Consider the following 40,543-nt stretch of genomic DNA (forward strand, 5'->3'; position numbering starts at 1 on the left):
CCATGACCCTGGCCTGCGGCCGCGACAACCGCCTGGCCGACACCGGCGGCTGGACCACCACCATGGGCCCCCACGGCCGCACCCACTGGACCCCACCACCACTACTGGACGTCGGCCAACCACGAACCAACCACTACCACCGTCCGACACTGTATCCAGCCGAGGGCGACGCTAATGATGGTGAAAGCGACAGTCCTGCAGAGTGATTCAGCGCCGATCGACGCGCGATGACCCCCGGCAGCACGAGACCAGGTCGCGCTGCGGTAGCTGCGCGTCCGGTCGACCGTGTCGGCATTCCCGCGTACCGTTGGCCGATGCCCGGTTTCCTGGCCGCGACCCGCGACGGCTACGACCGTGCGGCCGCGCACTACGTCGCTCGGTTCCAAGACCATCTCGACGACCGGCCGGTGGACCGGGCCATGATCGGCGCGTTCGCCGAACTGGTGGACCGCGGGGCCAGCGTGCTGGACGTGGGCTGCGGCACCGGTGTGGCCACTGCGGCACTGGCAGCGGCCGGCCTCGACGTCACCGGAATCGATCTGTCTCCCAACATGATCGCGCAGGCGCGGCAGCACAATCCGGCTCTGGAGTTCCGCGTCGGGTCGATGCTCGACCTCGACGTGGCCGAGGGCAGCGTCGGCGGGCTCTGTGCCTGGTACTCGATCATCCATGTTCCGGATGAGTACCTGTCGCGAGTCTTCGCCGAGTTCCACCGGGTCCTGTCGCCGGGCGGGGTGTTGCTGTTGGCATTTCAGATCGGTGATGAGCCGCGGGTGCTGACGGACTTCGACGGCGAGTCGGTGCACTTGACGTTCATCCGCCGGCGGCCCGAGCTCGTCGCAGACGTGTTGTCGGACAGCGGGTTTCGCGTCTATGCGGAAACGGTCCGGCAACCCGACGAAGACGCGGCCGAATCCACGCCGCAGGCCTACCTCATTGCGCGTCGAGCAGCTTGATCAATCGCTTGGTCGCGACGAGCCGGAACGATGCGTCGAGCAGTTCTCGGACCTCGTCCCAGTCGACCTTCGCCGCGGTGAAATCCAGCCCGAGCCAGCCTGACGGACCCATGTAGGCGGGGTAGTAGAAGCGCGAATCCTGTTCCAGTGCTGCGCGGTCGGACTCGTCGACCTTGACCAGCAGGGAATGCGGGTAGGCGACCATCTCGCCCGTCGTCTTCGAATTGCCGCCGTACATCGCGAACATCTTGGGCGCGCAGAACACCGGCCGGCCCCACGACACCTTCTCGAAGGCCTCGGGAAAGCTCAGCGCGACCGCGCGCAGCTCTGCCAGGCCGGGGTCGTCATCGTCGAACATGATCGGATGCGGCACGTTGCCACGGTAACCCGCGGCGGGGCGGAGGGTGCCCAACCTTCGAGATGACTGTGCGTCAGGTTCGCGATTCCTGTGCGGCCGATAATTGTCGCGCGTTATACATTCCGGATGACAGCGGGAAGATGCATTGGCCGGGTCGGGGGACTGGCGGTCGCCCTGGGGATCGGAACCGCGCTCGCGGGGTGGAGCGACTGCCCGGCCTGGGCTGACGCCACAGGATCGGGAGCCGGGGCGGGATCGACATCCCAGACCTCCTCGACCTCGCAGGCATCCCAGGCGGCAGCCGCTCCTGCCAAGAAGCCGAAAAAGCAGCGCAAGCCCGCCAAGTCGAAGTCGAAGCCCGCCAACGAGGAACAGGCCGGAAAGCCGGACAAGAAGCGCGACAAGCCCACCGCCGACAAGCCCGCCGCTGACCAGCCCGCCGCCAACCAGATGAAGGCCGCCGAGCGCACGAAGCCCGCGCCGCGGACAGCCCCGCCGCGCGTCGCCGGCCTCAACCGCGAAGAGCACCCGACGGCCGCGGCCAAGACTGCCGGCACGCCGACAGTCACCGCCGCGATCTCGACGCAAGCGAGCTCCGCACAGCCCACGGTCAAGGTGGCCGCGGTGTCGGCAGATCCCATCGCCAAACTCACCAGGGCCCTGCGGTCGCTGCAGGCGCCGGTGTCTCCGCTCAGCTCGACATCGGTGCTGGTGGCCCTCGCCGCGGTGCGCGACGAACTGGAACGCAAGACCCTCAAGCCAACCAGTGCCGTTGCGCCGCAGTCGGTTTCGACGCTCGCCGACACCACACCCAATGTGCTGGTGATCGGCGTCGACGGCACCAATCTGAGCCGGGTGCTGGCCGACCCGGCCAACGCCAACTTCTTCCAGCTCATGCAGGGCGGCACCACGGCACCGGCGAGCATCGTCGGGCACACCACGATCAGCAATCCGTCATGGACCGCCATCCTCACCGGCGTCTGGGGTGAGAGGACCGGCGTCATCAACAACATCTTCAATCCAGCGGTCTACAACCGGTTCCCGACGGTGTTCAACCAACTGGAGACGTTCAATCCCGGCATCCAGACCACGGCGATCGCGAACTGGGACGTCATCTCGGCCATCGCCGTGTCGGGTTCGGTCGGCGCCGACCACGTCGTCAACATCTCGCACATCGCGGGTGACTCCAACTGGTCGCTCACCGACGACGCCGTCGGCGACGCGACCGAGGCCGCGATCGCCGCCGCCGACCCGAACAAGCCGAACTTCGTGTTCAGCTACTTCGTCGGCGTCGACGAGAACGGGCACAACTACGGCGGCGCGTCCACGGCATACGCCGAGGCGGTGCGGAACGTCGACCGCAACATCGGCGAGATCATGCAGTCGGTCAACGACTGGGAAGCGGCGACCGGCGAGCAGTGGACCGTCATCGTCGTCACCGACCACGGTCACCAGGACAGCAAGGGCTTCGGCCATGGGTTCCAATCACCCAATGAGACATCGACTTTCGTCATCGCCAACAATCCCGATCTGTTCACCGCCGGTGGCGTCAACCTGAAATACCAGATCGTCGACGTCACCCCGACGGTCGTGACGTTGTTCGGCGGCACGCCGGCGCCCAAGTCCGACGGCGTCTCCATCACGGGCCTCGGCGGCAGCACCGTCACGCCGATCGACGACGACGCGGCACTGCGGGCCGCCGTGCTGGACGTCATCGGCAAGTACGGGTACCCCAACATCGGCACCGACCTGACGCTCGGCGTGCGCACCGTCGCCGCGTCCGTGCCCTACTTCCTCAACCAGGCGTTCCAGCAGGTGACGGCGCAGTTGCGGTCGATCGCCGAGAAGAACATCTTCGTCATCAGCCCGCTGGCACAGGCGATGACCGTGCCCGTGCAGCTGGTCGGCAGCCTGACGTACGCCGCGACGAACGTCGTCGCGCAGGTCGTCGCCAGGCTGACCGGAGTCACCGGGGCCAGCCTCGTGCCGATCTTCATCCCGCCGCTGCCGCCGCTGGTCGGTACCGAGGACCCGGCCCCGGCAGCTGCTTGCACGGTCCTCGTGGCATGCGGCACGTCGGCGGGGATCATCGCGGCTTGATGTCACAGCCCTTCGCTAGCCTTACCGGGTGAGCTCACCCGATCCCGACGTGCGCCGGCAATGGCAGGAACTGGCCGAAGAAGTCCGCGGTCACCAGTTCCGCTACTACGTCAAAGATGCACCGATCATCTCCGACGGTGAGTTCGACAAGCTGCTCGGTGAATTGCAGGAGATCGAAGAGCGGTACCCCGAGCTGCGGACGCCGGATTCGCCGACGCAGCTGGTCGGCGGCGCCGGGTTCGCGACCGAGTTCGGCGAGGCACAGCACCTGGAGCGGATGCTGTCGCTAGACAATGCCTTCAACACCGATGAGCTGACGGCGTGGGCCGCGCGGCTCACCAACGAGCTGGGCCGCGAACTCGAGTACCTCTGCGAGCTCAAGGTCGACGGCGTCGCGCTGGCACTGGTCTACCGCGACGGCAAGCTGGTCCGGGGCGCCACGCGCGGCGACGGCCGCACGGGCGAGGATGTCACGCTCAACGCCCGCACCATCACCGACGTACCGGAGCAGCTGACCGGCACCGACGAATTCCCGGTGCCGGCGGTGCTGGAAGTCCGCGGTGAGGTGTACTTCCGTGTGGAGGATTTCGCCGCGCTCAACGTCAGCCTCATCGAGGAGGGCAAGGCGCCGTTCGCCAATCCGCGCAACAGTGCCGCCGGGTCGCTGCGACAGAAGAATCCTGCCGTCACCGCACGTCGCCGGCTGCACATGATCTGCCACGGTCTGGGCTACACCGAAGGCTTCGAGCCGGCATCGCTGCACGACGCGTACCGTGCGCTGCAGGCATGGGGGCTGCCGGTGTCGGACCACACAACCTGCGTCACCGGCATCGCGGCGGTGGCCGAACGCGTCGCGTACTGGGGCGAGCACCGTCATGACGTCGATCACGAAATCGACGGTCTGGTGGTCAAATTGGACGACCGCACGCTGCAGCGCCGCCTCGGCGCCACCAGCCGGGCGCCGCGGTGGGCCATCGCGTACAAGTACCCGCCCGAGGAGGTCACCACCAAGCTGCTCGACATCCGGGTGAGTGTGGGCCGTACCGGCCGCGTCACGCCGTTCGCGTACATGGAGCCCGTCACCGTCGCAGGTTCAACGGTCGGGCTCGCGACGTTGCACAACGCCACCGAGGTGAAGCGCAAGGGCGTGCTGATCGGCGACACCGTGGTGATCCGCAAGGCCGGCGACGTCATCCCCGAGGTGCTCGGCCCGGTCGTCGATCTGCGTGACGGTACTGAACGTGAATTCGTCATGCCCGCAACGTGTCCCGAATGCGGTAGCACGCTGGCGCCGTCGAAGGAGGGTGACGCCGACATCCGCTGCCCCAACACCCGATCCTGCCCCGCGCAGCTGCGTGAGCGGGTTTTCCACGTCGCGGGCCGCGGCGCCTTCGACATCGAGGGCCTCGGCTACGAGGCGGCCACCGCACTGCTGGCAGCCGGCGTCATCACCGATGAGGGCGACGTCTTCAACCTCACGCAAGACGACCTGTTGCGCACCAGCCTGTTCAAGACCCAGAAGGGCGAGCTCTCGGCCAACGGAGCCAGGCTGCTGGCCAACCTCGGCAAGGCCAAGCAACAGCCGTTGTGGCGGGTGCTGGTGGCGCTGTCCATCCGGCACGTCGGTCCGACGGCCGCTCGGGCGCTGGCCGCGGAATTCGGTGACCTGCAAGCGATCACCGAAGCCTCCGAGGAGCGGCTGGCCGCTGTCGAGGGCGTCGGCCCCACCATCGCCGCCGCCGTGATCGACTGGTTCACCGTCGACTGGCACCGTGCCATCGTCGACAAGTGGCGCGCGGCGGGCGTGCGCATGGCCGACGAACGCGACGCGAGCATCGAGCGCACGCTGGAAGGCCTGTCGATCGTGGTGACCGGCTCGCTGACCGGGTTCTCGCGGGACGAGGCCAAAGAGGCGATCCTGGTGCGCGGCGGCAAGGCGGCGGGTTCGGTGTCGAAGAAGACCGCCTACGTGGTGGCCGGCGACGCGCCGGGATCCAAGTACGACAAGGCTGTCGAACTCGGCGTGCCGATTCTCGACGAAGACGGCTTCCGGCGGTTGTTGGAAGAGGGGCCGGACGCGCTCTGAGCTCGATGGCGGCGCCGATGTCCCGCAGAATCCCGGCAATCACCACGCGATTCTGGGTGAACAAGACTTTGATCACCGCCGCATCGGTGTTCTGGCCGGATTACCTGTACGACCACCTGGGCCGCTGGATCGCGACAACGCTGCTGGTGGCGGCATGCGCCGTGGCGCTGTTGGTTCAACTGCGCGCAGACCGCTTGCGGCCGTGGGCATTCTGGCTCGCGATGCTGGCGACCAGTGCGGTGGGCACGGAGATCGCGAACGGGTTGCACGTCGCGTTCGGTCTGCGGTACCCGGCGATCGCTGTCGTTTGTCTCGCCGGCGTCGTGGGACTGCTGGCGCTCGGGCATGCGCACGTCGGAATGACGGAGTTGATCGCCGTCCGCACCCGGCGAGCCGAATGCTGGTTCTGGGCAACCGCTTTGGTGGCGTTCGGAATCGGGACTGCGCTGACCCACATGACGCCGGCTCCCATCTTGCCGCACCCAGTGTTGCAGCTCGTGCTGTGGGCTGCGCTGATCGCCGGTGTGGCGATGGCGTGCCGCTTGTCCGGTGGCATGTCGACGGCGGGCTTCTGGGGTTGTTTTGTCCTGACTCGTCCGTTGGGCGCGGCGGTCGCCTTCCTGCTGACCAACGCAAGTCAGGCCGGTGGGCTCGGCCTGGCTCGGCCCGCGGTCAGCGCGGCGCTGACCGCGGTGCTCATCGGCTCGGTGCGCTACCGCTGACCGCTACCGCACGATGGTCGCGACGATGCCGGCGAGATACCCGAGCCGCGCGACCTCGGACGGACGGAAGGCCGGCCCACCCGGGCGGCCCAGCATGATCGCCGTGTGGGGGTCACCCAACGGCGCGGCGGCCAGGGTGGTGTCGATGTCCCGCCAGAACTGCGGCACCCAGTCGCCGGTGGCGTCCAGTGCGGCGGCATGCTCGAGCGGCAGCCACGGCGCTGAGCTGGCGAGCGTCTCGGGCGCGCCCGGACTGCCGGTGATGCGATGGGGCGCCACGCCGTCCTTGCCGCCGGCCACCACGACACACCACCCGACCCGCAACACGCGCGGTGCCTCGTCGGCCAGCGTCTGGAGGCGCGCGGCCTTGCCCTTGGCGGCCGCCACATGGTCGATGAGTTCCAGCTCGCGATGGGCCTCGAGCAACCCGGTGTGGGGCCGGATGCTGTCCACGTACACGCCCTTGAGGGCCTCTGCCGCGGTGATCAGGGTGTCGGGCATGGACCCGAGCGGCAGCTCGACCACCAGGTCGTCGACGGCGTAGCCCGGGCCGCGTTCGACGACGTCGAGCGACAGGATGTCGGCGCCCACCGTGCCGAGAGCCACCGCCAGCGAGCCGAGGCTACCGGGGCGGTCTTCGAGCTGGACCCGCATCAGATAGGAGGACACGCCACAACTGTGGCACAGCGTCGTGGCGACGGCAGGACGTGCGGGTGCGGTGCGTGTCACGGATGTATTCCCCGTCGCTGCGCTCGCCCGGCCTCCCACTAGGGTGTTTAGACGTGTCGAAGATTTCCCGGGACGATGTCGCCCATCTGGCGAATCTGGCCCGGCTCGCCCTGACCGATGGTGAGCTGGACAGTTTCGCAGGCCAGCTCGATGCCATCCTGGCGCACGTCGGCAAGATTCAGGCCGTCGACGTCACCGGTATCGAGGCGACCGGCAATCCGCTCAAAGAGGTCAACATCACCCGGCCCGACGTCGAGGCGCCCAGCCTGGCGCAGGATCAGGCGCTGGCGGAGGCCCCGCGGGCCGAGGACGGCCGGTTCGCCGTGCCCCGCATCTTGGGAGAAGCAGAGTGAGCGACCTGATCCGTTTCGACGCGGCCACGCTCGGCGAGAAGATCGCCGCCGGCGACGTGTCGGCCACCGAGGTCACCCAGGCGCACCTGGACCAGATCGCCGCCACAGACGAGACCTACCACGCCTTCCTGTACGTGGGCGCCCAGGAGGCGCTGGCCGCTGCCGCCGCCGTCGACAAGCAGGTGGCAGCCGGTGAGCCGCTGGCATCGCCGCTCGCCGGAGTTCCGTTGGCGCTCAAGGACGTTTTCACGACCACTGACGCGCCGACGACGGCCGGCTCGAAGATCCTGGAGGGCTGGCGGTCGCCGTACGACGCGACGGTGACCGCACGGCTGCGCGCGGCCGGCATCCCGATCCTCGGCAAGACCAACATGGACGAGTTCGCCATGGGGTCGTCCACCGAGAACTCGGCCTACGGCCCGACCCGCAACCCCTGGGACGTCAACCGGGTTCCGGGTGGTTCCGGTGGCGGTAGCGCCGCCGCGCTCGCGGCGTTCCAGGCCCCGCTGGCGATCGGCACCGACACCGGTGGCTCGATCCGTCAGCCCGCCGCGCTGACCGCGACGGTCGGCGTCAAGCCCACCTACGGCACCGTCTCGCGGTACGGCCTGATCGCCTGCGCGTCGTCGCTGGACCAGGGCGGGCCATGCGCCCGAACGGTGCTCGACACCGCGCTGTTGCACCAGGTGATCGCCGGCCACGACCCGCGCGATTCCACCTCGGTCGACGCTGCTGTGCCCGACGTCGTGGGTGCGGCCCGCGCCGGCGCCACCGGTGACCTGAAGGGCGTCCGGATCGGTGTGGTCAAGCAGCTGCACACCGGCGAGGGCTACCAGCCCGGCGTGCTGTCGTCGTTCAACACCGCGGTGGACCAGCTGACCGAGCTCGGTGCCGAGATCACCGAGGTCGACTGCCCGCACTTCGACTACTCGCTGGCGGCCTACTACCTGATCCTGCCGTCCGAGGTGTCCTCGAACCTCGCGCGCTTCGACGCGATGCGCTACGGCCTGCGCGTCGGCGACGACGGCACCCACAGCGCCGAAGAGGTCATGGCGCTGACCCGTGCCGCCGGCTTCGGTCCGGAAGTCAAGCGCCGCATCATGATCGGCACATACGCCCTGTCCTCGGGCTATTACGACGCCTACTACAACCAGGCCCAGCGCGTGCGCACCCTGATCGCCCGCGACCTGGACCAGGCGTACGAGAAGGTCGACGTGCTCGTCACCCCGACGACCCCGACCACCGCTTTCGGGCTGGGCGAGAAGGTCGACGATCCGCTGGCGATGTACCTGTTCGACCTGTGCACGCTGCCGCTGAACCTGGCCGGCCACTGCGGCATGTCGGTGCCGTCGGGCCTGTCGCCGGACGACAACCTGCCAGTCGGGCTGCAGATCATGGCGCCGGCCCTGGCCGACGACCGGCTGTACCGCGTCGGCGCGGCCTACGAAGCCGCGCGCGGCGCACTGCCGACCGCCGTCTAGCGGCAGTCGGCCGCTCGTTCAACAAGAACGAGAACCCGCGAGCGGGCAGTATGGGGTCATGCGGATAGGTGTGCTGACCGGTGGCGGTGACTGTCCTGGCCTGAATGCGGTGATCCGGGCGGTGGTCCGCACCTGCGATGCCCGGTACGGCTCGACGGTCGTCGGGTTCCGGGACGGCTGGCGTGGCCTGCTCGAGAATCGCCGCGAGCAGCTCAAGAACGACGACCGCAACGACCGGCTACTGGCCAAGGGCGGCACCATGCTGGGCACCGCGCGCGTCAACCCCGACAAGCTGCGGGCCGGGCTGGACCAGATCAAGCAGACGCTCGAGGACAACGGCATCGACGTGCTGATCCCGATCGGCGGGGAAGGCACGCTGACCGCGGCGCACTGGCTGGCCGAAGAGAACGTCCCCGTCGTGGGCGTGCCCAAGACCATCGACAACGACATCGATTGCACCGACGTCACTTTCGGCCACGACACGGCGCTGATGATCGCCACCGAAGCCATCGACCGCCTGCACAGCACGGCCGAGTCGCACCAGCGGGTGATGCTCGTCGAGGTGATGGGACGGCACGCGGGCTGGATCGCGCTCGGCGCCGGCATGGCGGCCGGCGCCCACATGACCCTGATCCCGGAACAGCCGTTCGACGTCGAAGAGGTGTGCCGGCTGGTGAAACAGCGCTTCGTGCGCGGTGATTCGCATTTCATCTGCGTCGTCGCCGAAGGCGCGCGACCGGCCGAGGGGTCGATGCAGTTGCGCGACGGCGGAATTGACGAATTCGGGCATGTGCGATTCACCGGCGTCGCGCAGCAGCTGGCCATCGAGATCGAGAAGCGGATCCGTAAGGAAGTTCGCACCACCGTGCTCGGCCACGTGCAGCGCGGCGGCACCCCGACGCCCCACGACCGGGTGCTGGCCACCCGGTTCGGGATCAATGCCGCCGACGCCGCACACGCGGGAGAGTACGGGATGATGGTGTCGTTGCAGGGCCAGGAGATCGGCCGGGTGCCGTTGGCCGACGCGGTGCGGCAATTGAAGCTCGTGCCGCAGAGCCGTTACGACGACGCCGCGGAGTTCTTCGGTTAGCGGTAGGCCTTCGGCAGGGGCATGCCCAGCTCGGACTCCACCGCGCGCAGCCGGCTCGGGTAGTCGGTGATGATGCCGTCGGCGCCGGCAGCGATCTGGGCCCGCATGGTGTCGGCGTCGTTGATGGTCCACGGAATCACTTTGAGCCCGAGGGCGTGTGCGCGATCGATGAACGCCCTGTCGGCGACCAGAGCGAACCCCGGATCCTTCGGGGTGAGCCCGTAGGGCACCGAGTAGCCGGGAGACAGGATGTTCGCGCCGACCGACGCCGCTCCCGCGACCGGGTCGGTGACCACCGCCGGGTTCACGTCGGCCGTCCACGCCGAGTTCGGCACCCATGTCGTCTCATCCCACAGCGCCACCAGGGGGATACCGGGCTCTTGCTGCCGGACCAGTGGCAGGGTGCGCCAGTCGAAACTCTGGATCTCGACTTTGTCGACCTTGCCTGCGGCCCGCACGGCGCCGAGGATGACAGCGACGAATTGTTGTGGTGTGGCAGAGGTTTCGGGCTTGTCGGCTTCGATCTTGGTCTCGATGTTGTACCGGACGGCGGCGTGATGCGCGTCGGCGAGCGCGAAGACCTGGTCCAGGGTGGCGATCTTGTTGTCGCTCACGACCTCGGCGTCCGGGAAGCCGCTGAGTCGCTTGCCGCAATCCAGGGTGTGCAGCTGCGCACGGGTGAGGTCGTGCACGAGCTTGCCGACATAGGGGTATTGCGGGTCACCGGGGAAGGCAGGGCCGGTGTCGGCGCACTTGTCGGGCTGGATGGCCGGGTCGTGCCACACCATGGGCGCGCCGTCCTTGGCGAGGACGATGTCGAGTTCCAGTGTGGTGACGCCGAGTTCGATGGCCTTGGTGAACGCGCGCAGCGATTCCTCGGTGGTCTCGCCGCGTCCGCCGCGGTGCGCCTGCAGGTCGAAAGCGTCGGAATCGGCCGAGGCGACGGGCAGCGCCGTCAGCGCGAAGGTGGTCAGCAGGGCGCCGATGCGTGCGAGCATCCGCGGAGACTAACCGGGCCGGGGAAATGGCCGGTGAACGGCAACTAGGATCAGGCGCATGGCTGACGCAGACCTTCTCGACTACGACGACGTCCTCGCGACGTACGAGCCCGTCATGGGCATGGAAGTCCATGTCGAGCTGTCCACCGAGACCAAGATGTTCTGTGGTTGTGCGAACCGGTTCGGTGCCGAGCCGAACACGCTGGTGTGCCCGGTGTGCCTCGGCCTGCCCGGCGCGCTGCCGGTGGTCAACGAAGCGGCCGTGGAGTCCGCGATCCGGATCGGGCTGGCGCTGAACTGCGACATCGCGCCGTGGGGCCGGTTCGCCCGGAAGAACTACTTCTACCCGGACCAGCCGAAGAACTACCAGATCAGCCAGTACGACGAGCCCATCGCCGTCAACGGCTACCTGGACGTCCCGCTGGAGGACGGCAGCACCTGGCGCGTCGAGATCGAGCGCGCCCACATGGAGGAGGACACCGGCAAGCTGACCCACCTGGGTAGCGACACCGGGCGCATCTCGGGCGCCACCACCTCGCTGGCCGACTTCAACCGCGCCGGGGTGCCGCTCGTCGAGATCGTGACCAAGCCCATCGAGGGCGCGGGCGAACGCGCCCCGGAGATCGCCCGCGCCTACGTCACTGCGCTGCGGGACCTGTTGCGCGGCTTGGACGTTTCCGATGTCCGCATGGACCAGGGCTCGATGCGCTGCGACTCGAACGTCTCGCTCAAGCTCAAGGGCGCCGCGGAGTTCGGCACCCGCACCGAGACCAAGAACGTCAACTCGCTCAAGAGCGTCGAGGTGGCGGTCCGCTACGAGATGCGCCGGCAGGCCGCCGTGCTGCAGTCCGGCGGCACCATCACGCAGGAGACCCGGCACTTCCACGAGGACGGCCACACCACGTCCGGGCGCAGCAAGGAAACCGCCGAGGATTACCGCTACTTCCCGGAGCCGGACCTTGAGCCCATCGCGCCGTCGGACGAGCTGGTGGAGCGGCTGCGCGGCACCATCCCCGAGCTTCCGTGGTTGGTGCGCAAGCGGATTCAGGACGACTGGGGCATCTCTGACGAGGTCATGCGCGACCTCGTCAACGCCGGTGCGGTCGAGCTGGTGGCCGCGACCGTCGAGCACGGCGCGTCCAGTGAGGCGGCGCGCGCCTGGTGGGGCAACTTCCTGACCCAGAAGGCCAACGAGAGCGAAGTGACACTCGACGAGCTGGCCATCACGCCGGCCCAGGTCGCCGCGGTGGTCAAGCTGGTCGACGACGGCAAGCTGTCCAACAAGCTGGCCCGTCAGGTCGTCGAGGGCGTGCTGGCCGGCGAGGGTGAGCCCGAGCAGGTCATGAACGACCGCGGACTGGTTGTGGTGCGCGATGATTCGCTCATCCAGGCGGCCATCGACGAGGCGCTGGCGGCGCAGCCGGACATCGCCGACAAGATCCGTGGTGGCAAGGTCCAGGCCGCGGGTGCGATCGTCGGCGCGGTGATGAAGGCGACCAAGGGTCAGGCCGACGCGGCACGTGTGCGCGAACTGGTGATCGCGGCCTGCAGCTAGCGCAACACTTCCTGCGGCGCGGGTGCGGTCGTCGGCTTGAGTGACGACACGCCCGCGACGCAGTAGCCCGCGATCACGAAACACACCGCGGCGCAGGGCAGATTGCCGGTCGGGGTGCCCGCGCCGGTGACGCCGTCGATGGCGCCGGCGAAGTCGGGCAGCGCGGCCAGCCAGAGCACCGTGAAGGTCAGCAGGTACAGCACGCCGAACACCCGCACGTACGAACTCGGGTGCTGCGTGCCGACCCGGCGCGTGATCCGCCAGTCCTGAATGAGGACCGGCACCGCCACGAACGTGAATATCGCCATCTCCACGCCGAGGACCACGTATTGCGTCGCACTGTGGTGGGCGGAGAGCAACGTCGGCAGGCTGAACAGCCCCATGAGGACCGGTGCCAGCACGCTGACGACCGCTGTGCGCCAGGTCAACGACACCGCACCCGGTGGTGTGCCCGCGGCCACCCGGCGCCCGACCAGGACGTGCACCAGGAAGGCGACCGCCGCGGGTCCGACCACCGCGAGGCTCACCCAGCTGCTCACCGGCACGCAGCCGAGCGTCGGGTGATTCAGGGGGTTCGCGGTGTTCCAGACCCACCAGCGCAGCTGCGGACCGAGATGGTCGAACACGCCGTAGACGCAGCCGTGCACGAAGCCGACGCAGATGGCGCCGACGACCGCGCCGCGCCGTTCGAAGACGCCGGTGGCGCGGACGATGTCGTAGGCCAGGGTGATGGTCGCCGGGTACAGCGCCACGATGTACAGCGGTAGCCGTCCGTCGACGAAATCGACGCTGAACACGTTGTGCACCAGCATGACGCCGAGCCGAGTGCCGGCGAAGATGTCCGGTGGATGCCGGGGGAGTTCGGTCGCCACCGCGTAGACCAGCGACGCCAGCCAGATGGCGATCCCGGTCGGGTCGCGCCGGACCCGCCGCAGCGCGTAGGCCAGGGCGAGTGCCGCGCCGACCAGCATCAGCAACTCGACGACCGGCATGGTCCAGTGGGCCAGGGTCAGGGGGTTGCGCAGTTTGACCCAGGACTCGTCGTCGCAGGAAAAGCCCAGGTAGCCGGCCAGCCGAGCGAAGTCGGCCGGGCACGCGCGCATCATCGAGCGACCCTCACGTCGGGCGCCAAATTACGTCTTGTCGTCCGTGCTACGCGGGAATCCGCCCTGCGGGAACAGCGGGAACACGACGTCGTCGAACTTCTCGACGTCGCCGGCCGTCTTGTTCACCGTGGCGCCCCAGACATTGCCGTCGGGGGAGAGCTTCAGCGCGAAGACGTGGCCGTGGGTGTCGGTGCGGAGGGCCTCGGGGTCACCCGTGACCGCGCCGGTCTCCTTCGACAGCCGGACGGCCACCGTCTTCTTGGTGTTGACGAGATTGACCATGACGGTGTCGTCGGTCGCCACACAGCCCGCGACACCGGGTCGGTCGGGCCAGCTCCACACCGTCGACACCTTGGAGTCCTTGGTGATCCGCTGCAGCCGGTCGCCGGTCGGGGTCCGGTCGGTGACGTACAAGGAGCCGCTGGCGCCGTCGATGCACAGCCCGCCGCCGGAGCCCATGCCCGACAGCGCGGTGGTCGGGGGCGCCTGGCCCACCGTCGTCGGCTGCTCGATGCGCAGCAGCTTGCCCGCCAGCGAAGCCGGATCGGCTGCGGCCGCGGGGTTTCCGGCGTCGCCGGTGAGCACCACGAGGGTCGTCGGGCTGCTGAAGATCAGCGCCCCGGTGTTGCCTGTGGGGCCCTTGGGAATGCCGGTGAGGATCGGTTTCGGCACGTCGCCGTCGGCGATGCGGACCACCCGGTTGTCGGTCGGCGTGGTGATGTACGCGTACATCAGCCGGTCCTGTTGGTAACTCGGCGACAGCACGATGTCCATGAGCCCGCCGTCACCGGAGGCGTCGACCGGGATCACGGTCTTGACCTTGGGTTCCGCCGTCGTCGAGATGTTCTTGACGGCGCCGGTGACGCGTTCGGCGACGATCGCCGACTTGCTGTCGCCGCCCATGATCAGGCCGCTGGTGCTCTCCAGGCAGCCCTGCAGCACGGCCGGCGCCGGGCACGCCTTGGGGAACGGGTTCGGCGGCAGCGGCGGCGGGGGCGGTGGCGGCGAGCTGGGGGCCCCGCCGAGGTCGGGCTCGATGGTGAACGGCTCGGACGCCGCCGAATCGAAACGGGCGCAGCTGGGCAGCGCCAGCAAAGCGATGGCGCACAACGCCAGGACCCGTCGAGCGGGTGCAGAGCCGGAACGCTCAGGCCGGTGTCGAGGCCTCGTCAGCGCAGTCTGCGTCGACCGCCGCAATGTCATGCCCGCCAGGTTACGGACTGTTCGAGGATGCTCGCCACGTCGGGGCCGCGCGCCGGGCCGGGCAAATCCCGTGAACAAGCCGGTCAAACCACCGCTTAAATCCACGGTCAGCAGTGCAGTTGCACTTACCCTGGCAACTATGACCAGTACTTCCCATGACTCGCGCGCATGGCGACGGCCCGACGAGTCGGCCGCCAGGCCCGCGTCGGCACGCCTGGTCGATCCAGAAGACGACCTGCCCATCACGACCTACCGCGGCAGTGGCGGCGCAGAGGGCGGTGAGACCGCCGCGACCACTGCCATCCCGCGGTTCGACAACGAGTCGTCCGACGAGGCGACCGAGGTGACGCCCGCGTCGTCGACGCCGTCCTCGATGGCATTCGATCTCATGCACGAACCCGAGCCGCTGCCGTACGTGCAACCCCGGGAGCGGCGTGCGGAGCAGACCTCCGATGCGTTGGGGCCCGCCGAGATCGAGCCCGACCCCGAGACCGACGCCCGGGTACGCGTCGCCAAGCGCCGCGGCACCCAGGACCTGGGACTCATGGTGCTGCGTGTCGGCCTCGGCGCCTGGCTGGTGGTCCACGGACTGCAGAAGGCATTCGGCTGGTGGGGCGGCCAGGGCCTGAACGGGTACGAGCACGCGCTGGCCGCCGCCGGCTTCCAGCACGCGGGGATACTGACCTATCTCGCCACCGGGGCGCAGATCGGCGCCGGTGTCCTGCTGGTGCTGGGGTTGTTCACCCCGGTCGCCGCCGCGGTCGCGGTGGGCTACCTGCTCAACGCGCTCGCCGTGGAGGTGGCCGCACAACCCGTGCACGGCTACTTCCCGTATTTCCTGCCCGAGGGCCACGAGTACCTGGTGACCATGATCGTGCTCGCCGCGGCGCTGACCCTGACGGGGCCGGGTCTCTACGGCTTCGACGCCGGACGCGGCTGGGCCCGCCGGCCCTTCATCGGGTCGATCCTGTGCCTGTTGCTCGGCATCGGCGCGGGCGTCGGCGCGTGGCTGCTGCTGAACGGATCAAACCCGCTGCACTGAGCCTGCTCGGGCGCGGCGCCGGCTCACTCGTTGTACGGATTGGGCACGACGCCGCCGCTGGCGGCGGTCAGCACCGGCAGTGACGCGAACGTCACACCGGGCAGGCGCAGGTCGGTGCCGTCGGTCAATTCGGCCTTGGCCCACTTGGAGCGGTCGAACCGCAGTCCCTTGATGTCCTGCCACGTCACCGTCCGGCTGCCGAGCAGCGACCGCGCCGTGACGCCCTTCTTGTCCGCCACGGTGCGGTAGCGAATCACCATCGCCGACAACACGATCGGGATGACGAGCAGCACCGCGCACCAGGCCGGGCCGGCGAACACCAGAGCCAGCAGACCGATGGCGAAGAACCCCACCGCCAGATGGGCGACCCCCGGGATCTTGATCACGACGGGCTGGGGTGCGGTCGAAGCGGTTCTGCGGCTCACGCCATTCATCTTCCCAGGCGGCGGGTCGGCCGGTTGCCGGGTGTGTCCGGCAACGGAACTGATTTGACCTGCGCGCGCCGCGAGGACTACCGTCACCGTTATGCAGACCTCGGCATTGCTTGTAGTAACTGGGCGCGTTGGTGCGTGACCAGGCTGACTAAGCCGACTACAAGCATCGACGCGCAACCCTCGTACAGCAGCAGACGCTGACGGGGGTTTTTTGTTTGCCCGGGAACGCCAAAACCGCAACACGATCAAGAGGACAAGAGTGAGCGCACCCACCACGCGACCGCCAGAGTCGACGCCGCAGCCCAACGGAGCGGGCGGCGCGGTCAACGGTCATTCGAAATTCGTTGCCCCGCAACAGATGACCGGTGCCCAGGCCGTCGTCCGGTCGCTCGAGGAACTCGACGTCGACACCATTTTCGGCATCCCCGGTGGTGCCGTGCTGCCGGTCTACGACCCGCTGTTCGACTCGAAGAAGGTGCGCCACGTGCTGGTGCGGCACGAGCAGGGCGCCGGCCACGCCGCGTCGGGCTACGCGCACGCCACCGGCAAGGTCGGCGTGATGATGGCCACCTCGGGTCCCGGCGCCACCAACCTGGTCACGCCGCTGGCCGACGCGCAGATGGACTCGATCCCGGTCGTCGCGATCACCGGCCAGGTCGGCCGCGGGCTGATCGGCACCGACGCCTTCCAGGAAGCCGACATCTCCGGCATCACCATGCCGATCACGAAGCACAACTTCCTGGTCCGCAACGGTGACGACATCGCCAAGGTGATCGCCGAGGCTTTCCACATCGCCGCCTCCGGCCGTCCCGGCGCCGTCCTCGTCGACATCCCGAAGGACGTGCTGCAGGGTCAGTGCACCTTCAGCTGGCCGCCGGTCATCGACCTGCCCGGATACAAGCCGAACACCAAGCCGCACAGCCGTCAGATCCGTGAGGCCGCCAAGCTGATCGCCGCGTCGCGCAAGCCGGTGCTGTATGTCGGTGGCGGCGTCATCCGCGGCGAGGCGTCGGCCGAGCTACTTGAGCTCGCCGAGCTGACGGGCATTCCCGTCGTGACCACCCTGATGGCGCGCGGCGCGTTCCCCGACAGCCACCCGCAGCACATGGGCATGCCCGGCATGCACGGCACGGTCTCCGCCGTGGCGGCGCTGCAGAAGAGTGACCTGCTGATCGCCCTCGGCACCCGCTTCGACGACCGGGTCACCGGCCAGCTGTCGTCGTTCGCGCCCGACGCCAAGGTGATCCACGCCGACATCGACCCCGCCGAGATCGGCAAGAACCGGCACGCCGACGTGCCGATCGTCGGTGACATCAAGAACGTCATCGTCGACCTGCTCGCGGCGCTGCGCCGGGACGGTGTCGCCGCCGACACGCTGGATCTCGCCGACTGGTGGACGTACCTCAACGGGGTCAAGGAGACGTACCCGCTGAGCTACGGCCCGCAGAGTGACGGCAGCCTGTCGCCGGAGTACGTCATCGAGAAGCTGGGCCAGATCGCCGGGCCGGACGCGCTGTACGTCGCGGGCGTCGGTCAGCACCAGATGTGGGCCGCGCAGTTCATCAAGTACGAGAACCCGAAGACCTGGCTGAACTCGGGCGGTCTCGGCACCATGGGCTTCTCCATCCCGGCCGCGATGGGCGCCAAGTTCGCCCGCCCGGAGGCCGAGGTGTGGGCCATCGACGGCGACGGCTGCTTCCAGATGACCAATCAGGAGCTGGCCACCTGCGCCCTCGAAGGGGCGCCGATCAAGGTTGCGCTGATCAACAACGGCAACCTGGGCATGGTGCGGCAGTGGCAGACGCTGTTCTACGACGAGCGCTACTCCAACACCAACCTGTCGACGCACTCGCACCGCATCCCCGACTTCGTGATGCTGGCCGAGGCGCTGGGTTGCGTCGGTCTGCGCTGCGAGCGTGCCGAGGACGTCGAGGACGTCATCCGGCAGGCCCGCGAGATCAACGACCGCCCCGTCGTCATCGACTTCATCGTCGGCGCCGACGCCCAGGTGTGGCCGATGGTCGCCGCAGGCACCAGCAATGACGAGATCATGGCGGCGCGCGATATCCGTCCGCTGTTCGACAACGAGGATCAGGTGTAAGCGCCATGTCGACCACTCACACACTCTCGGTCCTCGTCGAGGACACCCCCGGTGTGCTCGCCCGCGTGGCGGCACTGTTCTCGCGGCGTGGCTTCAACATCCAGTCGCTGGCGGTCGGCGCCACCGAGCAGAAGAACATGTCGCGAATGACCATCGTGGTCTGCGTCGAAGAACAGCTGCCGCTCGAGCAGATCACCAAGCAGCTCAACAAGCTGATCAACGTCATCAAGATCGTCGAGCAGGAACCGGACAACTCCGTCTCCCGCGAGCTGGCGCTGATCAAGGTGCGGGCCGACGCCACCACCCGTGGCCAGGTGATCGAGGCCGTCAACCTGTTCCGTGCGAAGGTCGTCGACGTGTCCACCGAATCGCTGACCGTCGAGGCCACCGGTACCCAGGAGAAGCTCGACGCATTGCTGCGAGTGCTGGAGCCGTATGGTATTCGCGAGCTGGTCCAGTCCGGTGTGGTCTCGTTGGCGCGCGGCCCGCGAGGCATCGGCGCGGCCAAGTAACCGAGCTGGATCCCAAGCAGAACTTCGAACAAGAGAAACAAGGTAAGGAAAAGTCAAGTGGCAGTTGAGATGTTCTACGACGACGATGCGGACCTGTCGATCATCCAGGGTCGCAAGGTCGGCGTCATCGGCTACGGCAGCCAGGGACACGCGCATTCGCTTTCGCTGCGCGACTCGGGTGTGCAGGTCAAGGTCGGCCTGAAGGAGGGCTCGAAGTCCCGCGAGAAGGTCACCGAGCAGGGCCTCGAGGTCGACACTCCGGCCGAGGTCGCCAAATGGGCCGACGTCATCATGCTGCTGGCGCCGGACACCGCGCAGGCCGAGATCTTCACCAATGACATCGAGCCCAACCTCAAGGACGGCGACGCGCTGTTCTTCGGCCACGGCCTCAACATCCACTTCGGTCTGATCAAGCCCCCGGCCAACGTCACCATCGGCATGGTCGCCCCCAAGGGCCCCGGCCACCTGGTGCGTCGTCAGTTCGTCGACGGCAAGGGCGTCCCGGCCCTGATCGCCATCGACCAGGACCCCAAGGGCGAGGGCCAGGCGCTGGCGCTGTCCTACGCCAAGGGCATCGGCGGCACCCGCGCCGGCGTCATCAAGACCACCTTCAAGGAAGAGACCGAGACCGACCTGTTCGGTGAGCAGGCCGTCCTCTGTGGTGGTACCGAGGAACTGGTCAAGACCGGTTTCGAGGTCATGGTCGAGGCCGGCTACGCCCCGGAGATGGCCTACTTCGAGGTGCTGCACGAGCTCAAGCTCATCGTCGACCTGATGTACGAGGGCGGCATCGCCCGCATGAACTACTCGGTGTCCGACACCGCTGAGTTCGGTGGCTACCTGTCGGGCCCGCGCGTCATCGACGCCGACACCAAGGAGCGCATGCGCGCCATCCTGAAGGACATCCAGGACGGCACCTTCGTCAAGCGCCTGGTCGCCAACGTCGAGGGCGGCAACAAGGAGCTCGAGGGTCTGCGCAAGGCCAACGCCGAGCACCCGATCGAGGTCACCGGCAAGAAGCTGCGCGACCTGATGAGCTGGGTCGACCGGCCCATCACCGAGACTGCCTAGTTTCTGACGCCCGAAAGGCCGGTTACGGCACGCGAAACAGCGTGCGGTAACCGGCCTTTCGTCTTTTTCAGTAGACGGTGTATCCGATGGAGGCCAGCGCGCGGGCGACGTTGCGGCCGTCGGCGCTGCCCGGGAGCTTCACGGATCGGTCGATGTCGAGGCCCTCGCCGGCGACCCCGTAGAAGTCGGTCGACACCGGATCGTCGGGCTCCGGCGGTTCGATGCGGCCGTCCGGGTAGATGGCCTGGGCCCGCATCGCCCACATGCTCCGCTCGGCGGCGATCACGTGATAGCCGCACAACGGCGGGCGCATCTGGTAGAGCTCCACATCACCGACTGCGAACCACCGCTCATTGGGTACCGCGCCCACCAGCCGGGCTGTGCCTGCGAACGTCACCCCATCACGTTAGGCCGGGTCGGCAGGGTGTCCCGACGCCAATTTTGGTTGCCGAAGCTGTCGTTGCTGGTAGATGACGCGTGTTCCGAGTGGATCACCGCGCCCTGACCGCAGAATCACCAACGCGTGCATTGACTCTGCGCCAGCGGCATTGGCCACTCGAACGTTCCAGCCACAGCCGCAGGGTCAACCAGTCACCGCGATCGACTCTGCGGCCACGGCGGCGTCCTCTCGACATTTGTCGCCCTCAGCGCGGAATGAAAGCGGACCGCCCTGACGGTGCGCACTGATCATCACAGCACGCGACACGCCGGGCGCGGGCGGCGAGCGACGAACTACCCGCCCAACCGGTCCGCGACCGTGACGACCCGCCGCGCCAGGTGATCCAATGCCGCGTAGGTGTTGTCGTCGAACTGGCGGATGTTGTCGTGATTGGCCAGCAGGCTCACACCGTAGGGGTTGCCGTCGGCGAACTTGAGCGGGTCGGTGTAACCGGGCGGCACGAGGATGCCACCCCAGTGCATCAGCGTGATGTAGAGCGACAGCAGCGTCGTCTCCTGGCCGCCGTGCGCGGTGTTGGTCGAGGTGAACCCGGCGTACACCTTGTCCGCCAACACGCCCTTCGACCACAGGCCGCCGAGGGAGTCCAGGAACCCGCGCAGCTGCGAGGCGACCGAGCCGAAGCGGGTCGGTGAGCCGAAGATCACCGCGTCGGCCCAGACGATGTCGTCACCGGTAGAGGCCGGAAGGTCTTTGGTCGCTTCGTAATTCGCGGTCCACGCCGAGTTGTGCGCGAACGACTCGGGGGCAGCGGTCTCGGCGACGGGCCGCAGCCGCACCTCGGCGCCGCACGATTCCGCGGTGCTCGCGACCCGTTGCGCCATGGAGCTGCCGTGCCCGGTCGCGGAGTAATAGATCACAGAAAGCTTGGCCATGCGCCAAGCCAACACTATGGCGCGAGCGACGGCAGCGTCTTCACCCCGAATTCACGACGCAGCACGGTACGCGCGGCGTACAGACCGGCCATGCCGTGCACGCCGGTGCCCGGCGGGGTGGCCGACGAGCAGACATACGCCTTGGGGATGGGTGTGGTCCAGGGGTTGGCCCGCAGCGTCGGCCCGATCATCGCGGCCTTGAGCGTCGCGCCGCCGACGATGATGTCGCCGTCGACGTAGTTGGCGTTGTGCCGTGACATCTCGGCGGCCGGCACCGCGCGCGCCGCCAGCACCAGATCGCGGAAACCCGGTGCGGCGTCTTCGAACAACGCGATGACGGTGTCGGTCTGGTCGACGGTCGAGCCGGCCGGCACATGACAGTAGGTCCACAGCGGCCGACGGCCCTGGGCGTCGATGCGTGACGGATCTGCGAGGTGCGGCAGCGAGGCCAGGGTCATCGGGTGCTCGGCATGGCGGCCGTGCCAGATCTCGCGCTCGGCGTGTGCCATCTGGGCCCGGGTGCCGCCGAGGTGGACGGTGGGCGACGACGCCATTCGCGGATCGCGCCAGGGGATTTCACCCGACAGCACGAAGTCGATCTTGCAGACGCCGGGCCCGAATTTGTAGCGGCGCAAGGCTTTTGCGTAACGGTCGGGAACCGCGGGTCCGTAGATGTCGAGCGGCGCGGTCGGCGAGGTGTCGTAGATGGCCACGCCGACGGGCGGGCTGGTCACAGGGGAGCCGGTGATGAGCTCGCCGCCGTGCGCGCGCAAGTCGGCGATGAGCGCATCGGTGATGGTCTGGGTGCCACCGACGGGGACGGGCCAGCCCGCCGTGTGCGCGACGGTGGTGAGCATGATGCCCGCGCCGCTGTTGACGGGCGATGGCATGGGGTGGATGGCGTGCGTGCCGACGCCGGTGAACAGGGCCTGGGCGTCGTCGCCGCGCAGCAGGCCCCACGCCGGACTGCCCTGGGCCAGCACGCGCAGCCCGGCCCGCACGGTGCTCGGCAGGTCCGGCGGCAAGGACCGTTTGTCGCCGAGGAAGAAGCCGAGGACGCCGTCGACGTGCTCGACCAGAGGGCCCAGCAGCCGTCGCCACGATGAGCCGTGTTCGAGCTCGGCGCAGGTGCGCTCCAGCGAGTGGTAAGCGATGGCGGCTCCGCCGGAAGGCAGGGGATTGGCGTACGAGATCTCCGGCGTCACCATCTGTACCCCGCGGGCCGCGAGGTCGAACTCCGCGAAGAACGGCGACACGACCCCCAGCGGGTGTACCGCCGAGCAGACGTCGTGCAAAACGCCTGGATATTCCGGGTCGGGGGCGCTGCGCGCGCCGCCGCCGGGCGTCGGCTGACCTTCGATGACCCGGACCGACAGCCCCGCTCGTGCGCAGATGACGGCCGCGGCCAGGCCATTCGGTCCACTACCGACGACGGTGACGTCCACCACGTCGATGGTAGTGACGGCCGCTGACAACGCAGCTCAAGGCAACCGCGATTGGTAGCGCGGCCATGCCGCCCACTAGTCTGTGCGCGTGAGCCTTCCTGTCGTACTCATCGCTGACAAACTCGCCGAATCGACCGTCGCCGCCCTCGGCGACCAGGTAGAGGTCCGTTGGGTCGACGGACCCGACCGCGAAAAGCTGCTGGCCGCCGTGCCGGACGCCGACGCCCTTCTGGTGCGCTCGGCCACCACGGTGGACGCCGAGGTGCTGGCCGCGGCACCCAAGCTCAAGATCGTCGCCCGCGCCGGCGTCGGCCTGGACAACGTGGACGTCGACGCCGCCACCGCGCGTGGCGTGCTGGTCGTCAACGCCCCGACCTCGAACATCCACAGCGCCGCCGAGCACGCCCTGGCGCTGCTGCTCTCGACGGCCCGCCAGATTCCGGCCGCCGACGCCACCCTGCGCGAGCACACCTGGAAGCGCTCCAAGTTTTCGGGCACCGAGATCTTCGGCAAGACCGTCGGCGTCGTGGGCATGGGCCGCATCGGCCAGCTCGTCGCGCAGCGCCTCGCCGCGTTCGGCGCGCACATCGTCGCCTACGACCCCTATGTCTCGCAGGCCCGTGCCGCCCAGCTCGGTATCGAGCTGCTGAGCCTCGATGAGCTTTTGGGCCGCGCTGATTTCATCTCGGTGCACCTGCCCAAGACCAAGGAAACCGCCGGCCTGATCAACAAGGAAGCGCTGGCCAAGACCAAGCCGGGCGTCATCATCGTCAACGCCGCCCGCGGCGGCCTGATCGACGAGCAGGCCCTGGCCGACGCGATCACCAGTGGCCACGTCCGTGGCGCCGGCCTCGACGTGTTCGCCACCGAGCCCTGCACCGACAGCCCGCTGTTCGAGCTGCCGCAGGTCGTCGTGACGCCGCACCTCGGCGCCTCCACCGAAGAGGCCCAGGACCGCGCCGGCACCGACGTCGCCGCGAGCGTGAAGCTGGCGCTGGCCGGCGAGTTCGTGCCGGACGCCGTCAACGTCGGCGGCGGTGTCGTCGGCGAAGAGGTCGCGCCGTGGCTCGACCTGGTGCGCAAGCTGGGCCTGCTGGTCGGTGCCCTGGCACCGGCGCTCCCGGCCTCGCTGAACGTCGAGGTGCTCGGCGAGCTGGCGTCGGAAGACGTTGAGATTCTGAAGCTTTCGGCGATGCGCGGCCTGTTCTCGGCCGTCATCGAGGACCAGGTGACGTTCGTCAACGCGCCGGCGCTGGCCGCCGAGCGTGGCGTCGAGGCCGTCCTCACCAGCGAGACCGAGAGCCCCAACCACCGCAGCGTCGTCGACGTGCGCGCCGTGGCCGCCGACGGCTCGGTCGTCAACGTGTCGGGCACCTTGAGCGGCCCGCAGCTGGTCGAGAAGATCGTCCAGATCAACGGCCGCAACCTGGACCTGCGCGCCGAGGGCATCAACCTGATCCTCAACTACGGCGACCAGCCGGGCGCCCTGGGCAAGATCGGCACCCTGCTCGGTGCGGCTGAGGTCAACATCTTGGCGGCCCAGCTGTCGCAGGACGCCGACGGTTCGGGAGCGACGATCATGCTGCGCCTGGACCGCGAGGTGCCGGCCGACGTGCTCGGCGCGATCGGCGAGGCCGTCGGCGCGACCACGCTGGAACTGGTGGATCTGTCGTGAAGCTCGCCGTCATTGCCGGTGACGGCATCGGCCCCGAGGTCATCGGCGAGGCGCTGAAGGTTCTCGACGTCGTACTGCCGGGCGTCGAGCGCACCGAGTACAACGTCGGCGCCAAGCGCTACCACGAGACCGGCGAGACCTTGCCCGACGGCATGGTCGACGAGCTCAAGACACACGACGCGATCCTGTTGGGCGCCATCGGCGATCCGTCGGTGCCCAGCGGCGTGCTCGAGCGCGGTCTGCTGCTGACCATGCGGTTCGCGCTGGATCACCACGTGAACCTGCGGCCCTCGCGGCTGTTCGCCGGTGTCGACAGCCCGCTGGCCGGCAACCCGGACATCGACTTCGTCGTCGTCCGCGAGGGCACCGAGGGGCCGTACACCGGCACCGGTGGCGCCATCCGCGTCGGCACGCCGCACGAGGTGGCCACCGAGGTGTCCACCAACACGCGCTTCGGGGTGGAGCGCGTCGTCCGCTACGCATTCGAGAAGGCCCGGACGCGGCGCAAGCACCTGACCCTGGTGCACAAGAACAACGTGCTGGCGTTCGCCGGCTCGCTGTGGAAGCGCACGGTCGACGAGATCGCCACCGAGTACCCGGACGTCGAGACCGCGTACCAGCACATCGATGCCGCGACCATCCACATGGTCACCGATCCGGGCCGCTTCGACGTGATCGTCACCGACAACCTGTTCGGCGACATCATCACCGACCTGGCCGCGGCCGTCTCCGGTGGCATCGGCCTGGCAGCTTCGGGCAACATCGATGCGACGGGCACCAACCCGTCGATGTTCGAGCCGGTGCACGGCAGCGCGCCCGACATCGCCGGCCAGGGTCTCGCCGATCCGACCGCGGCCATCATGAGTGTGGCGCTGCTGCTCACCCACCTCGGTGAGACCGACGCCGCGGCCCGCGTGGACAAGGCTGTCGCCGAGCACCTTTCGACGCGCGGCGACGCCAAACTGTCGACGGCGGAGACCGGCGAGCGGATTCGCAGCTTCCTGTAATGCCGTGAGCGGCTTCGCCACCCTCACCAGGCAGTGTTGGCTTTTCGCCATCGGCTCGGCATTCTTCGCGCTGGCCACGGCGCCGGGGTTTCCCTCGGTGGCCGGGGCCGGCACGGCGAACGTGCTGTGCTTCATCGGATCGTGGTTCTTCACCACGGCCGCCCTGATGCAGTACCTGCTGGCCCCGCCGGGAAGCCAATGGTGGTCGGCGGCAATCCAATTCATGGGCACCGTGTTGTTCAACGTGAGCACCGGCGCGGCAGTGTGGGCGCACGCCGTGCTCGCCGAGCGCCGCTACGTGTGGGCGCCCGACGCCGCCGGGTCACTGGCCTTCCTGCTCAGTGGGCTGCTGGCGGTCCTGGTGGTCGGCCTGTGGTCGCCGAAATCCGTTGCCTGGCAGGCATCGTGGATCAACATGATGGGCTGCGTCGCGTTCCAGGTCTCGGCGCTGGCGGCGTTCGTCCGCAAGACCGGTGTCACGATCGACGAGCGGATGGCCAACTTCGGGACGTTCGTCGGAGCACTGTGCTTCCTGGTGGCCGCGCTGTTGGTGCGGCCTGGGCGGTCAGCCGTGTGACTGGCGCGTTGCCGCCAGGCTGCCGAGTAACTTCAGTCGTTCCGCCGTCGCTGAATTCGGTTCCGCCGTCATGACATAGAGCGTCAGACCCGGATCGGCGGCAAGTTCCAGCCCATCGAAGGTCAGATCGAGCTGGCCGACGTCGGGGTGCTTGAACGCTTTCGGGCCCGACTGGTGTGCGCGGATGATGTGGGCGCCCCAGCGGACCCGGAATTCGTCACTGCGCGTGCTCAATTCGCCGACGAGCTGGGTCAGCCGGTCGTCGTACGGATCACGGGCCGCGGCACTGCGCAGAATCGCGACGGCGTTGTCGGCCTGCTGATTCCAATCGACGAAGAATTCCTGCGCGCGGCCGTCCAAAAACACGAATCGGGCGAGGTTGGCCTGTCCGGGTCCGTCGATGGCGACGCGGTACAACTCCGCGGCGATGACGTTGGTGGCCAGGATGTCGAGGCGGTCATTGCTGACCCAGGCCGGCACTCCGACCATCGCATCCAGGATCAGTTGGACACTCGGCCGAAGCCTGCTGCCGGCCTTGCGAGGGGTCCGCCGCGGCCCTTGGCTGACTTTGATCAGGTTGAACAGGTGCGCGCGCTCGGTCTCGTCGAGTTGCAGGACGGTCGCCACCGAGTTGAGTACCGAGTCGGAGACGCCGGTGAGATTGCCGCGTTCGAGCCGGGTGTAGTAGTCCACGCTGACTCCGGCCAACAGAGCGACCTCTTCGCGGCGCAGGCCGGGGACTCGTCGTTTGGCGCCGTAGTCGGGCAGGCCGGCCTGCTGGGGAGTGATGCGGGCGCGCCGGGACGTGAGGAATTCCCGGATGTCCTTGCGCTGGTCCACGTTCTCGACAGTAGTGGGCTCGGCAGCCGGGAGAGGGGGTTTGCTGGACCCCGGACAACTCGGCCCTGACTGACCGGACCGCGCCCGGCCTACCGTCGTTTCTGACACCACCTCTCGACGGAAGGAACCGCACATGTCCGATGACACCGCAGCTCAGGAAGCGTTCGACGGCTTTGTCGCAATGTGGACCACCGGAACCACCGGCGGACGGCGCGCGCCAGTGCTACGGAGCCCAGATGAGGTCGGGCTCGACTACGAAGACGTGTTCTTCCCGTCGATGGACGGCGTCCCGCTGGAGGGCTGGTTCATCCCGGCCGACTCCGACCGGCTCGTCATCCATAACCACTTTCTCCCCGGAAACCGCTACGGCTACCCCGGGCACCTGCCGGAGTTCGGCGGGCTCGGCGGCTTCGAGGTGAATTTCCTGCCCGAGTACAAGGCGCTGCATGACGCCGGTTACAACGTTCTCGCGTACGACATCCGTAATCACGGCCGCAGTGGCCAGGGCAACGGCGGAATCGCGGGCATCGGTCTGACCGAATATCGCGATGTCATCGGCTCCTTGCGCTACGCCGGCGCTCGGCCGGACACGAAATCGATGAAGAAGGTGCTGCTTTCGGTGTGCCTGGGCGCTGATTCGACGGCGGTGGCCTGGTCGAAGCATCCCGAGGAGTTCGCGGAAATCCAGGCCATGGTGATGCTGCAACCGGTGTCGGGTCGCTACATCGTCGAGGAGTTCGTCAAGGCAGTCGGGATGGCCGACGGCTACGTGAAGTTCGATCAGGCCGTGCACGAACGAACGGGATTCCGGATCGCCGAGCAGTCACCGCTCGAATACGTCAAGGCCGTGACCGTGCCGACGCTCGTCGCCCAGGTCCGCGACGACACGATGACGCGCCCGCAGGATGTGCAGGACATCTACGACGCGATTCCGGTCGCCGACAAGAGCCTGCACTGGATTGAAGGAACCAACAGGCGATTCGACGGCTACAACTACCTCGGTGTCCACCCGGAAGTGGCCATCGACTGGTTCGACAAGTACATCGCCTGACGTCATCTTTGCTGACACCACGGGATCTGTTGGGGCCCAACGCACTGCAGGCCGGCGGGGTGCCGGAAGGGCACCCCGCGTTGGCGTCTTTCGTCGATACATGGTTGGCTGAATATGTGGGGGTATCGCTGAGCCGACGGGATTTCATCGTCGGGTTGGCCGCGACGGGCGTGCTGGCCGGGTGCCAGGCCACCAAGGCGGACGAGCCGACCAACTTTGCCGATCTGGAAGATCGCTATCAGGCGTTAATCGGCGTCTACGCAGTTGATCTGGAGTCTTCGGCGACGGTCGAGCACCGTGCTGACGAGCGGTTCGCGATGTGCTCGACCTTCAAAGCGTATGCGGCGGCCCGCATCTTGCAGATGGCCACGGCGGGCAAGGCGAATCTCGATGCCATGGTGCCCATCACCGCCGGTGACATCGTGGTCAACTCGCCGGTGCTGAGCGAGGCGGTGGGGGCGCGGATGGCGTTGCGAGAGATTTGTGCCGCGGCCCTGAGCCAGAGTGACAACGCGGCAGGCAACATCATGTTGCGGACCATCGGCGGGCCCTCGGCGCTCACGGATTTCGCCCGCTCGATCGGTGATTCGCAGACCCGGCTGGATCGCTGGGAACCGGCCCTCAACGAGGCGGCGCCCGGCGATCTCCGCGACACCACCACGCCGCGGGCGCTGTGCGGCGGGTATCGCGCCATTCTCGCCGGCGACGCGTTGTCCGGTGCGGCTCAGTTCCAACTGCGTCGGTGGATGGAGGAGACCGCGACGTCGACCCGCCGTTTTCGCGCGGGTCTGCCTGAGGGGTGGACCAGCGCGGACAAGACCGGCGGCGGCGACTACGGGTCGACCAACGACGCCGGGATGCTCATCGGCCCGAAGCGGGAACGGGTCATGCTGACGGTGCTGGTCCGCACGCGCACCGTGCGGCGGGACGCCGGGCCGTTCAACGAGGCGATCGCGGAGTCGGTGCGATCGGTGCTTGCGCGCCTCGGCCACAGTTAGTGTTGGATCGTGGGGATCCGGAAGCTGGCACTTGCCGTGGTTACGTGCGGGTGCGTGGTCGCGGGCTGTTCGACGACCACGACCGGCACCTCGCGGTTCGGCGGTTCACTGAGCGACCCCGAACCGGACGTCAGCCAGCTGCGGACCGGTAACTACCAGATCAAGCCGAGCACCCCGTTCTTCAGCGCTGGACCCAACCCGCTCACGCAGTCGATCGTCGAATCGACCCGGATGGCCGAATACGTCGTGGGCCCTTGGGAAATCGACGCGTCGGTGACGAAGCCCGGGGCCATCGGGACCGGCACCATGACGGCGGAGTTCGGTGTCGACAACATCCTCGGGGTGTCCAAAGACAATGTGATGCAGGGCATTGCCAGAGCACACGGTCTGGTCGCCGGTTTCGGGTCCTACCGGTCATCAGGGTCCCGGGACTCCGATCTGGAAATCCAGAACGCGGTCCTGATGTTTCCCGATGATGGCCAAGCAGCGGCGGCCGCGGCAGAATTCACCGCACAGTTCGGCCCCGTCGTGGCCACTCCGTTTCCGACATATCCCGTCCAGATCTCGGTCGGTACCGGCACGGTGCCGGCGGTCGGCGTGGATTACGGCACCGGGGCCAGTGGCGTCGCGGCGTACACCGCGCAGGGACGTTTCGTGCTGTACCAATTCGTGAGCGCCAAAGCCACCAAGCTGACCAAGGCACCGCTGCGGGCTCAGTTGCTGACGTCCGACCTGCTCAGCAGGCAGCAGTCGCTCATCAAGAGCTTTGTGCCCACCGATCCCGCGAAACTCGCTGACCTGCCCAAAGATCCGAGCGACGATCAGTTGCTGTCGAAGACCATCACCACTCCCGATCGGCAGCAGGGCGTACTGATCGGGACGTGGCGACCGCGGGCGTGGCTGCATTTCGAAACCGATCCGGTGAGCATGACGACCCAGTTCGAGCGCGCCGGCGTCCAGTGGGTGACACAGCGGTGGGGCCGGGTCTACCAGGCGCCCAATGCGGATTCGGCCGCGCAGCTGCTGGACGCCACCAGCGCTCTGATCATGAAGAATCCGGATGTGCAGATGGCCGGGCCGGTGCCGGGGTTCCCCGGTGCGCGCTGTTTCGAGCACCTCCGCGACTATGCGCAACCGGACGCGACGGTGACATGGCGCATCCTGGGGTGGCACTACAGCTGCCTCGCCCGCGCCGACAGATTTGTGTTCCAGGTCTTCGCCGACGATGAAACCGCTGTGGACCAACAGATTTCGGCGCAGTACCGGGTGCTGTCCGGGAAGTAGCCGGCCGCGCCGATGAGTTTCACCGAGTCCGCTGGTCTACCTCATTGACACACACCACCGACTCACCAGGAGCTGGAAATGGGCCAGATTCACCTCGCGTTGTTCGCCACTCTCGACCTCGTCGGGCAGGCGCCCGGCGGTCCCGGAGAGGACTCCGACGGCGATTTTCCTTTCGAAGGCTGGCAGGCACCGCTGATCGACGAGGTGTCGGGGGAGCAGGTCGGCGCCGCGTACGAAGGCACCGACGCGCTGCTGCTCGGCCGGCGGACGTACGACATCTTCGCGGGCCACTGGCCGCACCAGGACGACGAATTCGCGGCCATGTTCAATCGCATCCCCAAGTACGTCGCCTCCCGCGGCGAGCCCGATCTGTCGTGGTCCGGCTCGACGCAGATCGGCACGGATCTGGTCAGCGAAGTGCGGGAAATCCGTGATCGCCACGAGCACGTGAAAGTGGTCGGGAGTTTGAACTTCGTGCAGACCCTGTTGCGCGAAAAACTATTTGATCGCATCGACCTCTGGGTGCATCCTATTGTCCTGGGGGTAGGCAAGAAGGTGTTCGATGGCGGTCCGGTGCCGTCGAACCTGACGCTGCTCAAGCCGCCGGTATCGAGCCCGGCCGGCATCGTGTACCTGCAGTACGGATTGGCCGAGGGCGTACCGGCGACGGGGGACATGAGCGAACCGGATCGGGGGGACGTTTGATTGGTACGGACTGGACCCGCGGCGTACTCGCCGGAGCGGTCTCAGGGGGAGTCGGCTGGGGTCTGTTGGCGGTCGGGGCCATGGGCCCCGGTGATGATCCGCACCTCGACCGGGTAGCTGGAACGAATTTGACTGCAGCGGTGAGTGTTTCGCTGATATGTCTACTGATTGCAGCACTGTTGTTGCGCGCGCGGGTACTCAGCAGCGTCGCTGTGGCGCTGGTGGTCGCACCCGTGAGCGTTTGGTGCATTGTCGGTCTGCTGTACCTGCAGGCCGTTGCCACGGTGACGGTGTGTCGCTGACCAGAGGAGGTGCGCATGTCCTTCGAGCATGAGAGCACGCTCGACCCACGGATCGAGCGCGAGGTTGATCCGCGATATCTGTTCGGCGGCTACGCGCTCGGCCTGGTCGTGATGTCCCCGGCGCCGCTGTTGTACTACTGGCTGTTCGCGCCGGCGGGCGCGTTGCTGGTCGCCGCGGCCGCGGTTCTGGTCGCGACGGTGCGGCCGCGGTTTGACGACGTGGCATGTGGCGCATTCTTTGCCGCCCTGTTCGGCCTGGTTGCGGTGCTCGTGCTGTTCTTCGTCGGCGCGCAGGGCTGATCGCCACCGACCGTCTGGCCTGCTGAAAAATACGTTGCCGGCCAAGCCTTTTCCGCTCATCATGGTTCGGGCCGAGAAACGAACGCTCGGCCGGTGCCATCAGGAGCGAGGTGAAATCATGAAGTTGGCAGAAGCTTTGTCGTTGCGTGCGAACGCAGTTCGCCGTATCGAGCAGTTGCGCGTGCGCGTCGTGGGTAACGCACGGTTCCAGGAGGGCGAAGAGCCCGCGGAGGACGCCGCAGCGCTACTGGTCGAGATCGACGGCGCGCTGGGCGATTACGAATCCCTGGTTCGGCGGATCAACCTGACGAACGCGGCCAACTCGATCGGGGCCGACGGCACGCTGACCGACGCACTCGGTCGGCGCGACGCGCTGCGGTTGCGGCACCACGTCCTGACCACGGCTGCGGATGCGGCGGCCGGTGCCGGCCAATACGGCTACTCGCGGCAGTTGCGCTCGGAGCTGAAGATGTTGTCCGCCTTGTCCGTCGGCGATCTGCGGTCGCAGGCTGATCAAGTGGCGCAGGAGCTGCGCGCGCTTGACGTCCGGATCCAGAAGGCGAACTGGGAGATCGAGCTGCTGGACTGACAGCAGCATGGTGTAGCAGGTAGTTGTCGCGGAGGCGTGCACAAAACCGCAAACGGCTCCAACCGTTCAGGCGCACGGAGGGCAGTGCAACGGGTTCGATTCCCACGCGCACACCGCAGCCCAGCAATGCGCACAGGTGACAGAGCACGAGGCACAACGCATCACCACGTGCAGATCTACGACAACGAGGGTGGGTGCGGGGTTACACCGCGATTTCAGTGCCAGGTTCTGGTCGGGCCGCGCCCGTTCGCCAAAGACAGGTCAGGCGCCGGCCAGCACTTCCGCGTTTACCCCGAGGGCGTCGTAGGTTGCCTTGGCTCTGGCATCGCGAGTGACCAGGACTGCACCGTGCTCACGAGCGGCCAACGCGACCAAGCCGTCATAGGTGGCGCCGCCCGCGACGCCACAACGGGCGAATTCGTGATGGGCACCGCGTCCCGTGTCGGCACCCAGTTGAAGGGGCTCCGGGAAGTTGTCGTCGATCAACGCCACCGCGTCGGCAGGGTCGACACGAGCATCGCCGGGCAGACGCGTCAGAACCGAGTATGTCTCGGCCAGCGCATGCCCGCTGAGCCCAAGACGTCGGCCCATTGCCCATTGCGAGACCGCGACGTGCTGCGGATGCGAGGACACAAGCAAGGGCACCGCGACGCTGGTATCGATTGCCGTGACCTGCTGCGACGTCAGCGTCGCCCCGAATCGATGAGCGCGAACATCATTTCATCGGTGACGACTGTGTCTGCGTTGGCGACGAGGCGTCCGTCCTTGTTTCGCACGAGGCGCGCGGAGCGGCCGCCGGGGACAATCTGCAGTCCAGGGCCATATGCCGAAATATCGACCGTCGAACCGGGCGTCAGTCCCAACGCGTCGCGGAGTTGCTTGGGCACCAAGATCCGGCCGCCCGAGTCGATTACCGCTTCCATGGGACTATGGTACCAGTGAAATCCCATTTTTGAGTTTGCGCTGTGCAGAAACGCTCGACACTGTGGAGAGCCTTGTCAGCCCTTCCGGCTAGTCTCGCAGCGTGGCGATAACGTCCGCGGTCCTGCGCTTCCGGCGTCTACAGCAGGAGGCGCCGGAATGGTCGCTGCTGAGGGCCCGAAACGCCGGGCTCATCATCGCCGTGGTCCAGGACTACTTTCCGCCGGAACGTCGTATACGCCCGGCGGCCGAGGTGGTAGCCGAACTCGATCATGATCTCGAACTCCTCCGCGAGACCGGAGCTGAATTCGAATCGACGGCAACAGGATACGTCGCCGCATGGGTGCACGACGGCTACTTGGTCCGGCGTCCCGGCCAGACGCGGGGGACCGAAACGTTGGTGCCATCGGCGGCAGCATTGAACGCTGCCGCAGTGGTGAACGGAATCGATGCGCCGCAGCGCGCCGCGTCGGCGTCACGGCTGGGGTCGATTGCCGCTAACCTCATTGCACTGCAACGTGATTCAGACCCGGTTTCGGCATCGCGGCTGGCACTGCTGCAGTCCGAACGCAAGGCCGTCGAGCAGCGCATTGAAGAAGTCGAACGCGGCGAGTTCGCTGTGCTCGACGCGGAGACGGCAAAGGAGCGGGTCGCCGAGACGCTCGGCCTGGCGCAGGAGATACCCGTGGATTTCGCCCGGGTGCGGTCGACCATCGAAGAATTGAGCCGGGACCTCCGGGCCAAAATCCTTGACGACACCGCTGAGGGCGGTGCGACGTTGAGCAACGTTTTTCGCGGGGTTGATCTGTTGGCGGACTCAGAAGCCGGACGTTCCGTGAACGGCTTCTACGACGTGATCCTCGATGCCGAACAGTCGACCCGTCTTCAGGAAGCGATCACCGCCATCCTGTCACGGGACTTCGCAGCCGAGTTGACCCCTCAGACGCGTACGGACCTGAGCACTCTCCTCACCCGGCTGGAGAACGAAGCAGCCACGGTACGCCAGACCATGATCCTGCTATCGCGATCGCTGCGACATTTCGTGCTCTCGCGCCAATACGAAGAACATCGGCGGCTCCGCCAACTGATTCAGCGCTGCCAGTCGCTGGCTGTGCGAGTGAGTGCACAGCACCGACCCGAGAAGTCAATGAACTTGGAACTCACCAGAATTGGCATGCAGGTTCGTTCGATCGCCGCCCTCAAGCTGCACAACCCGGGCGAAGGCCGGGTGCCTACGGAGTTCGATCGGCATGACACCGACGAGGTCGACTTCGCCGAACTCGCTGCGCAGGCACATGAATCCGACATCGATTTCGAGGAACTCCGCAGCAACATCGTCGCCAGCCTCAGCCGGTCGGCTGGACCGGTCACCGCAGGGCAGGTCCTGGCCGAGTTCCCTGCCACCCAGGGCCTCGCCAGCATCGTCGGCCTGATGGTTCTCGGCGCTGAGCACGGTGCCGTCTCCGCCGACACCAGCGAACGGGTCGCCATGGACCGACGCACCGTTGTGCTTCCGACCATCACCTTCAGCCCCGATGCATTCGAGGATCACCGGTGAATCCCGAAGAGACCTTTCCGTTCGAGGCAAAGCGTGCGCTGGTCCAACTGCTCCGCGGTCCGGTGGTGACGCATGATGCGCATCGACAGCAATGGTCGGCAATTCTCGCCCACCGCAGCGAAATCGAACGCCGACTGGCCGACGTGTTCCTCGACCTCGTCCTCGACGAGGACGACGGCATCGCGTTCACCCGGCCGCAGCCCGCACCCGATGACCCCAAATTCGCTCCACCGCAGGTACTTCGGACAGAGACGCTGACCTTCATGGACACGCTGGTGGTACTCGCGTTGCGCTACCAGTTGCTCGTGGCACCGCCTGGACAACGGGTGATCGTCGATTACGACGACATCGCCGCCGACATGGAGCCCTACCGCGGGCGCTACACCACCGATGCGGGCGGCTTCCGGAAGCGGATCAACGCGTCATGGGAAAAGATGAAGAAGTACTCGCTGATCGCCGCCGCTGACACCGCGGGCCGGTTCGAAGTATCGCCCGTGCTCCGTCAGTTGTTCGACGCGGACGAGGTTGCCCTGGTCGAGGCGGAGTACCAGCGGCTCTTGGACGCCGGTAGCGACCAGGACTCCGATACCGAGGCCGACGATGAGTGAGGACGTGTTCCGGCATGGTCAGCACCGCCTGGCACGTGTTCAGCTGTTCAATTGGGGCACCTATGACGGCTATCACGACCTGTCCGTGGCGCGCCGGGGCTTCCTGATCACCGGTCCCTCGGGCTCGGGTAAGTCCACGTTGTTGGACGCGATCTCCACGGTGTTGGTGCCCCCGACGAAGCTCAGTTTCAATGCGGCCGCGCAGGGCCGCGGCCGCACCGTGGCCTCCTATATCCGAGGTGCGTATGCGCGCGGATCCGACACGGACACCCGCGAATTGCGGTCGCGCTACCTGCGGGAAGGTGCGACCTGGAGCGCCGTCGGGTTGACGATGGCCACTGCCGATCCTGATGGGGATACCGTCACCACCTTGGTCGCGCTGTTCCACCTCAAACGCGGCAGCAATGATCTTGGCGAATCGGGCCGCGCGTTCCTGCTTTTCGACCACGACCTGGACATCACCGAACTCAGACACGTGGTGTCTGACGGCATCGACGTCCGCGGGTTGAAGAAGCGCTGGCCCGATGTTCTCTACAACAAGAGCTACCCCCAGTTTGGTCAGCGGCTCCGTGCCCGGTTGGGAATCGCCGACGAGAACGCGCAACTGTTGCTGCACCGGGCGATGTCTGCCAAAGGGCTCGACAGCCTCGACCGGCTGTTCCGCGACTACATGCTCGACGAACCCGACACTTTTGCCGAAGCTCGTCGCGCCGTCGAGTTCTTCGCCGACCTCGACGAGGCGCATCGCAGGGTCGTGCAGACGCGTGAGCAGATCGCCGCACTGACACCGCTGGAGGAGTGGACCGAAACGCGGGACCGAGAGGCGCAACGGACTCAGGAACTCGGGGAGGAGCAGACAGCGCTCGACGGCCTCGCCGCGCGCTTCGAGCTGCACCTGGCGCAGGGTTGGCACGCCGACGCTGAGGCCGCGCTCGCTGACGCCGTCACGCGTGACGAACACGCGAGTGCGGCCCGTCATCGTGCTGCCACCGCGCTGAAGGACGCCGAGCGTGCGCGTGACGGAAATCAGTCCCTGCGTGAGCTCACCGATGCCCTGGATAGCGCCGACGAAGCGGTCCGTCGGGTGGTCACGCAGCGCGCCCGATTAGGTGTGGCTTTGCGGTCCTGGGACACGACCGTTCCCGATACCGCCGAAGGCTTCGCCACCATGTGCTCGCAGATCGCAAGGGAGGCAGCTGAACTAGAGGCTGGAGCCGGTGCGCACGACGCCGCCCACAGCGCCCTGATCCTCGCTGCCGCGCGCGCCGACGAACAGGTTACCGACCTCAAACAGCAGATCTCTTCGCTCGCCGGGCAGAAGTCGAACCTGGACCACAAGCTGCTGGCGGCTCGTGAGCTGGTCATGCGCGCGACCGGGCTGCCGGCGCGATCGTTGCCGTTCGCCGGCGAGTTGATCGACGTCATCGATGCGAATTGGGCGGGCGCCGCCGAGCGGGTGCTCGGCGGGCTGGGCCGCACAATGCTGGTCGCCGACGAGCACGCCGCTGATGTCGCCGCTGCCGTCGATGCTGCCCATCTGGGTACGCGGCTGGTGTGGCGGCGCGTGGATGTGCATCGCACACACCGGATTTCGGCTGTCGATGCCGATTCGATCGTGAATGTGCTCCAGATCGCCGAGGGGCCATGGCAGCACTGGCTGCATTTCGAACTCGTATCCCGATTCGACTACCGCCGTGTTGCCGACGCGCGAGAACTGGGCCGGCACCACCGCGCCGTGACCCGCGCCGGACAGACCCGCGACGGCGACCGGCATATCAAGGACGACCGGTCGGCGATCGACGACCGACGGCACTACGTGCTCGGCACCAGCAATGACAGCAAGCTCCAGGCCCTGCGCGACGCCCTGCGCAAGGCTGAATCCGATGCCGGCTCCGCACACCGTCGCGCGCGTGCCGCCCGTGCCGAATCCGAACAGCGTCGGGACCGGGTCCAGTCAGCTCCAGGGATCGTCGCTGTCGAATGGGACGAGCTCGACCTGTTGGCCGCGGAAGCTCACCGTCTCGATGTGGGTGAACGTCTTGCGGCGCTACGGGGTGACGCTGAGATCGACCGCCTGGAAGCTGCCGTGGTGGCGGCGCGAGGCGAGGCGACTCGAGCTGAAAAGGCGTACGACGACGCGCACGAGGCGTTGTACTCAGCGCGCCAGCACGCACAGAATGTCGCATCCCGCATCGACGACCTTCAACGCACAGCGGCGGCCAGCGACGAGCCGTCTCCCGAACTGACCGAGCGCTATCGCGCCCGTTTCGACGATGGCAAGCGTGCACCGCTGCGACTCAACGGCTTTCCCGCTGCCGAACGGGCTGTGGCGAACCAGATTCGGGGCGAATACTCGGCAGCCGAGAAGAAGCTGCTGCAGGCGCAACACGCTATCGAGACTGTGCTGCAGCAGTACCTCAACCGCTGGCCACACCCCGAACTCGCTGCCGAGCACGGATACGCCGACGATGCCGTGGCATTCCTGCGCCGGCTGCGCGCTGATGACCTGCCCAGCGTGGAAAATCGATTCTTCGATCTCAATGATCGGCAGTCGAATCAGAACCTCGGCACGCTCGCGCTCCGAATCCGGCGCGCGCCCGGCGAGATCCGTCGCCGGATCGATGAGGTCAATTCGTCACTGGCACACTCGGAATTCGACCGTGGCCGGTTCCTGAAGATCGACGTCCGCGACTCCCTGCATCCGGACGTGACGGAGTTTCTCGCGGCTATCGCACGCGTGCAGGAGGGGTCGTTGCTTGCTGACGATCGACAGGCTCAGGAGCAACGATTCGAGCGGATGCGGGAACTGCTCGGGCGGCTCGGATCGTCCGATCCTGGTGATGTGGTGTGGCGCAATCGGTGTTTGGACACGCGGCGCCACGTCACGTTCGTCGGTATCGAGATGGATGCCGAGGGCACGGCGGTCAACCACCACGATTCTTCGGACGCGCTGTCCGGTGGGCAGGCGCAGAAGTTGGTGTTCTTCTGTCTGGCCGCGGCCCTTCGGTACCAGCTCGTCGGGTCGGATGCCGACGTGCCCAAGTACGGCACGGTGGTCCTCGACGAGGCATTCGACCGGTCGGATCCTGAATACACCCGCCGTGCGGCAGATGTGTTCGATCAGTTCGGTTTTCACCTTGTGCTCGCCACACCACTGAAGATGATCAAGACACTGCAGGACTACGTCGGCGGGGTAGCCACTGTGTCGATCCGAGATTCGAAGGCATCCCGGTTGGGGGTCGCATCCATCGGTGAGGCGGCTGATGGCTGAGCCACAAAAACTCGTGCTGCCCAAGGACGTCGTGGCGCGGGCACGACGGACGGTGGACCGCCATCTCAAATCGTGGTTGTTCGGTGCTTCCGTCGATGCGTTGACAATAAGACTGGGTAGCCCGAGCGAGGCGGCCGTCGCGGCCCAGCGTGCGGTCGTCGAGAACTGGGTCCATGCCTGGCAAGACTCGCGCCTCGATGTCCGCTGGGAGGAGCGGCGGTGGCCCAGCCTTGGTAGGCAACTGCTACCGGTCGTGGTGACCATCGAGGGTGCGGATGCGATTGTCGCGGCTGCAGGTGAGACCCGACGCTGGCAGTCTCTGCAACAGCGCCGCGCGCAGCTCCAGGCGCTCGATGATGGGCCGCAATGGTCGGCGGTCCTGGTCGAGACGTTCCGGTACTGGAATTCCTTGGCCGACAACGACTTCGACCGGCTCCTGGCTACGGTTCGCTGGTTACGTCAGAATCCGGACTCCGGCCTGCTGATCCGTCAGCTTCCGATTCCCGGTGTCGACACCAAATGGCTGGGTACACACCGCACTGCGGTGACGGCGCTAGCGGTGCCGCTCGGTGTGCCTGAGCATCTGGGACTGCGGGAGCGTGAACTACTGCGGGCGGTTGTCATTGCTGACCCCGCACTGCGGCGAGGTCTTCCACGTATCTTTGCCGCCCCGGATGGTGAGCTGGCGGGGCTTGATTTTGCGGCATCGCAGGTCCTGGTTGTCGAGAACTTGCAGACCCTCGAAGCGCTGCCTGACGTGCCCGGCACGATCGCGGTGTTCGGCTGGGGCGACCATGCCACCGCGGTGGCCGGATTCCCGTGGGTTCGGAATGCGCCGCGTGTCGTGTATTGGGGCGATCTGGACACGGACGGGTTCGACATACTGGCCCGTTTTCGCGCTCAATGTCCTTGCGAGAGCCTGCTGATGGATCAAGCCTCGCTGGAGCGCTGGCGTGATCTTGCCGTGCCTCACGCTGCGGGTGGGTCAGTCGATGTGGCTTGGTTGACCGAAACCGAGCGCGCAGCATTGGACGTGTTGCAGCGCAATGGCCTACGTCTGGAGCAGGAGCGCATTCCGATTGGCGCCGCGGTGGAGTTGTTGATGGCGGCTGGGTCAGTCCGGCCGCGGTGAGGTATCCAGCTGTAGCGATGTATGCCGCGCAATCGCGTCGAAGTCGCTGTCGAAGTGCAGGATTGGAATCTGTTCGCGTATGGCGTGCGCGGCGATGAGGCAGTCGATCAGCCTGCGTACGGTTTCACCGCGACGTCGACAGACGCGGTAAATAGCTGCGGCGTCTTCATGGTCTGTGGGGGACGTCGGTAGAGTCTGTGCGCGTGCCAACAGGCCACGAAGATCCTTGAGGTGTCGGTCGTTTCGGGCCCCGGCGAGGATTTCCATCTGGACGGGGGCGCAGATCGCGATCGGCTCGGCGAGTAGCTCGTCGACTCGCTCGCACACGCCGCTCCCGGTGTTCCTTAGAAACTCGATCCAGGCTGACGCGTCAACGAGGATCATTGGACGCGGTCGCTGCGCAATTCATCGAGATCGGCGTCCCATCCGGACCCGCGGAGTTCTCGGGCCGCTTTGAGGTCCAATGCTTCCTGCGCGAGATTGCGCAATGCAAAGTTCACCGCGTCTCGCTTGCTGGTCAAATGGAACCTTCGCATGACGACCTCGCACGCATGGTCGTCGATGTCGATGTTTGTGCGGGTCATACACCAAAGATACACCGAAGGTTGTGTACCTGCGCTCGAATCCTTCACTGTTCGCTGAACGATGGGGATGCAGGTTGGTGTCAACCGGTTTCGTGGGTGGCGTCAACGTGGCCGCGAGCGCGAACGGGTCGAGGCCATCAAGGGTTGGGAAGCGCTGTGTCAACAGGCGCCCGCGAACACGGCCACGGCCTGGCGCGAGCTTCGCACACGCCCAGATCATCTCGGCACCACCAACTCAAAGGTCGCCTGGCGACGGCAGCGCATGGCGGTGTCGAGATGGACCAATGGCAGTACGAAGTGACCGGCGCGGGTCGACTTTGGTACCTCACGCCCAGCGTTTATGTAGCACGTCTGACAGCCCGATGGCCATGGTGGCGGTACGTCGATTACGGGCTCTTCATGATTGAGGGTGTAGAACGGTCAGCTGCTGTCGGCCTGTGATTGGGGTGTCTGGTTGGCTGGGTGTG

39 protein-coding genes and 1 pseudogene are annotated in these 40,543 nt (G+C 67.1%); 26 read left to right on the forward strand and 14 right to left on the reverse strand.

Annotated features, from left to right (window positions below; all coding sequences use genetic code 11):
• Window positions 1–206 (forward strand): annotated as a pseudogene (locus ACJH6H_RS25970) (HNH endonuclease); the annotation flags it as partial.
• Window positions 207–314: 108 nt separating this feature from the next.
• Window positions 315–956 (forward strand): class I SAM-dependent methyltransferase, encoded by a 642-nt coding sequence (locus ACJH6H_RS25975; RefSeq protein ID WP_406776091.1) that lies wholly within the window; start codon window positions 315–317, stop codon window positions 954–956.
• Here the strand turns inward: ACJH6H_RS25975 and ACJH6H_RS25980 are convergent.
• Complete coding sequence (locus ACJH6H_RS25980) at window positions 934–1,329, reverse strand: MmcQ/YjbR family DNA-binding protein (RefSeq protein ID WP_029105782.1); 396 nt, start codon at window positions 1,327–1,329, stop codon at window positions 934–936. The genes ACJH6H_RS25975 and ACJH6H_RS25980 overlap by 23 nt on opposite strands.
• Before the next feature lie 111 nt (window positions 1,330–1,440).
• Here ACJH6H_RS25980 and ACJH6H_RS25985 point away from each other — a divergent pair, with 111 nt between their 5' ends.
• From ACJH6H_RS25985 to ACJH6H_RS25995, 3 genes are read left to right on the forward strand one after another with little or no spacing between them, the layout of a single operon-like run.
• On the forward strand, window positions 1,441–3,414 hold the full coding sequence (locus ACJH6H_RS25985) for an alkaline phosphatase family protein (protein ID WP_346415715.1): 1,974 nt from the start codon (window positions 1,441–1,443) through the stop codon (window positions 3,412–3,414).
• Between the two features lie 28 nt (window positions 3,415–3,442).
• Complete coding sequence (gene ligA, locus ACJH6H_RS25990) at window positions 3,443–5,500, forward strand: NAD-dependent DNA ligase LigA (protein ID WP_406776092.1); 2,058 nt, start codon at window positions 3,443–3,445, stop codon at window positions 5,498–5,500.
• A 17-nt stretch (window positions 5,501–5,517) separates the two neighbouring features.
• Window positions 5,518–6,222 (forward strand): hypothetical protein, encoded by a 705-nt coding sequence (locus ACJH6H_RS25995; RefSeq protein WP_406776093.1) that lies wholly within the window; start codon window positions 5,518–5,520, stop codon window positions 6,220–6,222.
• Between the two features lie 3 nt (window positions 6,223–6,225).
• Here the strand turns inward: ACJH6H_RS25995 and ACJH6H_RS26000 are convergent, their stop codons facing one another.
• Complete coding sequence (locus tag ACJH6H_RS26000; RefSeq protein WP_406776094.1) at window positions 6,226–6,891, reverse strand: amino acid-binding protein; 666 nt, start codon at window positions 6,889–6,891, stop codon at window positions 6,226–6,228.
• A gap of 113 nt (window positions 6,892–7,004) precedes the next feature.
• Here ACJH6H_RS26000 and gatC point away from each other — a divergent pair, with 113 nt between their 5' ends.
• From gatC to ACJH6H_RS26015, 3 genes are read left to right on the forward strand one after another with little or no spacing between them, the layout of a single operon-like run.
• On the forward strand, window positions 7,005–7,304 hold the full coding sequence (gene gatC / locus ACJH6H_RS26005) for an Asp-tRNA(Asn)/Glu-tRNA(Gln) amidotransferase subunit GatC (protein WP_061001096.1): 300 nt from the start codon (window positions 7,005–7,007) through the stop codon (window positions 7,302–7,304).
• Window positions 7,301–8,785 carry an Asp-tRNA(Asn)/Glu-tRNA(Gln) amidotransferase subunit GatA gene (gene gatA / locus ACJH6H_RS26010; protein WP_061001095.1) on the forward strand — a complete coding sequence of 495 codons (1,485 nt, stop codon included), beginning with the start codon at window positions 7,301–7,303 and terminating at the stop codon, window positions 8,783–8,785. Before gatC ends, gatA begins: the two co-directional genes overlap by 4 nt.
• Before the next feature lie 58 nt (window positions 8,786–8,843).
• A complete protein-coding gene (locus ACJH6H_RS26015) occupies window positions 8,844–9,875 on the forward strand; it encodes an ATP-dependent 6-phosphofructokinase (protein WP_029105781.1) in 1,032 nt (343 codons plus the stop codon).
• Here ACJH6H_RS26015 and ACJH6H_RS26020 read toward each other — a convergent pair.
• Window positions 9,872–10,873, reverse strand: coding sequence for a glycerophosphodiester phosphodiesterase family protein (locus tag ACJH6H_RS26020; protein ID WP_061001094.1), 1,002 nt, complete (start codon window positions 10,871–10,873; stop codon window positions 9,872–9,874). The genes ACJH6H_RS26015 and ACJH6H_RS26020 overlap by 4 nt on opposite strands.
• 58 nt (window positions 10,874–10,931) lie before the next feature.
• Between ACJH6H_RS26020 and gatB the strand changes: the two genes are divergently transcribed.
• Entirely contained in the window at window positions 10,932–12,428 is a 1,497-nt protein-coding gene (gene gatB, locus ACJH6H_RS26025) for an Asp-tRNA(Asn)/Glu-tRNA(Gln) amidotransferase subunit GatB (RefSeq protein ID WP_061001093.1), read from the forward strand.
• Here gatB and ACJH6H_RS26030 read toward each other — a convergent pair.
• Window positions 12,425–13,534 (reverse strand): hypothetical protein, encoded by a 1,110-nt coding sequence (locus ACJH6H_RS26030; protein WP_061001092.1) that lies wholly within the window; start codon window positions 13,532–13,534, stop codon window positions 12,425–12,427. The two genes, gatB and ACJH6H_RS26030, sit on opposite strands and share 4 nt — an antisense overlap.
• A gap of 27 nt (window positions 13,535–13,561) precedes the next feature.
• A complete protein-coding gene (locus ACJH6H_RS26035) occupies window positions 13,562–14,737 on the reverse strand; it encodes a PQQ-dependent sugar dehydrogenase (RefSeq protein WP_204158292.1) in 1,176 nt (391 codons plus the stop codon).
• Between the two features lie 139 nt (window positions 14,738–14,876).
• On the opposite strand from ACJH6H_RS26035, the gene ACJH6H_RS26040 reads away from it, so the two are divergent.
• Window positions 14,877–15,779, forward strand: a complete 903-nt coding sequence (locus tag ACJH6H_RS26040) for a DoxX family protein (protein ID WP_061001091.1) — start codon at window positions 14,877–14,879, stop codon at window positions 15,777–15,779.
• 23 nt (window positions 15,780–15,802) lie between these two features.
• On the opposite strand, the gene ACJH6H_RS26045 is transcribed toward ACJH6H_RS26040, so the two are convergent.
• A complete protein-coding gene (locus ACJH6H_RS26045) occupies window positions 15,803–16,213 on the reverse strand; it encodes a PH domain-containing protein (protein WP_061001090.1) in 411 nt (136 codons plus the stop codon).
• Between the two features lie 259 nt (window positions 16,214–16,472).
• On the opposite strand from ACJH6H_RS26045, the gene ACJH6H_RS26050 reads away from it, so the two are divergent.
• From ACJH6H_RS26050 to ilvC, 3 genes are all read left to right on the forward strand, one after another.
• On the forward strand, window positions 16,473–18,314 hold the full coding sequence (locus tag ACJH6H_RS26050) for an acetolactate synthase large subunit (RefSeq protein WP_406776095.1): 1,842 nt from the start codon (window positions 16,473–16,475) through the stop codon (window positions 18,312–18,314).
• Between the two features lie 5 nt (window positions 18,315–18,319).
• Window positions 18,320–18,826 (forward strand): acetolactate synthase small subunit, encoded by a 507-nt coding sequence (ilvN, locus tag ACJH6H_RS26055; RefSeq protein ID WP_064857677.1) that lies wholly within the window; start codon window positions 18,320–18,322, stop codon window positions 18,824–18,826.
• A gap of 69 nt (window positions 18,827–18,895) precedes the next feature.
• The gene (gene ilvC / locus ACJH6H_RS26060) at window positions 18,896–19,897 is read left to right on the forward strand and encodes a ketol-acid reductoisomerase (protein WP_177127309.1); all 1,002 of its coding nucleotides are present in this window, start codon (window positions 18,896–18,898) and stop codon (window positions 19,895–19,897) included.
• A 67-nt stretch (window positions 19,898–19,964) separates the two neighbouring features.
• Here ilvC and ACJH6H_RS26065 read toward each other — a convergent pair whose 3' ends face one another.
• The 3 genes from ACJH6H_RS26065 to ACJH6H_RS26075 form a co-directional block, all read right to left on the reverse strand.
• Entirely contained in the window at window positions 19,965–20,294 is a 330-nt protein-coding gene (locus tag ACJH6H_RS26065) for a hypothetical protein (protein ID WP_064857678.1), read from the reverse strand.
• Window positions 20,295–20,629: 335 nt separating this feature from the next.
• Entirely contained in the window at window positions 20,630–21,229 is a 600-nt protein-coding gene (gene wrbA / locus ACJH6H_RS26070) for an NAD(P)H:quinone oxidoreductase (RefSeq protein WP_064860481.1), read from the reverse strand.
• A gap of 14 nt (window positions 21,230–21,243) precedes the next feature.
• Complete coding sequence (locus ACJH6H_RS26075) at window positions 21,244–22,677, reverse strand: phytoene desaturase family protein (protein ID WP_406776096.1); 1,434 nt, start codon at window positions 22,675–22,677, stop codon at window positions 21,244–21,246.
• Between the two features lie 85 nt (window positions 22,678–22,762).
• Between ACJH6H_RS26075 and serA the strand changes: the two genes are divergently transcribed.
• The 3 genes from serA to ACJH6H_RS26090 are packed head-to-tail and all read left to right on the forward strand — an operon-like array spanning window position 22,763 to window position 25,933.
• Window positions 22,763–24,349 (forward strand): phosphoglycerate dehydrogenase, encoded by a 1,587-nt coding sequence (gene serA / locus ACJH6H_RS26080; protein WP_226521549.1) that lies wholly within the window; start codon window positions 22,763–22,765, stop codon window positions 24,347–24,349.
• On the forward strand, window positions 24,346–25,356 hold the full coding sequence (locus ACJH6H_RS26085) for a 3-isopropylmalate dehydrogenase (RefSeq protein WP_064860479.1): 1,011 nt from the start codon (window positions 24,346–24,348) through the stop codon (window positions 25,354–25,356). The genes serA and ACJH6H_RS26085 overlap by 4 nt, the downstream gene beginning before the upstream one ends.
• Window positions 25,357–25,360: 4 nt before the next feature.
• Window positions 25,361–25,933, forward strand: a complete 573-nt coding sequence (locus ACJH6H_RS26090; RefSeq protein WP_406776097.1) for a hypothetical protein — start codon at window positions 25,361–25,363, stop codon at window positions 25,931–25,933.
• Here the strand turns inward: ACJH6H_RS26090 and ACJH6H_RS26095 are convergent.
• On the reverse strand, window positions 25,922–26,773 hold the full coding sequence (locus tag ACJH6H_RS26095; RefSeq protein WP_346415724.1) for a helix-turn-helix transcriptional regulator: 852 nt from the start codon (window positions 26,771–26,773) through the stop codon (window positions 25,922–25,924). The two genes, ACJH6H_RS26090 and ACJH6H_RS26095, sit on opposite strands and share 12 nt — an antisense overlap.
• A 133-nt stretch (window positions 26,774–26,906) precedes the next feature.
• Here ACJH6H_RS26095 and ACJH6H_RS26100 point away from each other — a divergent pair, with 133 nt between their 5' ends.
• From ACJH6H_RS26100 to ACJH6H_RS26125, 6 genes are all read left to right on the forward strand, one after another.
• Complete coding sequence (locus tag ACJH6H_RS26100) at window positions 26,907–27,824, forward strand: S9 family peptidase (protein ID WP_138248765.1); 918 nt, start codon at window positions 26,907–26,909, stop codon at window positions 27,822–27,824.
• 116 nt (window positions 27,825–27,940) lie between these two features.
• Window positions 27,941–28,822 carry a class A beta-lactamase gene (gene bla, locus ACJH6H_RS26105; RefSeq protein WP_406776098.1) on the forward strand — a complete coding sequence of 294 codons (882 nt, stop codon included), beginning with the start codon at window positions 27,941–27,943 and terminating at the stop codon, window positions 28,820–28,822.
• Between the two features lie 9 nt (window positions 28,823–28,831).
• On the forward strand, window positions 28,832–30,106 hold the full coding sequence (locus tag ACJH6H_RS26110) for a hypothetical protein (protein WP_406776099.1): 1,275 nt from the start codon (window positions 28,832–28,834) through the stop codon (window positions 30,104–30,106).
• A 78-nt stretch (window positions 30,107–30,184) separates the two neighbouring features.
• Entirely contained in the window at window positions 30,185–30,811 is a 627-nt protein-coding gene (locus ACJH6H_RS26115; RefSeq protein ID WP_406776100.1) for a dihydrofolate reductase family protein, read from the forward strand.
• A gap of 317 nt (window positions 30,812–31,128) precedes the next feature.
• On the forward strand, window positions 31,129–31,413 hold the full coding sequence (locus ACJH6H_RS26120) for a hypothetical protein (RefSeq protein ID WP_061001018.1): 285 nt from the start codon (window positions 31,129–31,131) through the stop codon (window positions 31,411–31,413).
• 118 nt (window positions 31,414–31,531) lie between these two features.
• On the forward strand, window positions 31,532–32,002 hold the full coding sequence (locus ACJH6H_RS26125) for a DIP1984 family protein (protein ID WP_061001023.1): 471 nt from the start codon (window positions 31,532–31,534) through the stop codon (window positions 32,000–32,002).
• Between the two features lie 261 nt (window positions 32,003–32,263).
• On the opposite strand, the gene ACJH6H_RS26130 is transcribed toward ACJH6H_RS26125, so the two are convergent.
• Together ACJH6H_RS26130 and ACJH6H_RS26135 are read right to left on the reverse strand one after the other, a co-directional pair.
• Window positions 32,264–32,689: a type II toxin-antitoxin system VapC family toxin gene (locus tag ACJH6H_RS26130; RefSeq protein ID WP_061001017.1), complete on the reverse strand. Its 426-nt coding sequence runs from the start codon at window positions 32,687–32,689 to the stop codon at window positions 32,264–32,266.
• The gene (locus ACJH6H_RS26135; protein ID WP_061001016.1) at window positions 32,686–32,925 is read right to left on the reverse strand and encodes an AbrB/MazE/SpoVT family DNA-binding domain-containing protein; all 240 of its coding nucleotides are present in this window, start codon (window positions 32,923–32,925) and stop codon (window positions 32,686–32,688) included. Before ACJH6H_RS26135 ends, ACJH6H_RS26130 begins: the two co-directional genes overlap by 4 nt.
• Window positions 32,926–33,026: 101 nt before the next feature.
• Here ACJH6H_RS26135 and ACJH6H_RS26140 point away from each other — a divergent pair, with 101 nt between their 5' ends.
• From ACJH6H_RS26140 to ACJH6H_RS26155, 4 genes are read left to right on the forward strand one after another with little or no spacing between them, the layout of a single operon-like run.
• A complete protein-coding gene (locus ACJH6H_RS26140) occupies window positions 33,027–34,481 on the forward strand; it encodes a DUF3375 domain-containing protein (RefSeq protein WP_061001015.1) in 1,455 nt (484 codons plus the stop codon).
• Window positions 34,478–35,089, forward strand: a complete 612-nt coding sequence (locus tag ACJH6H_RS26145) for a DUF4194 domain-containing protein (protein WP_234785328.1) — start codon at window positions 34,478–34,480, stop codon at window positions 35,087–35,089. Before ACJH6H_RS26140 ends, ACJH6H_RS26145 begins: the two co-directional genes overlap by 4 nt.
• Window positions 35,082–38,360: an ATP-binding protein gene (locus ACJH6H_RS26150; protein ID WP_061001013.1), complete on the forward strand. Its 3,279-nt coding sequence runs from the start codon at window positions 35,082–35,084 to the stop codon at window positions 38,358–38,360. Before ACJH6H_RS26145 ends, ACJH6H_RS26150 begins: the two co-directional genes overlap by 8 nt.
• Window positions 38,353–39,492, forward strand: a complete 1,140-nt coding sequence (locus ACJH6H_RS26155; protein ID WP_142239522.1) for a DUF3322 domain-containing protein — start codon at window positions 38,353–38,355, stop codon at window positions 39,490–39,492. Before ACJH6H_RS26150 ends, ACJH6H_RS26155 begins: the two co-directional genes overlap by 8 nt.
• On the opposite strand, the gene ACJH6H_RS26160 is transcribed toward ACJH6H_RS26155, so the two are convergent.
• Window positions 39,475–39,876, reverse strand: a complete 402-nt coding sequence (locus tag ACJH6H_RS26160; protein WP_061001011.1) for a PIN domain nuclease — start codon at window positions 39,874–39,876, stop codon at window positions 39,475–39,477. The genes ACJH6H_RS26155 and ACJH6H_RS26160 overlap by 18 nt on opposite strands.
• Entirely contained in the window at window positions 39,873–40,076 is a 204-nt protein-coding gene (locus ACJH6H_RS26165; protein ID WP_064860469.1) for a type II toxin-antitoxin system VapB family antitoxin, read from the reverse strand. Before ACJH6H_RS26165 ends, ACJH6H_RS26160 begins: the two co-directional genes overlap by 4 nt.
• Window positions 40,077–40,543 lie beyond the last annotated feature (467 nt).

The sequence above is a fragment of the Mycobacterium sp. SMC-21 genome, assembly GCF_045310825.1.
GTDB lineage: Bacteria > Actinomycetota > Actinomycetes > Mycobacteriales > Mycobacteriaceae > Mycobacterium.

What these genes read in the sequence shown, in the direction of transcription:
- ACJH6H_RS26155 (WP_142239522.1), top strand. Translation starts at nt 38,353, where the DNA reads ATGGCTGAGCCACAAAAACTCGTGCTGCCCAAGGACGTCGTGGCGCGG.
- ACJH6H_RS26150 (WP_061001013.1), top strand. Translation starts at nt 35,082, where the DNA reads ATGAGTGAGGACGTGTTCCGGCATGGTCAGCACCGCCTGGCACGTGTT.
- wrbA (WP_064860481.1), bottom strand. Translation starts at nt 21,229, where the DNA reads ATGGCCAAGCTTTCTGTGATCTATTACTCCGCGACCGGGCACGGCAGC.
- ACJH6H_RS26120 (WP_061001018.1), top strand. Translation starts at nt 31,129, where the DNA reads ATGTCCTTCGAGCATGAGAGCACGCTCGACCCACGGATCGAGCGCGAG.
- ACJH6H_RS25985 (WP_346415715.1), top strand. Translation starts at nt 1,441, where the DNA reads ATGACAGCGGGAAGATGCATTGGCCGGGTCGGGGGACTGGCGGTCGCC.
- ACJH6H_RS26030 (WP_061001092.1), bottom strand. Translation starts at nt 13,534, where the DNA reads ATGATGCGCGCGTGCCCGGCCGACTTCGCTCGGCTGGCCGGCTACCTG.
- ACJH6H_RS26165 (WP_064860469.1), bottom strand. Translation starts at nt 40,076, where the DNA reads ATGACCCGCACAAACATCGACATCGACGACCATGCGTGCGAGGTCGTC.
- ACJH6H_RS25975 (WP_406776091.1), top strand. Translation starts at nt 315, where the DNA reads ATGCCCGGTTTCCTGGCCGCGACCCGCGACGGCTACGACCGTGCGGCC.
- gatB (WP_061001093.1), top strand. Translation starts at nt 10,932, where the DNA reads ATGGCTGACGCAGACCTTCTCGACTACGACGACGTCCTCGCGACGTAC.
- ilvN (WP_064857677.1), top strand. Translation starts at nt 18,320, where the DNA reads ATGTCGACCACTCACACACTCTCGGTCCTCGTCGAGGACACCCCCGGT.
- ACJH6H_RS26135 (WP_061001016.1), bottom strand. Translation starts at nt 32,925, where the DNA reads ATGGAAGCGGTAATCGACTCGGGCGGCCGGATCTTGGTGCCCAAGCAA.
- ACJH6H_RS26045 (WP_061001090.1), bottom strand. Translation starts at nt 16,213, where the DNA reads ATGAATGGCGTGAGCCGCAGAACCGCTTCGACCGCACCCCAGCCCGTC.
- ACJH6H_RS26100 (WP_138248765.1), top strand. Translation starts at nt 26,907, where the DNA reads ATGTCCGATGACACCGCAGCTCAGGAAGCGTTCGACGGCTTTGTCGCA.
- ilvC (WP_177127309.1), top strand. Translation starts at nt 18,896, where the DNA reads ATGTTCTACGACGACGATGCGGACCTGTCGATCATCCAGGGTCGCAAG.
- ACJH6H_RS26115 (WP_406776100.1), top strand. Translation starts at nt 30,185, where the DNA reads ATGGGCCAGATTCACCTCGCGTTGTTCGCCACTCTCGACCTCGTCGGG.
- ACJH6H_RS26020 (WP_061001094.1), bottom strand. Translation starts at nt 10,873, where the DNA reads ATGCTCGCACGCATCGGCGCCCTGCTGACCACCTTCGCGCTGACGGCG.
- ACJH6H_RS25995 (WP_406776093.1), top strand. Translation starts at nt 5,518, where the DNA reads ATGTCCCGCAGAATCCCGGCAATCACCACGCGATTCTGGGTGAACAAG.
- ACJH6H_RS26035 (WP_204158292.1), bottom strand. Translation starts at nt 14,737, where the DNA reads ATGACATTGCGGCGGTCGACGCAGACTGCGCTGACGAGGCCTCGACAC.
- ACJH6H_RS26040 (WP_061001091.1), top strand. Translation starts at nt 14,877, where the DNA reads ATGACCAGTACTTCCCATGACTCGCGCGCATGGCGACGGCCCGACGAG.
- ACJH6H_RS26125 (WP_061001023.1), top strand. Translation starts at nt 31,532, where the DNA reads ATGAAGTTGGCAGAAGCTTTGTCGTTGCGTGCGAACGCAGTTCGCCGT.
- ACJH6H_RS26015 (WP_029105781.1), top strand. Translation starts at nt 8,844, where the DNA reads ATGCGGATAGGTGTGCTGACCGGTGGCGGTGACTGTCCTGGCCTGAAT.
- ACJH6H_RS26160 (WP_061001011.1), bottom strand. Translation starts at nt 39,876, where the DNA reads ATGATCCTCGTTGACGCGTCAGCCTGGATCGAGTTTCTAAGGAACACC.